This is a genomic window from Pseudomonas sp. NPDC079086, from assembly GCF_044542155.1.
In the GTDB taxonomy this organism is placed as follows: domain Bacteria; phylum Pseudomonadota; class Gammaproteobacteria; order Pseudomonadales; family Pseudomonadaceae; genus Aquipseudomonas.
In genome coordinates, this window is sequence record NZ_JBITTY010000001.1 from 1,812,329 (window position 1) to 1,868,447 (window position 56,119).

The 56,119-nt window shown below is 60.2% G+C and carries 52 protein-coding genes and 1 pseudogene (1 of these 53 only partly in view); 19 read left to right on the plus strand and 34 right to left on the minus strand.

What is annotated here, in order from left to right; translation table 11 throughout:
• Window positions 1-549, plus strand: the 3' portion of a protein-coding gene (locus ACIGEK_RS08490; protein ID WP_397492857.1) for a Leu/Phe/Val dehydrogenase. 471 nt of this gene lie to the left of the window's left edge; only the last 549 of its 1,020 coding nucleotides appear in the window; its start codon lies off the left edge, out of view; it ends in the stop codon at window positions 547-549.
• A 64-nt stretch (window positions 550-613) separates the two neighbouring features.
• Here the strand turns inward: ACIGEK_RS08490 and ACIGEK_RS08495 are convergent, their stop codons facing one another.
• Window positions 614-874 (minus strand): YebG family protein, encoded by a 261-nt coding sequence (locus tag ACIGEK_RS08495; RefSeq protein ID WP_275960906.1) that lies wholly within the window; start codon window positions 872-874, stop codon window positions 614-616.
• Between the two features lie 268 nt (window positions 875-1,142).
• Here ACIGEK_RS08495 and ACIGEK_RS08500 point away from each other — a divergent pair, with 268 nt between their 5' ends.
• The gene (locus ACIGEK_RS08500) at window positions 1,143-1,649 is read left to right on the plus strand and encodes a phosphate-starvation-inducible protein PsiE (protein WP_397492858.1); all 507 of its coding nucleotides are present in this window, start codon (window positions 1,143-1,145) and stop codon (window positions 1,647-1,649) included.
• Between the two features lie 7 nt (window positions 1,650-1,656).
• Here the strand turns inward: ACIGEK_RS08500 and ACIGEK_RS08505 are convergent, their stop codons facing one another.
• The 4 genes from ACIGEK_RS08505 to ACIGEK_RS08520 form a co-directional block, all read right to left on the minus strand.
• Window positions 1,657-4,293 carry a DEAD/DEAH box helicase gene (locus ACIGEK_RS08505; RefSeq protein WP_397492859.1) on the minus strand — a complete coding sequence of 879 codons (2,637 nt, stop codon included), beginning with the start codon at window positions 4,291-4,293 and terminating at the stop codon, window positions 1,657-1,659.
• 188 nt (window positions 4,294-4,481) lie between these two features.
• Window positions 4,482-5,360, minus strand: a complete 879-nt coding sequence (locus tag ACIGEK_RS08510; RefSeq protein ID WP_397492860.1) for a helix-turn-helix domain-containing protein — start codon at window positions 5,358-5,360, stop codon at window positions 4,482-4,484.
• 92 nt (window positions 5,361-5,452) lie between these two features.
• Window positions 5,453-5,686 (minus strand): thioredoxin family protein, encoded by a 234-nt coding sequence (locus tag ACIGEK_RS08515; protein ID WP_397492861.1) that lies wholly within the window; start codon window positions 5,684-5,686, stop codon window positions 5,453-5,455.
• 15 nt (window positions 5,687-5,701) lie between these two features.
• Window positions 5,702-6,706: a permease gene (locus ACIGEK_RS08520; RefSeq protein ID WP_397492862.1), complete on the minus strand. Its 1,005-nt coding sequence runs from the start codon at window positions 6,704-6,706 to the stop codon at window positions 5,702-5,704.
• Between the two features lie 141 nt (window positions 6,707-6,847).
• Between ACIGEK_RS08520 and ACIGEK_RS08525 the strand changes: the two genes are divergently transcribed.
• The 5 genes from ACIGEK_RS08525 (at window position 6,848) to ACIGEK_RS08545 (ending at window position 11,081) form a co-directional block, all read left to right on the plus strand.
• Entirely contained in the window at window positions 6,848-7,204 is a 357-nt protein-coding gene (locus ACIGEK_RS08525) for a metalloregulator ArsR/SmtB family transcription factor (RefSeq protein ID WP_397492863.1), read from the plus strand.
• Between the two features lie 46 nt (window positions 7,205-7,250).
• Window positions 7,251-7,577, plus strand: a complete 327-nt coding sequence (locus tag ACIGEK_RS08530) for a YnfA family protein (RefSeq protein ID WP_397492864.1) — start codon at window positions 7,251-7,253, stop codon at window positions 7,575-7,577.
• A gap of 22 nt (window positions 7,578-7,599) precedes the next feature.
• On the plus strand, window positions 7,600-8,604 hold the full coding sequence (locus tag ACIGEK_RS08535; RefSeq protein ID WP_397492865.1) for an ArsJ-associated glyceraldehyde-3-phosphate dehydrogenase: 1,005 nt from the start codon (window positions 7,600-7,602) through the stop codon (window positions 8,602-8,604).
• Window positions 8,605-8,753: 149 nt separating this feature from the next.
• Entirely contained in the window at window positions 8,754-9,980 is a 1,227-nt protein-coding gene (arsJ, locus tag ACIGEK_RS08540; protein ID WP_397492866.1) for an organoarsenical effux MFS transporter ArsJ, read from the plus strand.
• Between the two features lie 195 nt (window positions 9,981-10,175).
• Window positions 10,176-11,081, plus strand: coding sequence for a DMT family transporter (locus tag ACIGEK_RS08545; RefSeq protein WP_397492867.1), 906 nt, complete (start codon window positions 10,176-10,178; stop codon window positions 11,079-11,081).
• On the opposite strand, the gene ACIGEK_RS08550 is transcribed toward ACIGEK_RS08545, so the two are convergent.
• Together ACIGEK_RS08550 and ACIGEK_RS08555 are read right to left on the minus strand one after the other, a co-directional pair.
• A complete protein-coding gene (locus ACIGEK_RS08550) occupies window positions 11,078-12,238 on the minus strand; it encodes an AAA family ATPase (protein ID WP_397492868.1) in 1,161 nt (386 codons plus the stop codon). The two genes, ACIGEK_RS08545 and ACIGEK_RS08550, sit on opposite strands and share 4 nt — an antisense overlap.
• A 45-nt stretch (window positions 12,239-12,283) precedes the next feature.
• A complete protein-coding gene (locus tag ACIGEK_RS08555; RefSeq protein ID WP_397493112.1) occupies window positions 12,284-14,647 on the minus strand; it encodes a DNA polymerase II in 2,364 nt (787 codons plus the stop codon).
• A gap of 153 nt (window positions 14,648-14,800) precedes the next feature.
• Between ACIGEK_RS08555 and ACIGEK_RS08560 the strand changes: the two genes are divergently transcribed.
• Together ACIGEK_RS08560 and ACIGEK_RS08565 are read left to right on the plus strand one after the other, a co-directional pair.
• Window positions 14,801-16,798, plus strand: coding sequence for a U32 family peptidase (locus ACIGEK_RS08560; RefSeq protein WP_397493113.1), 1,998 nt, complete (start codon window positions 14,801-14,803; stop codon window positions 16,796-16,798).
• A gap of 335 nt (window positions 16,799-17,133) precedes the next feature.
• Complete coding sequence (locus ACIGEK_RS08565; RefSeq protein WP_397492869.1) at window positions 17,134-18,027, plus strand: hypothetical protein; 894 nt, start codon at window positions 17,134-17,136, stop codon at window positions 18,025-18,027.
• 185 nt (window positions 18,028-18,212) lie between these two features.
• On the opposite strand, the gene ACIGEK_RS08570 is transcribed toward ACIGEK_RS08565, so the two are convergent.
• The 16 genes from ACIGEK_RS08570 to yaaA all read right to left on the minus strand — a co-directional run bounded on the left by ACIGEK_RS08570 (window position 18,213) and on the right by yaaA (window position 37,592).
• On the minus strand, window positions 18,213-18,599 hold the full coding sequence (locus ACIGEK_RS08570) for a hypothetical protein (RefSeq protein WP_397492870.1): 387 nt from the start codon (window positions 18,597-18,599) through the stop codon (window positions 18,213-18,215).
• 19 nt (window positions 18,600-18,618) lie between these two features.
• Window positions 18,619-19,449: an SDR family oxidoreductase gene (locus tag ACIGEK_RS08575; protein ID WP_397492871.1), complete on the minus strand. Its 831-nt coding sequence runs from the start codon at window positions 19,447-19,449 to the stop codon at window positions 18,619-18,621.
• A gap of 35 nt (window positions 19,450-19,484) precedes the next feature.
• Window positions 19,485-19,949 carry a multidrug transporter gene (locus ACIGEK_RS08580; protein WP_397492872.1) on the minus strand — a complete coding sequence of 155 codons (465 nt, stop codon included), beginning with the start codon at window positions 19,947-19,949 and terminating at the stop codon, window positions 19,485-19,487.
• A gap of 108 nt (window positions 19,950-20,057) precedes the next feature.
• Window positions 20,058-21,497, minus strand: coding sequence for a mannose-1-phosphate guanylyltransferase/mannose-6-phosphate isomerase (locus ACIGEK_RS08585; RefSeq protein ID WP_397492873.1), 1,440 nt, complete (start codon window positions 21,495-21,497; stop codon window positions 20,058-20,060).
• A gap of 156 nt (window positions 21,498-21,653) precedes the next feature.
• Window positions 21,654-22,298, minus strand: coding sequence for an alginate O-acetyltransferase AlgF (locus tag ACIGEK_RS08590; RefSeq protein ID WP_397492874.1), 645 nt, complete (start codon window positions 22,296-22,298; stop codon window positions 21,654-21,656).
• A 69-nt stretch (window positions 22,299-22,367) separates the two neighbouring features.
• Window positions 22,368-23,510, minus strand: a complete 1,143-nt coding sequence (locus tag ACIGEK_RS08595) for an alginate O-acetyltransferase (RefSeq protein WP_397492875.1) — start codon at window positions 23,508-23,510, stop codon at window positions 22,368-22,370.
• Between the two features lie 10 nt (window positions 23,511-23,520).
• Window positions 23,521-24,990: an MBOAT family O-acyltransferase gene (locus ACIGEK_RS08600; RefSeq protein ID WP_397492876.1), complete on the minus strand. Its 1,470-nt coding sequence runs from the start codon at window positions 24,988-24,990 to the stop codon at window positions 23,521-23,523.
• A gap of 145 nt (window positions 24,991-25,135) precedes the next feature.
• Window positions 25,136-26,251 (minus strand): mannuronate-specific alginate lyase, encoded by a 1,116-nt coding sequence (locus tag ACIGEK_RS08605; RefSeq protein ID WP_397492877.1) that lies wholly within the window; start codon window positions 26,249-26,251, stop codon window positions 25,136-25,138.
• Window positions 26,248-27,687: an alginate O-acetyltransferase gene (locus tag ACIGEK_RS08610; protein ID WP_397492878.1), complete on the minus strand. Its 1,440-nt coding sequence runs from the start codon at window positions 27,685-27,687 to the stop codon at window positions 26,248-26,250. The genes ACIGEK_RS08605 and ACIGEK_RS08610 overlap by 4 nt, the downstream gene beginning before the upstream one ends.
• A gap of 10 nt (window positions 27,688-27,697) precedes the next feature.
• Window positions 27,698-29,284, minus strand: coding sequence for a mannuronan 5-epimerase AlgG (gene algG, locus ACIGEK_RS08615; RefSeq protein ID WP_397492879.1), 1,587 nt, complete (start codon window positions 29,282-29,284; stop codon window positions 27,698-27,700).
• 10 nt (window positions 29,285-29,294) lie between these two features.
• Window positions 29,295-30,740 (minus strand): alginate export family protein, encoded by a 1,446-nt coding sequence (locus ACIGEK_RS08620; protein WP_397492880.1) that lies wholly within the window; start codon window positions 30,738-30,740, stop codon window positions 29,295-29,297.
• A 14-nt stretch (window positions 30,741-30,754) separates the two neighbouring features.
• Complete coding sequence (gene algK / locus ACIGEK_RS08625) at window positions 30,755-32,122, minus strand: alginate biosynthesis TPR repeat lipoprotein AlgK (protein ID WP_397492881.1); 1,368 nt, start codon at window positions 32,120-32,122, stop codon at window positions 30,755-30,757.
• Between the two features lie 13 nt (window positions 32,123-32,135).
• A complete protein-coding gene (locus tag ACIGEK_RS08630) occupies window positions 32,136-33,302 on the minus strand; it encodes a PilZ domain-containing protein (protein WP_397492882.1) in 1,167 nt (388 codons plus the stop codon).
• Window positions 33,303-33,336: 34 nt separating this feature from the next.
• Complete coding sequence (alg8, locus tag ACIGEK_RS08635) at window positions 33,337-34,824, minus strand: mannuronan synthase (RefSeq protein WP_397492883.1); 1,488 nt, start codon at window positions 34,822-34,824, stop codon at window positions 33,337-33,339.
• Between the two features lie 83 nt (window positions 34,825-34,907).
• The gene (locus ACIGEK_RS08640) at window positions 34,908-36,218 is read right to left on the minus strand and encodes a nucleotide sugar dehydrogenase (RefSeq protein WP_397492884.1); all 1,311 of its coding nucleotides are present in this window, start codon (window positions 36,216-36,218) and stop codon (window positions 34,908-34,910) included.
• Between the two features lie 594 nt (window positions 36,219-36,812).
• A complete protein-coding gene (yaaA, locus tag ACIGEK_RS08645; RefSeq protein WP_397492885.1) occupies window positions 36,813-37,592 on the minus strand; it encodes a peroxide stress protein YaaA in 780 nt (259 codons plus the stop codon).
• Window positions 37,593-37,734: 142 nt separating this feature from the next.
• Here yaaA and dmeF point away from each other — a divergent pair, with 142 nt between their 5' ends.
• The 6 genes from dmeF to ACIGEK_RS08675 all read left to right on the plus strand — a co-directional run bounded on the left by dmeF (window position 37,735) and on the right by ACIGEK_RS08675 (window position 42,845).
• Window positions 37,735-38,760: a CDF family Co(II)/Ni(II) efflux transporter DmeF gene (gene dmeF / locus ACIGEK_RS08650; RefSeq protein ID WP_397492886.1), complete on the plus strand. Its 1,026-nt coding sequence runs from the start codon at window positions 37,735-37,737 to the stop codon at window positions 38,758-38,760.
• Window positions 38,761-39,061: 301 nt separating this feature from the next.
• Window positions 39,062-40,453: a PhoH family protein gene (locus tag ACIGEK_RS08655; protein ID WP_275960946.1), complete on the plus strand. Its 1,392-nt coding sequence runs from the start codon at window positions 39,062-39,064 to the stop codon at window positions 40,451-40,453.
• 149 nt (window positions 40,454-40,602) lie between these two features.
• Window positions 40,603-41,091: a cyclic pyranopterin monophosphate synthase MoaC gene (gene moaC, locus ACIGEK_RS08660; RefSeq protein WP_397492887.1), complete on the plus strand. Its 489-nt coding sequence runs from the start codon at window positions 40,603-40,605 to the stop codon at window positions 41,089-41,091.
• Entirely contained in the window at window positions 41,088-41,330 is a 243-nt protein-coding gene (locus ACIGEK_RS08665) for a MoaD/ThiS family protein (RefSeq protein WP_397492888.1), read from the plus strand. Before moaC ends, ACIGEK_RS08665 begins: the two co-directional genes overlap by 4 nt.
• Before the next feature lie 2 nt (window positions 41,331-41,332).
• Complete coding sequence (moaE, locus tag ACIGEK_RS08670; RefSeq protein ID WP_397492889.1) at window positions 41,333-41,791, plus strand: molybdopterin synthase catalytic subunit MoaE; 459 nt, start codon at window positions 41,333-41,335, stop codon at window positions 41,789-41,791.
• Window positions 41,792-42,068: 277 nt separating this feature from the next.
• Window positions 42,069-42,845, plus strand: a complete 777-nt coding sequence (locus ACIGEK_RS08675) for an ABC transporter substrate-binding protein (RefSeq protein ID WP_397492890.1) — start codon at window positions 42,069-42,071, stop codon at window positions 42,843-42,845.
• A 40-nt stretch (window positions 42,846-42,885) separates the two neighbouring features.
• Here the strand turns inward: ACIGEK_RS08675 and ACIGEK_RS08680 are convergent, their stop codons facing one another.
• The 6 genes and pseudogenes from ACIGEK_RS08680 to ACIGEK_RS08705 all read right to left on the minus strand — a co-directional run bounded on the left by ACIGEK_RS08680 (window position 42,886) and on the right by ACIGEK_RS08705 (window position 47,796).
• Window positions 42,886-43,929, minus strand: coding sequence for a GGDEF domain-containing protein (locus ACIGEK_RS08680; RefSeq protein ID WP_397492891.1), 1,044 nt, complete (start codon window positions 43,927-43,929; stop codon window positions 42,886-42,888).
• Window positions 43,930-44,186: 257 nt separating this feature from the next.
• Window positions 44,187-44,535 (minus strand): annotated as a pseudogene (locus tag ACIGEK_RS08685) (aspartate aminotransferase family protein); the annotation flags it as partial.
• A gap of 30 nt (window positions 44,536-44,565) precedes the next feature.
• The gene (phnE, locus tag ACIGEK_RS08690; RefSeq protein ID WP_397492892.1) at window positions 44,566-45,333 is read right to left on the minus strand and encodes a phosphonate ABC transporter, permease protein PhnE; all 768 of its coding nucleotides are present in this window, start codon (window positions 45,331-45,333) and stop codon (window positions 44,566-44,568) included.
• A complete protein-coding gene (locus ACIGEK_RS08695) occupies window positions 45,330-46,157 on the minus strand; it encodes a PhnE/PtxC family ABC transporter permease (RefSeq protein WP_397492893.1) in 828 nt (275 codons plus the stop codon). Before ACIGEK_RS08695 ends, phnE begins: the two co-directional genes overlap by 4 nt.
• Window positions 46,151-46,948 carry a phosphonate ABC transporter ATP-binding protein gene (locus ACIGEK_RS08700; protein WP_397492894.1) on the minus strand — a complete coding sequence of 266 codons (798 nt, stop codon included), beginning with the start codon at window positions 46,946-46,948 and terminating at the stop codon, window positions 46,151-46,153. Before ACIGEK_RS08700 ends, ACIGEK_RS08695 begins: the two co-directional genes overlap by 7 nt.
• Window positions 46,945-47,796, minus strand: coding sequence for a putative selenate ABC transporter substrate-binding protein (locus ACIGEK_RS08705; RefSeq protein WP_397492895.1), 852 nt, complete (start codon window positions 47,794-47,796; stop codon window positions 46,945-46,947). The genes ACIGEK_RS08700 and ACIGEK_RS08705 overlap by 4 nt, the downstream gene beginning before the upstream one ends.
• Before the next feature lie 174 nt (window positions 47,797-47,970).
• Between ACIGEK_RS08705 and selD the strand changes: the two genes are divergently transcribed.
• Together selD and mnmH are read left to right on the plus strand one after the other, a co-directional pair.
• Window positions 47,971-49,005: a selenide, water dikinase SelD gene (gene selD, locus ACIGEK_RS08710; protein ID WP_397492896.1), complete on the plus strand. Its 1,035-nt coding sequence runs from the start codon at window positions 47,971-47,973 to the stop codon at window positions 49,003-49,005.
• Complete coding sequence (gene mnmH / locus ACIGEK_RS08715) at window positions 49,005-50,105, plus strand: tRNA 2-selenouridine(34) synthase MnmH (RefSeq protein ID WP_397492897.1); 1,101 nt, start codon at window positions 49,005-49,007, stop codon at window positions 50,103-50,105. Before selD ends, mnmH begins: the two co-directional genes overlap by 1 nt.
• Before the next feature lie 59 nt (window positions 50,106-50,164).
• On the opposite strand, the gene ACIGEK_RS08720 is transcribed toward mnmH, so the two are convergent.
• The 3 genes from ACIGEK_RS08720 to ACIGEK_RS08730 are packed head-to-tail and all read right to left on the minus strand — an operon-like array spanning window position 50,165 to window position 53,738.
• On the minus strand, window positions 50,165-51,088 hold the full coding sequence (locus ACIGEK_RS08720; protein WP_397493115.1) for an FAD:protein FMN transferase: 924 nt from the start codon (window positions 51,086-51,088) through the stop codon (window positions 50,165-50,167).
• Window positions 51,078-53,255, minus strand: coding sequence for a PepSY domain-containing protein (locus tag ACIGEK_RS08725; RefSeq protein ID WP_397492898.1), 2,178 nt, complete (start codon window positions 53,253-53,255; stop codon window positions 51,078-51,080). The genes ACIGEK_RS08720 and ACIGEK_RS08725 overlap by 11 nt, the downstream gene beginning before the upstream one ends.
• Window positions 53,256-53,270: 15 nt before the next feature.
• The gene (locus ACIGEK_RS08730) at window positions 53,271-53,738 is read right to left on the minus strand and encodes a DUF2271 domain-containing protein (protein WP_397492899.1); all 468 of its coding nucleotides are present in this window, start codon (window positions 53,736-53,738) and stop codon (window positions 53,271-53,273) included.
• A 183-nt stretch (window positions 53,739-53,921) separates the two neighbouring features.
• On the opposite strand from ACIGEK_RS08730, the gene ACIGEK_RS08735 reads away from it, so the two are divergent.
• Both ACIGEK_RS08735 and ACIGEK_RS08740 read left to right on the plus strand, forming a co-directional pair.
• Window positions 53,922-54,308, plus strand: coding sequence for a hypothetical protein (locus tag ACIGEK_RS08735; RefSeq protein ID WP_397492900.1), 387 nt, complete (start codon window positions 53,922-53,924; stop codon window positions 54,306-54,308).
• A 130-nt stretch (window positions 54,309-54,438) separates the two neighbouring features.
• Entirely contained in the window at window positions 54,439-54,936 is a 498-nt protein-coding gene (locus tag ACIGEK_RS08740) for a hypothetical protein (RefSeq protein ID WP_397492901.1), read from the plus strand.
• A gap of 216 nt (window positions 54,937-55,152) precedes the next feature.
• Here the strand turns inward: ACIGEK_RS08740 and ACIGEK_RS08745 are convergent, their stop codons facing one another.
• Both ACIGEK_RS08745 and ACIGEK_RS08750 read right to left on the minus strand, forming a co-directional pair.
• Window positions 55,153-55,440 (minus strand): hypothetical protein, encoded by a 288-nt coding sequence (locus ACIGEK_RS08745; protein ID WP_397492902.1) that lies wholly within the window; start codon window positions 55,438-55,440, stop codon window positions 55,153-55,155.
• Window positions 55,437-56,069, minus strand: a complete 633-nt coding sequence (locus tag ACIGEK_RS08750) for a transcriptional regulator (protein ID WP_397492903.1) — start codon at window positions 56,067-56,069, stop codon at window positions 55,437-55,439. Before ACIGEK_RS08750 ends, ACIGEK_RS08745 begins: the two co-directional genes overlap by 4 nt.
• Window positions 56,070-56,119 lie beyond the last annotated feature (50 nt).

Consider the following 56,119-nt stretch of genomic DNA (forward strand, 5'->3'; position numbering starts at 1 on the left):
GCGCGCCTCGGCAGTGACAACCTGGAAGGCTTGCGGGTGGCGATTCAGGGGCTGGGCAATGTCGGTTATGCGCTGGCCGAGCAACTGCATGCTGCGGGGGCCGAGTTGCTGGTCAGCGATCTGGATCATGGCCGCGTACAGCTGGCAGTCGAGCAATTGGGCGCGCGGCCGGTGGCCAGCGAGGCACTACTGGCTACTCCGTGCGACATCCTCGCGCCGTGCGGGCTGGGCGGCGTGCTGAACCACACAACAGTTGGCCAGCTGCGCTGTTCGGCGGTGGCGGGGGCGGCAAACAATCAGCTGGCCAGTGCGGATATCTCCGACAGCCTGCAGGCGCGAGGGATTCTCTATGCGCCGGATTATGTGATCAATGCTGGCGGCCTGATCTATGTGGCGCTGAAGCATCAGGGAGAGCCGTTATCGGCGATTACCGCGCACCTGACGCAGATCAGCCGACGCCTGACCGAAATCTTCGGCCATGCTCAGGCCGATAAGCGTTCGCCAGCGCGGGTCGCAGATGCCATTGCTGAGCGCTTGCTGTATGGCTGAGTTTGGCGAGGTAAAAACACAAAACCCCAGTCACTGACTGGGGTTTTGTTTATCGCTGCTGGGGTTACTCGGCAGCAGGTTCGCTCAGTTCACTCAAGGCGTCCGGCTGGTTCTTGAACGCTTTGGCGAAGATGTCACGGTTCTTCGCCATATAAATCCCCAACTCTTCACCTTGGGCTTCATTCAGCGATGGCACGGCTTTTTGCAGCACCTCGGTGAGCAGCTCGGCCAGTTCGAGCATTTTGTCATGACGGTCGGCTTCGGCTTTATCCATGAATAAACGCTCCAAATCCCGGCTGCTGCGGTACACCACTTCGACGGCCATTCATCACCTCTACGCCTTCACGCTGATAGGTTGCAATAAACTGTTTATTTGTACAGTGGTGGCGAGCATAAAGAACTCGCCTGCATTTGGCCAGCAGCAATTGCCATGCCGGCTAACAACATAGCCGATTCTTCAGCCTGCAACAGCCAGTCGCTAGCATGGCGCGGCGGTTGCAGGTGCTTTTTCGCCCGCAGCAAGCTTCTTCTACTGACACTGTTAGATGATGACGCGCGGTGCTGTCGTCATTTTCGATCTATTAGGAGCTTTTATGGGTAAGCCAAACTGGGCCGAGCTGATGCGCGAGCGCATGCATGGGCTGGCGGAATCGCTGGGCAATCTGTTGATGGAGGCGTTCCACTACCTGGCGCTGTTCGCCATCGGCGCGATCACCGCCTGGGCGGCGGTCATGGCATTTCTCGGCATGTTGGAAAAGGGGCAGATCACCGTCGACGATATCCTGCTGCTGTTTATCTACCTGGAATTGGCAGCGATGGTGGGGATCTATTTCAAGACCAACCACATGCCGATCCGCTTCATGATCTATGTGGCGATTACCGCGCTGACCCGCCTGATGATTTCCGATATTTCGCACAACCACAAACCCGACATGGGCGTGGTGATGGTCTCCGGGGCGATTCTGCTGTTGGCATTGGCGATTTTTGTGGTGCGTTACGCTTCCTCGCGCTTTCCGGCAGTGCAGGCTGACGGTCAACGACGCAAACGCAATTCGGCCGACGATGCGGCTGAGAAAGACGATACGCAGAGTGACGATTAAAGCCGGGTCAGTCGCTTAGCGGGGCAAACAGCGCCTGCAGGTCGTCTTCGCTGAGCTGCAGCTGGGTCTGGCTGCCGCCTTCCAGCACGCCGCGGGCCAAGCTGGCCTTGGCTTGCTGCAGCTGCTGGATCTTCTCTTCGACGCTGCCACGGGCGATCAGCTTGTAGACGAACACCGGCTTGTCTTGGCCGATACGGTAGGCGCGGTCGCTGGCCTGGGCTTCGGCGGCCGGGTTCCACCAGGGGTCGAAGTGGATCACGGTATCGGCCGCGGTCAGGTTCAGGCCCGCGCCACCGGCTTTCAGGCTGATCAGGAAGATCGGTAACTCGCCGGCCTGGAACTGCTGCACCGGGCTGCGCCGATCCTGGGTACTGCCGGTGAGCTTGGCGTAGGGGATATTGCGCGCTTTCAGCTCAGCTTCGATCAGCGCCAGCATCGAGGTGAATTGCGAGAACAGCAGCACCCGCCGGCCTTCGGCAAACAACTCTTCGAGCATTTCCAGCAGGCCGCTGAGCTTGCCGGAGTCCGCGCTGGTCAGGTTGCTATCGCCTTCATCGCCGAGCAAGCGCAGGTCGCAGCAGGCCTGGCGCAGACGCAGCAACGCTTCGAGAATCACGATTTGGCTACGGGCCAGGCCCTGGCGGGCGATTTCCGCACGGACCTTCTGATCCATGGCCAGGCGCAGGGTTTCGTAACGGTCGCGTTGCGCCGCACTGAGTTCTACCCACTGGGTGATCTCGGTTTTCGGCGGTAGCTCGCTGGCCACCTGCTCCTTGGTACGCCGCAAAATAAAAGGTTTGATCCGCCCGGTCAGGTGGGTCAAACGCTGCTGGTTGGCGTTCTTCTCGATCGGCGTGCGGTAGTCGCGGGTAAAACTCTTGCTGTCACCCAGCCAGCCGGGCATGAGGAAGTTGAACAGCGACCACAGCTCGCCCAGGTGATTCTCCAGCGGCGTGCCGGTCAGGCACAGGCGTTGGCCGGCCTGCAGTTGTGAGGCGGCGACGGCGGCCTTGCTGCGCGGGTTCTTGATGTTTTGTGCTTCATCGAGAATCAACAGGCGGTAGCTGTAGGCGCTTAGCGCCTTGAGGTCGCGGGGCAGCAGGGCGTAGGTGGTGAGGATGATCTGGTGCTCGGCGATCTGCTTGAACAGCGCACGGCGCTTCGGCCCGTGCAGGGCCAGCACTTTGAGCTGCGGGGTGAAGCGCGCGGCTTCATCCTGCCAGTTGGGAATCAGGCTGGTGGGCATAACGATCAGCGCCGGCTGCTGCAAACGCCCGGCGTTGAACTCGCAGAGGATATGCCCGAGAGTTTGCAGGGTTTTGCCCAGGCCCATGTCATCGGCCAGCAGGCCGCCGACTTCCAGCTCGGCCAACCCCTGCATCCAGGCCAGGCCTTGTAGCTGATAGGGCCGCAGCTCCGCTTGCAGACCCGTGGGGGCTTGTAGGGTGGCGCTGTCCAGCTGCTGCAGGCGTTCGGCAAAGTCGCGCAGCTGGCTGCCGCCTTGCCAGCTGAGTGCTGGTCCTTGTTGCAGGTGATTCAGCCGTGCGGCATCCAGGCGCGACAGGCGCAGGCGCTGGCTGGGTTCGCCAGGCTCACGCACGAACAGTTCGCCGAGGGTCGCCAGCAGCGGTTTCAGTCGCGCCAGCGGCAAAGCCACGCGCTTGTGGTTATGCGGCAGGCTGACCAGCAGCACCTCATCATCATCGCGCTTGTTCAACGCTTCGCCATTGAGCAGCCAGGGCGCGCGGCGGATGGCCTGCAGCAGGATCGGCAGCAGGCTGATGCGCTGGCCTTCGACCTCGATGCCCAGCTCCAGATCGAACCAGTTCTGTTCGGGGTCTTCCTCGACCTCGGCGTACCAGTCATCGACTGGCGTCAGATTGAACTGAAAATCCGGCTGCATGCGGATTTGCCAGCCTTCCTCGCGTAGCAGCGGCAATTGCTCGCGGACAAACTGCAGCCAGGCGCCGTCATTGGGTTGTTCATAGGCTTCGCCCGCGCTTTCCGGCAGGGCTTCGCTTTGGCGCAGCGCCACTTGCAGGCCGGTCTGCTGCAGACGTTTGCGCAGTTGGGTTTCACTGCTGATGTCACGCACGATGCGCAGGCTGTGCTGGGCGCTCTGCTTGATCAGCAGGTCTTTGCCACTTTTGCCCGAGGCCAGGTGGCCCTGATAATCGAAGGCCAATGCGGCGCGGTGCTGGGTCTGTTCCTGCATGCGGCCTTTGCGTGCATCGAAATGCACGCGCACCAGGCTGCCGAGGCTCAGCACTGCGGCCGGCTGCAGACCCTCCAGACGTTCTTCGCGGGCCTCTGGACTGCTGACAATCAGCGGCGAGAGGTCGACCCCTTGTTCCTGTTGGCTTTGCAGGGTGAGCAGGGCGCTGGCGACGTGCTTGCAGTTGAAACCTACCGGGCAGCTGCATTTGCCGCTGACAGCCCAGCCCTGTCCGTAATGATTGAGGGTGATGCGTTGCTGATAGGTTTGCGCGCCAGAGCCCCTGCAGCTAGCGAGCAGGGTGCTGTCCTTGAGGCTAAGCAGGCGGCTGCGGCCTTGCGCGGCGTAGCCCTGGCCGCGCTGTAAATCTCCCACGCCGAATTCCGCACGCCAGTCTTCCTGGCGTAGATGCAGGATATCGAGGGGCATCAGTGGCCCCCAGTGTGCGAAAAGGCGAATCGTGGCATGGGCAGCTTTCTCGAAGGCAGCCGATGATTCTTGCACAGGCAGCGCGGGATTAGCAGGCTGTTTTCAGCCGCAGGCAGCAACAACCTTGGCAGGTTGATGGTTGGGTATGGGCTGGCGTGATAACACCTGCGTGACGAAAGCTGTCCGCGCTATGGACGCTGTAAAGCGGCGCGGTACTGACCCGGTGTGGCGCTGAAGGCCTGACGGAAGCGGTTGTTGAAGTGGCTGGCGCTGGCAAAGCCGCAGGCCAGAGCAACTTCCGACAGAGGCAAATGGCTGTGTTGCAACAAATGCAGGCCATGGCGCAAGCGCTGCGCCAGCACATAACGATGGGGTGGTACGCCAAAGCTGAGCTGGAACATTCTGGCAAAGTGGTACTCGGAGAGTGCGCACAAGCTGGCCAGGGTGCCAAGGCTAAGTGGCTCACAGAGGTTGGCCTGGATAAATTCGCGTACTCGCCGGCGCTGGCTGGGTGCAAGTCCCCCTTTCAAACGCAGCCCTTCGCGCCGGCCGACCTGGGACAACAGAGCATGGCTGATCAAGCCATGGGCCAGGCTGCTACTGAGCATGCGTTCGCCGGGTTCACGCCAATCCAGCTGGCTGAGCTGGCGAAAGCGTTGGGCCTGCTGCGCATCATCGAGAAAGGTGCCTTCGCGCAACTCCAGCTCGCGCGGTTCGCGGTCCAGCAAGTTGACGGCCGCCAAGGCGAACTGTTCCTGGCTGATATACAGGTGCGCCAGCTGGATTTCACCGTTGATTACCCACGCCGATTGGTGTCCGGCCGGGAGGATGCACAGCTTGTCCGGTGCGCCTTTGTTGTGCGGGCTTTCACGGCGGAAGGTGCCAGTACCGCCAGCCAGGTAGCAGGACAGCGTGTGGTGGCTGGGGGCTTCATAGTCGCGGGCATCGTGGCGGTTGCTCCACACAGCCGCAGCCAGCCCATCGCCCAACTCGGCGCTGCGGTGCAGGCGAGTGTGCGGTGAGCTGTGCATGCTTTGGAAAACCTGTAAGTGCTCAAGTTGCGACATAAATCCTCCGTCGCCCCATGCTACTCCTGGTGTTTTGCTGTGCCAGCCCCTGCGCGTAGAAAAGCGCAAGATTGTGCAAGGCGGTGCACGAGTCAGGCGCTGAGCAGCTTCTCCACATCGCTTGCGCTTAGAATTTTGCCGACTGATACCACTTTGTCGTCAATCACCAGCGCCGGAGTCGACATCACGCCGTGGGCGGCAATTTCGGCGATATCGGTCACCTTGAGTATCTGTGCCTCGCGGCCCAGGTTGGTCAGCGCCGCTTGAGTGTTCTCGCCCAAGGCGATGCATTTTTTACAGCCGGAACCGAGGATTTTAATGATCATGCTGTGCTCCATCAGTCAGATAAACAGATAGGCGAACGCGTTGAACAGGTAGCCAATCAATACAATGCCGACCGCCACGATGCCGAAGAACAACGCCAGCAGCGGCGCTTTGACCACTTTTTTGAGCATGATCAGCGAGGGCAGCGACAGCGCGGTGACGGCCATCATAAAAGCCAGCGCCGTACCCAGGCCGACGCCTTGGCCAACCAGCGCTTCGGCAATCGGCAGGGTGCCAAAAATATCGGCATACATCGGGATGCCGAGCACAGTCGCCAGCGGTACCGACCACCAGTTTTCCTGGCCTAGCAGCGCTTCGATCCAGCCGGCGGGAATCCAGTTATGGATGGCCGCGCCAATGCCGACGCCGATCAAGACGTACAGCCACACGCGGCTGAAAATATCGCTGACCTGCGCCCAGGCGAATTGCGCGCGATCGCGGCGCGTCAGCTGTTCTTGCGGGATGTCGAGCACCGGGTTGTGCATGACAAAGGCTTCGACATAGCGCTCCATCTTCGCCCGGCCGATCAGCGTACCGCCGAGCACCGCCAGCACCAGGCCGATCAGCACGTAGGCGATGGCAATCGACCAATTGAAGATGCTCGCCAGCAGAATCACCGAGGCCAGGTCCACCAGTGGCGAGGAGATCAGAAAGGCAAAGGTCACGCCCAGCGGCAGGCCGGAGCTGGTAAAGCCGATAAACAGCGGGATCGACGAACAGGAACAAAAGGGCGTGATGGTGCCCAGCAGCGCGCCGGTGAGTTTGGCCTTGAAGCCGCTCATGTTGCCGAGAATGCGCCGGGTACGTTCCGGCGGGAAATAACTCTGCACCCAGGAGATGCTGAAAATCAGCACGGCGAGCAGGATGAAAATCTTGATCACGTCGTAGATAAAGAAGTGCAGGCTGGCACCGACGCGGCTGGCCATGTCCATGCCGAAGCCGTCCTCCAGCAGCGCACGCACCAGCCAGGCCAGCCAATCCATGCGCAGTACTTGGTCATTCAGCCATGTGAACCATTGCATCTGCTGTCCTTGAGTGGCGGCACTGACAACGTGCTGGGTGTTAGCAGGATATTCGTTTTACAAGATATATGGATTTAAATATATTCGCCGAATCGTATTTCTGTGGCGCGGCGATGCCTGCGCACAGCAGCAGAGGTGAGCATGCTCGAACCCTTGACCCCCGCGACTGTTTTCAAATGCCTGGCGGATGAAACCCGCGCGCGCATGACCTTGCTGATTACGGCCGAAGGCGAGTTGTGCGTATGCGAGCTGACCACCGCGCTGGAGGACAGCCAGCCGAAGATCTCCCGCCACCTGGCGCAGCTGCGCAACTGCGGGCTGCTGGAAGATCAGCGGCGTGGCCAGTGGGTGTATTACCGCCTGCATCCGCAGCTCCCTGAGTGGGCGCAGCAGTTGCTGCAGGTGACGCTGCAGGCCAACCAAACCTGGCTGGCTGGCAATACCGACAAGCTGCAACGCATGCGCAATCGCCCTGATCGACAGAGCCTGTGTGGTTGAGTCGTCGCTCGTTGCTGCTCGTTATTGCAAGATCATTGAGGTAAGCATGCTCAATACCCTGGGGTTATTTGCCCTGACTGCACTGGCCGAAATACTCGGCTGCTACTTGCCGTACCTGTGGCTTAAACAGGGCAAAAGCATCTGGTTGCTGCTGCCCGCCGCAGCGTCGTTGGCCTTGTTTGTCTGGCTGCTGAGTTTGCATCCAACGGCGACTGGGCGGGTGTATGCCGCTTATGGCGGCGTCTATGTGGCGACGGCGATTGTCTGGCTGTGGCTGGTGGATGGCATTCGTCCGAGCCACTGGGATTTGCTCGGGGCCGCTGTGGCCCTGCTTGGCATGGCAATCATCATGTTTGCTCCGCGTTCGGTTTAATCATTCAGCGAGTACAACCCTCATGACTATCAAAGTAGGTATCAACGGTTTTGGTCGTATCGGTCGCCTGGCGCTGCGTGCCGCCTGGGGCTGGCCGGAATTCGAATTTGTACAGATCAACGATCCGGCCGGTGATGCGCCGACCCATGCGCATTTGCTCAATTTCGACTCGGTGCATGGCCGCTGGCAGCACGAGGCCGGTAGCGACGGCGATGCGGTGGTGATCGACGGCAAGCGCATTCAGGTCACGGCTAACAAATCCATCAGCGAGACCGACTGGAGCGGTTGCGATTTGGTCATCGAAGCCAGCGGCAAGATGAAGACCGTGGCGTTGCTGCAGGCCTATCTCGATCAAGGCGTTAAGCGCGTGGTGGTCTGTGCGCCGGTCAAAGAGCCGGGCGCGCTGAATATCGTCATGGGTGTTAACCAGCAGCTGTTCGACCCGGCGCAGCACCGCATCGTCACCGCGGCGTCCTGTACCACCAACTGCCTGGCCCCGGTGGTCAAGGTGATCCACGAGAACCTCGGCATCCGCCACGGCTCGATCACCACAATCCACGACCTGACTAACACCCAAAGCATCCTCGACCAGCCGCACAAGGATCTGCGCCGTGCGCGCGCTTCGGGCATGAGCTTGATCCCCACCAGCACCGGCTCGGCGACGGCGATTGCTGAGATCTTCCCCGAGCTGCGCGGCAAGCTGAACGGCCATGCCGTGCGCGTACCCCTGGCCAACGCCTCGCTGACTGACTGCGTGTTTGAAGTGGAACGCACCACCACGGTGGAGGAGGTCAATACCTTGCTCAAAGCTGCCGCCGCTGGACCGCTAGCTGGGATTCTCGGCTATGAGGAGCGGCCGCTGGTGTCCATCGACTACCGAACCGACCCGCGCTCCTCGATCATCGATGCGCTGTCGACCATGGTGGTCAACGGCACCCAGGTGAAGCTGTATGCCTGGTACGACAACGAATGGGGTTACGCCAACCGCGCCGTCGAGTTGGCTAGGATGGTCGGTACCGCTGATTGATCCGTAGGGTGGATGACGCCTTTTTCATCCGCCGTGGTTGTCTGGTGGGTGGATAAAGCGCCATCCACCATACGGCCTGGTCTGTAGCCCCGTAGGATGGGTTGAGTTCGGCGATACCCATCAAGCTTCGTAGTAAACAGGAACTCCCGATGCACGCCTTATCTCGCCTCGCCCCCGACGTGCGCCAATACCTGTTGGTTACCGGAAATTACTGGGCATTTACCCTGACTGACGGCGCGCTGCGCATGTTGGTGGTGCTGCATTTTCATAGCCTGGCTTACACGCCGCTGCAGATCGCCGCGCTGTTTCTGTTCTATGAGATTTTTGGCGTGGTCACCAATCTCGTCGGCGGCTACCTGGGTGCGCGGCTGGGGCTTAATCGCACCATGAATATCGGCTTGGGTCTGCAGGTGGCGGCCTTGCTGATGCTCACGGTGCCGGCGGCCTGGCTGACCATTCCCTGGGTGATGGGCGCGCAGGCCTTGTCTGGTATCGCCAAAGACCTGAACAAGATGAGCGCGAAAAGCTCGATCAAATTGCTGGTGCCGGACAGTCAGCAGGGCACCTTGTACAAATGGGTGGCGATTCTTACCGGTTCGAAGAATGCGCTGAAAGGCGTTGGCTTCTTTATGGGCGGTGCACTGCTGGCGCTACTCGGCTTTAGCGGCGCGGTACTGGCCATGGCCGCTGTGCTGGCGTTGGTCTGGCTGGCCAGTTTGCTGCTGTTAAAAAAGGATCTGGGCAAGGCGAAGGCCAAGCCGAAGTTTCGCGACATTCTGTCCAAGAGTCGGGCGATCAATATTCTCTCGGCCGCACGCTTGTTCTTATTTGGCGCTCGCGATGTATGGTTTGTGGTAGCGCTGCCGGTTTACCTGTCCAGCGTGTTTGGTTGGGATTTCTGGATGGTCGGCGGCTTTCTCGCTGCCTGGGTGGTTGGCTACGGCATGGTGCAGTCCTTTGCCCCAGCCATCACTAGCAAAGCCAGCGGCCAGTTGCCGGATGGCCGCGCTGCCTTTGCTTGGGCGGCAGTGCTGGCCGGTGTGCCAGCTGCTATCGCCCTTGGTCTGAGCAGCGGGTTATCGGCGCAGTGGACCTTGCTCGGCGGGCTGCTGATATTCGGCGCACTGTTTGCGGTGAATTCTTCGCTGCACAGCTATCTGATCGTCAGCTACGCCAAAGAGGACGGTGTGTCGCTGGACGTGGGTTTCTATTACATGTCCAACGCCCTCGGCCGACTGATTGGCACGCTACTCTCGGGCTGGGTGTATCAGGCGTATGGCCTGGAGGCATGTTTGTGGGTGTCCTCGGCCTTTGTCCTGCTGGCGGCACTGATTTCTATTGGTTTGCCCCGGCATCGACAGGCTCAGCCCTTGTAGGAACGGTGGGGACGCCTAGTCCCATGCCCGTGAATCGACGTCAACCCAAAAGTATCGCGGCCAAGGCCGCTCCTACAGGTCTTTGCCTGACCCGATAGCATTCAGGGATGGCAGAACATACAAAAGCGCAAGTTTTTGCAAGAGTTGCAGGGCTGATCAGGCGCAGACTCTTTAGCATCTATTGGGAGTCTGTTGATGAACCTATCGCTCTATCTATTGACCGTACTGATCTGGGGCACCACCTGGATCGCCCTCAAACTGCAACTGGGCGAAGTGGCGATTGCCGCCTCGATTGCCTATCGCTTTGCCTTGGCCTCGCTGGTGCTGTTTGCCATTCTGCTACTCAGCGGTCGTCTGCAAAAAGTTGATAAGCGCGGCCAGTTGATCTGCCTGGTGCAGGGGCTGTGCCTGTTCTGTCTGAATTTCATGTGCTTCTACACCGCCAGCCAGTGGATACCCAGCGGGCTGGTGGCGGTGATTTTCTCCACTGCAACGCTGTGGAATGCGATTAACGCGCGGCTGTTCTTTAAGCAAAAGATCGCCGCGAATGTGTTGGTCGGCGGCGCGTTGGGCTTGGGCGGTTTGGCCTTGCTGTTTTGGCCGGAGCTGGCCGGGCAGGAGGCCAGCCATGAAACTCTGTTGGGCATCGGTCTGGCGCTGATGGGTACGCTGTTCTTCTCCGCCGGCAATATGCTCTCCAGCCTGCAGCAGAAGGCCGGGCTCAAACCGCTGACCACCAACGCCTGGGGCATGTTGTATGGCGCTTTGATGCTGGTGGCGATCTGTCTGGTCAGTGGTACACCGTTCGGCTTCGAGTGGAATACCCGCTATATCGGCACTCTGCTGTACCTAGCGATTCCCGGTTCGGTGATCGGCTTTACCGCCTACCTGACCCTGGTCGGGCGTATGGGCCCGGAGCGCGCCGCTTACTGCACCGTACTGTTCCCGGTAGTGGCGTTGAATATTTCGGTGTTTGTCGAAGGCTATCAATGGACGGCCCCGGCGCTATTCGGCTTGGTGCTGGTGATGTTGGGTAACGTGCTGGTGTTTCGTAAGCCCAAGGTGCTGTCGGCAGCGGCCGCACTGGCCGCTAAGGCTTAACTCGGCCACTTCCAGGCCGGTTCATCGAGCATGCCCTGACCCTTGATCACCGTTTGCCCTAGCTGTTTTTCCAGGACGATGGCGTTGCACTCAGGGTGCTGTTCCAGTGTGGCGATCAGCCGGCTGGCGTGGGACACCACCCAGACTTGGGTGTGCTGCGAGGCGGCGATGATCAGCCGGCCAAGGGCGGGCAGCAGGTCGGGGTGCAGGCTGGTTTCCGGCTCGTTCAGCACCATCAGCGAGGGTGGCCTTGGGGTGAGCAGGGCGGCGACCAGCAGCAGATAACGTAGGGTGCCGTCCGACAGTTCGCTGGCTGATAAGGGTCGCAGCAATCCTTCTTGTTGCAACTCCACGGCAAAGCGTCCTCCGGTCTGTATATCGATGCGCAACCGTGCGCCGGGGAAGGCATCACTGATTGCCGTGTCCAGGGCAGCCGGGTCGCCGATTTCGCGAATGGTCTGCAGCGCGGCCGCCAGGTCGCGACCGTCGTGGTGCAGTACCGGTGTGCGGGTGCCCAGTTGCGGGAGGCGTGCTGGGGCTTCGGCGTCGCTGCGAAAGTGATCGTAGAAGCGCCAACGGCGGATATGTTCGCGCAGCTGAAACACTTCCGGGCAGGCCGGGTCATTACCGATCTGATCGAACAGGCTATCGAAGAGCGGCAGGTGCTGGGCCATGACCTGCCAGCTGCGGTCTTCGCGCCTGCGTACCATCGGCCCAGCGCGATCCACCAGTAGCGAGGCGGGGCGATAGCTGGCCCCGACCCAGATGCATTCGCGCTTGATCTGCGGGTCAAGGGCAAAGGCGGACAGGCTCGGTTCCGGCAAACCGAGGGAAATGGCATAGCTGAAATCATCGCCGGCAAAACCCAGGCGCAGGCGCTTGGCCTCTTTGCGCGGGCCGCCTTGCACCGGGACTTCGCCGCTGAGCATGCGTCGGCTGATGGTTTCCGGCCCGGCCCAGAACGTAGAGTCCAGCCCGCCTTCACGGGCCAGAGCATTGACCACGCCGCCCTGGGCGGTTTCCGCTAGCAGGCGTAGTGCGCGATAGAGATTCGACTTGCCGCTGCCATTGGCCCCGGTAACTAGGTTGAGCGGGCCCAGCGGCAGCACCAGACTGTTGATCGAGCGGTAGTTGGCGACGGCGAGGGTGTGCAGCATGGGTGTCGTCCTGACGGTTGAATGTGGTTTAGGTCGGCGGGTTGTCTAGAACAGTCCTAACTGCCCACCAATCAAGGTGACAAAGTCATCATCGACAAACGGCAGGATGGCGTCGGCCACCGGCTGTAATTGGCGGGTCAGGTAGTGGTCGTAATCGATGGCGGCATTACGTGCTTCCAGCGGTTGTGGGCCGGCGGTGGTGATCACGTAGCTGATCCAGCCGCCACGTTGGTATTGCAGCGGCCGGCCGTGCGCCGCGTTGTATTCGTCGGCCAGGCGCGCGGCGCGCACATGCGGCGGTACGTTGCGCTCGTAGTCGGTGAGTGTGCGACGTAAGCGCTTGCGGTAGACCAGCAGCTCATCCAGCTCGCCATTCAGGGTGCGCTCGACATAGTCGCGGATATACATCTGATAGGGCTGGTTGAGGAAAATCCGTTCATACAGCTCGCGCTGAAACTGCTGAGCCAGCGGCGACCAGTCGCTGCGTACGGTTTCCAGGCCTTTGTAGACCATTTCGTGGCTGCCGTCGGCGCGGCTGATCATCCCGGCATAGCGTTTTTTGCTGCCTTCTTCGGCGCCACGAATAGTCGGCATCAGAAAGCGGCTGTAGTGGGTTTCGTATTGCAACTCCAGGGCGCTGCTCAGGCCGTACTCGCTCTGCAGATGTTCAGCCCACCAGGCATTGACCTTGGCCACCAGAGCGCGGCCGATCTGCGCTGCATCGGCTTCGTCATGCAGGCGTTGCAGCCAGACAAAGGTGGAGTCGGTGTCGCCGTAGATCACCGCGTAGCCTTCGGCCTCGATCAGCGCGCGGGTGCGGGCCATGATCTCGTGGCCGCGCAGGGTGATGGAGGAGGCCAGGCGCGTGTCGAAGAAGCGGCAACCGCTGGAGCCGAGCACGCCGTAGAAGGCGTTCATGATGATCTTTAGCGCTTGCGAAAGCGGCGCGTTGTGCTCGCGTTTGGCGGCTTCGCGGCCCTGCCACACGCGCTCGACAATTGCTGGCAGGCAATGCTCGCTGCGCGAGAAGCGCGCACCACGAAAGCCCGGCACCGAATGGGCGTCATCCGGCTGGCGCAGGCCTTCGATCAGCCCCACCGGGTCGATCAGAAAGCTGCGAATAATCGACGGATACAGGCTCTTGTAGTCGAGCACCAGCACCGACTCGTATAGCCCTGGCTGGGATTCCATGACAAAACCGCCGGGGCTGGCTTGCGGCGGGTTGTCACCGAGGTTCGGCGCAACAAAACCGCGACGGTGCATCAGCGGCATATACAGGTGCTCGAAGGCCGCCACCGAACCGCCGTTACGGTCGGCGGGCAGGCCGGTAACCGTGGCGCGCTCCAAGAGGAAGTCGAGGATGCCGGTTTTGCCGAATATCCGCGTCACCAGCTCACAGTCGCGCAGGTTGTAGCGCGCCAGGGCGGGTTTGTCCTCGCGGAACATGCGGTCGATTTCGTCCATGCGCTGGTAGGGCGTGGAGATGTCCTTGCCCTCGCCGAGCAGGGTTTGCGCGACGTTTTCCAGGCTGAATGAAGGAAAGCTCCAGGTCGCCGAGCGCAGTGTTTCGATGCCATCAATAATCAGCCGGCCCGCCGCATCGGCGAAGAAGTGGCCGTTGCCGCTGCCATGCTCGCGCCACTGCATCTCGCTGCCATCACGCCCCAGTCGCAGCGGGATGGCCAGGCTGCGCGCGTGTTCGTGCAGCACGCGCAGGTCGAACTGCACCACATTCCAGCCGATGATCGCGTCCGGGTCATGCTGCGTCATCCAGTGGTTGAGGCGTTCGAGCAACTGCTCACGGCTGACGCAGTACTCCAGCTGAAAATCTACCTCTGGCGGCTGGTAGGGCGCGCGGCCGAGCATATACACGTTGCGCTGGCCGCAACCTTCGATGGCTATGGAGTACAGCTCGCCGAAGGCATTGGTTTCGATATCCAGCGAGGCCAGCTTGAGGGTGGGGCGGTAGTCCGCGCAGGGCTTGATCTGCGCTTCCAGCAGCAGGCCGTTCGCATCAGGCGTGCCGGCGAACAGCACCGGCGCGGTAATAAAGCGCTCCATCAGGTAGCGCTCCGGCGGGCGCACATCGGCCTCGTACACCGTCACGCCAGCGCGGCGCAGGCGTTTGTCGAGGTCAATCAACTGGCGATGCTGCTGGCAATACAGGCCCAGCACCTGGCGCTGGTGAAAGTCCTTGAGTGCCAGCGGGCGCAGCTCAGCGCCGCTTTCATTGGCCAGTAGCGCCTCGGCCTGGGCGCGTTGCTCGGCCGGGATAAACGCCACCGAGGGTTGCAGCGGCAAGCGGATATGTCGCGGGCCGTGGTCGGTGGCCAGCCAGAACTCCACCTGCGTCCCGGCCGGCGTATCACGCCAGTGGCGGGTGAGGATGAAGCCCTGTTGTAAATCCACTGCACTCATCTCGCGTTGATTAGAAGTGGCAATTCTACGCGGGCTTTTATCTGTATGCCCATACAGTAATTGAGTGGCTGCTCAGCGGGCACAGACAAAGCTGACTTTAAGAGTAAAATGCCCGGCTTGATTGACTGCCCCGATGCCCACGCCATGTCCCTGCCCAAGCACCACCTCGAACTGCTCAGCCCTGCGCGCGATACCGCTATTGCCAAGGAAGCCATCCTGCATGGGGCCGACGCGGTGTACATCGGTGGCCCCGGTTTTGGTGCGCGGCACAACGCCAGCAACAGCGTGGCGGATATTGCCGAGCTGGTGCAGTTTGCCCACCTGTTCCATGCGCGGGTGTTTGTCACCCTCAACACCATCCTGCATGAGGATGAGCTGGAGCCGGCGCGGCAGATGATCTGGCAGCTGTACGAGGCCGGGATTGATGCGCTGATCGTGCAGGACATGGGCGTGATGGAGATGGATCTGCCGCCCATCGAGATTCACGCCAGCACCCAGTGCGACATCCGCACCCTGGAGAAAGCCCGTTTCCTCGACAAAGCTGGCTTCTCCCAGCTGGTGTTGGCCCGTGAGCTCAACCTGGAAGAAATCAGCACTATCTGCAAGAACGTCGATTCGGCGGTCGAGTTCTTTATCCACGGCGCCCTGTGCGTGGCGTTCTCCGGGCAGTGCAATATCTCCCACGCGCAGAACGGGCGCAGCGCCAACCGTGGCGACTGCTCGCAGGCCTGCCGTCTGCCGTACACTTTGAAAGATGATCAGGGCCGCGTGGTGGCGTTTGATAAGCACCTGCTGTCGATGAAGGACAACAACCAGACCGACAACCTGATCTACCTGGTGGATGCCGGCGTGCGCTCGTTCAAGATCGAAGGGCGTTACAAAGACATGAGCTACGTGAAGAACATCACCGCGCACTACCGCCGCGAGCTCGACGCGATTCTCGAACAGCGACCGCACCTGGCCCGCGCTGCCAGTGGTCGCACCGAGCACTTCTTCACCCCGGATACCGACAAGACCTTCCACCGTGGCAGCACTGACTACTTCGTGACGGATCGCAAAGTGGATATCGGCGCGTTCGATTCGCCTACCTTCACCGGGCTTTCTGTGGGTTATGTCGAGAAAGTCGGCAAGCGTGACCTGATTGCGGTCACCGACACGCCGCTGTCCAACGGCGATGGTTTGAACGTGCTGATCAAGCGCGAAGTGGTGGGTTTTCGCAGCAATATCTGCGAACTGAAAGGCGAGTTTGAAGAAGACGGCGAGAAGCGCTACCGCTACCGCGTTGAGCCCAACGAAATGCCCGAGGCCATGCAGCGCGTGCGTCCGCAACACCCGCTTAATCGCAACCTCGACCATAACTGGCAACAGGCCCTGCAGAAGACTTCAGCCGAGCGTCGCGTCGCGGTTAGCTGGCAAGTGGCGTTGCAGGGCGATCAGTTGCAGCTGAGCGTGATCAGTGAAGAAGGGGTGGTCGCCAGCGTCAGCTTGAATGGGCCGTTCGCCGCTGCCAAGGATGCCGAGCAGTCCCGTGAGCAGCTGGCCGACACCCTGAGCAAGCTGGGTACCACGATGTACTACAGCACCGCTGTGCAGATCGACTGTGAGGCCGTGCCGTTTATCCCTGGCTCGCAGCTCAAAGCCCTGCGCCGCGAGGCCATTGAAGCGCTGACTCAAGCCCGCGTCGCGGTTCATCCACGTGGCGGGCGCAAGCCGGTTAGCGTGCCTCCGCCGGTGTACCCCGAGTCGCACCTGACCTTTCTGGCCAACGTCTACAACGACAAGGCCCGCACTTTTTACAAACGTTACGGTGTGCAGCTGATTGATGCGGCCTACGAGGCCCATGAAGAAGCGGGTGAAGTGCCGGTGATGATCACCAAACACTGCCTGCGCTTCTCCTTCAACCTGTGCCCGAAACAGGCCAAAGGCGTCACCGGCGTGCGCACCAAAGTCTCGGATATGCAGCTAATCCATCAGGACGAAGTGCTAACCCTGAAGTTCGACTGCAAACCCTGCGAGATGCACATCATCGGCAAGATGAAGGGTCATATCCTTCATCAACCGCAGCCGGGCAGTGCTGCAAGCAACGCCGGCGCGGTGGGCTATATCACCCCGGAAGACTTGCTCAAGACCATCAAGCGCTAAGGCGGACTTGAAACCTGTTATGCGTAGGATGGGTTGAGCAGAGCGATACCCATCACTCTTTCCGTATGGCGACTGCTGCGTTGTACGTAGAAATGCCGATGGGTATCGCGCTGCTCAGCACATCCTACGGGTTGTGGATATCCGGGCTACTCGCTAGACAGTGTTCGGGTTGTGCCATCACTATGATGTCAGTCAAATTAACGCAGCATAGTGGAGGGATTCTCATGGGGTGGAAAGGCACGTTGCGTTCAATGCAAGCGGCATCCCGACAGGCTGAGCGCAACGCTCAACGTAGGCAGCGCGAACTAGAGACGCGGCGTAGGGAATACGCGAAGATGGAGGCTTTAGAGCAGGCCGCGTACGAGGTCGAAGTCTACGAAAACCTTATCGATGTTCTTCTTTCAGTCCATCGAGAAAGTGCTGAGACAATCGATTGGGTTGCATGCAGTGAGCGTCAAGAGCCCCCTCAGCCTGACCGTCAGTCGACTAATGAAATCGCTGCTAGTGCCGGGCTTAATAGCTATCAGCCGGGGCTACTTGCCCGCCTGTTCAAGCTTCAGCAGCGTCAAATTGACAAACTAACACTTCAGGTCGAAACGGCGCGTGAGCTAGATGCTCAGCTGTATGAGCAGTCAATCAACACTTGGCAAATAGAGCATGCAGAATGGCGTTCGGATAAGGCGTTGGCTGAACGTTTGTTAATGCATGATCTTGAGGCAAAGATCGAGGCGCTGAAGCTGCTTCACCCTTTCGAAGATATTTCGATGCTTGGTACTTCGGTAACTTTCCATGCTCATTCAAATGGTGTGGTAGAGGTTGTTCTGAGTGTTCATGGTGAGCGTGTGATTCCGTCTGAGATAAAAAGCTTGCTCCAGAGCGGTAAGCTTTCAAGCAAGAAGATGCCAATTAGCCGTTACAACGAATTGCTGCAAGACTACATATGTAGTTGTGCGCTAAGGGTAGGGCGAGAAACACTGGCTATTCTACCGGACGATATTGTGATCGTGACTGCTAATGACAGACTTCTTAACTCGGCCACTGGTCATATCGAAGATATGCCGCTTTTAAGTGTGGCTATATCACGTAGAACGCTTGATTCGTTGAATTTGGATACGATTGATCCGTCCGACTCAATGAAAAACTTCATCCACAATATGTCATTCAAAAAAGCGAGCGGTTTCTCGCCTGTAGAAGCCTTATCTCCCTCCCGATTTTCGGTAGAAGCCTAAAGAGTTTGATGAGTCTAGAACTGGCCAATTTTTACAATTGGCCAGTTTTTTAGCGCGTAGGCGTGGACACGCACGCAGTGCGTTCAACTGAACAAAAGGGTAGCCCTTATGCAATCCGGGACCCTTTATCGATACCCGCGCTGTTCGCCGGATTTTATCCAGCTTATGGAGTCCGTTGGCGGTGTTTACGGGTTATTGCGGTAGAGCTTGGCAAGTGCCAGCCACGCCAGCAGCGGATAACAAAAGTAATGCAGGCCAAAGATAAACAGTCCCATCGGGCCGGGTTCGTCTTTGAGCCACATCATGCCCAGTAGGCCCAGGTAGAGCAGGGCGAGGATGCCGCCGTAGAGGGCGAGTAGCTTGCGGCGTTCGCTGGGGAGTGGCGCGCGACGATGTTGGAAGTGAAACCACAGGGCCATGCCACCGGCGACTAAAGCGGCCACCAGCAGGGTGCTGAGTACGCCGCCGAGTTTGACGAAACTGCGCACCAGCAGGTTGAGCACCATGACCGCCACCACGCCGCCAATGGCCAGGCGGGTTGTCGAGACGTTATCAGTGTTGGGCGGGTTCATCGTGCGCGCTCCCGGTGATTTAGAGGCTGCGGTTTAGGCCGAAGCGTTTTTTCAGAATGCTTTCCATCAAGCGCTTAGGCACTAGTGCGGCCAGCAGCGGCATGCTGCGGCTGCCGTTGCCCAAGCGGATCATGTTCGGCCGGGATTTGCTCTGTACGGCGGCCAGCAGGTTGCGGGCGAAGTGGCTGGTGGGGGTGGGGTTGTCTTGTGAGGCGTTGGCGCGGGCGCGGATGCCGTCGCGGATCGGCCACCAGGGCGAGGCTTCGTCGATCAGTTGTTCGGCTTGTTCGCTGGCATTGGCACCGAAGCTGGAAGCAATCGCGCCGGGCTGTACTTCCATTACCTCGATGGCGAAGGGCGCCAGCTCCAGACGCAGGGCGTCGGTCAGTGCATGCACGGCGGCTTTGGAGGCGCAGTAAGCACCAGCAAAGGGAGTGACCAAAACGCCTGAAACGCTGCCGATATTCACCACCAGGCCTTTGTTCTGCCGCAACAGTGGGAACAGTGCGCGGGTTACGCCGATCAGCGAGAACACATTGGTCTCGAACTGTTTGCGCATGGCCTCAACACCGCCATCGAGCAGCGGCCCCATAGCCCCGTAACCGGCGTTGTTGATCAGCACGTCGAGGCCGCCGATTTCAGCTTTCAGGCGCTCCGCCAGTTGCCCCAGTCCTAGGCCATCGTTGACGTCCAGCTGCACGGCGTTAAAGCCGGCTTCGCTCAGGGCTGTGAGGTCCTCAGCTTTGCGGGCAGTGGCCCAGACCTGATAACCGGCTTGTTGGAACACGTCGGCCAGGGCTCGGCCAATACCGCTGGAGCATCCGGTGATCAGTACGCTGGGCTGGGTCATGCAGCTTTCCTTGTCGTTCTAATGGGGGGCAAATATCAACGGCTAAAGCTGCCTTGCAGGCGCTCGGCGCGAAACTTCAGGGTGCTGGCACGGTAGCCGCTGCGCAGGGTGGGCAGTGGCAGGCAGCTTTGCCATTCGGCGCCCGGTAGCAGTTCACCAGGGCCGCTGTAACGCGGGGTTTCATACAGACGCTCGGCCAGATTGACCCTGTCACCAGGTCGGTAGGCGGCTATTTGCCATTGCAGTTCAAGTAGAGCCGCTTCACTGCCGTTTTTCAGGTTGAGGGCAAGGGGGCGATCCGCCGGGCAACTGTCGGGGGCATAGTCGAGGCGTAATTCGAGGTACGCCAGGTGGCGATTCTCACGGCTTTCCTCCCAGAGCACCCAACTGGTAACCAGGCCCAGTCCTATCAGCGCGGCGAGGGAAACCGGCAGCGCCTTGCTCGGGTAGCGGATCAACAGGATTAACCAACTCAATACCAGGATTGCGCCAAATAGCATGGGGGAAAATGGCCTTGGTCGATAAACAGACGTTCATCCTACACAAGGCCGGGCGGCGGGGTACATGCTTTGACCCGCCAGCCCGTGTTCAGGGCTGGCGGTTGTGCGTCAACCTGCGGCGAGGCTGAGGGTTGGGGTTTCGCTGCGGCCGTAGACATCATCCAGACGCTGGATGTCGTCTTCACCGAGGTAGCTGCCCGATTGCACTTCGATGATCTCCAGAGGGATTTTGCCGGGGTTGCTCAGACGGTGTACCGAGGTCATGGGGATGTAGGTGGACTGGTTTTCGGTGAGCAGGAATACCTTGTCATCACAGGTCACCTCGGCGGTGCCGGAGACCACTATCCAGTGCTCGGCGCGGTGATGGTGCATCTGTAGTGAAAGCGTGGCACCTGGGTTGACGGTGATGTGTTTGACCTGGAAGCGTCCGCCCATGTCCACCGAGTCATAGGAGCCCCAAGGCCGATAGACCTGGCAGTGATTTTCGGTTTCGCTGCGGCCCTCGTCATTCAGCTGATTGACCATGGTTTTGACGTCTTGCACGCGGTCCTTGTGCACGATCATGGTAGCGTCTTTGGTTTCGACCACCACGATGTCTTGCACCCCGATCACCGAGACCAGCTTGCCGTTGCCGTGCACCAGGCAGTTGTGGCTGTCGTGTATGCGCACATCGCCGGACACGACGTTGCCGTGTTGATCTTTGGGGTGCACATCCCAGATCGACGACCAGCTACCCACATCGCTCCAACCCGCATTCAGCGGTACCACGCAGGCGCGGGTGGTTTTTTCCATCACCGTGTAGTCGATGGAGTTGTCTGGGCAGCAGGCGAAGGTGGCGGCATCGATGGTCACCTGGCTGCCGTCGATCTGGCTGCGTTCCAGCGCCAGTAGGCAGGTGTCGTAGATGTCGGCATCGTGTTGCTTCAATTCTTCGAGGTAACGGCTGGCGCGGAACAGGAACATGCCGCTGTTCCAGTAGTAATCGCCGCTGGCGACAAACTCGCGGGCGCGGGCTTCGTCGGGTTTCTCGACAAACTTCTGCACGCGCAGGGCGCCGTTTGGCAAGGCATCATCCACCTCTGATTTGATATAGCCATAGCCGGTTTCCGGGCGACTGGCGGGGATGCCGAACAGCACCATTTCGCCTTTCTCAGCCGCGCAGGTGGCCAGGGCCAGGGCTTGCTGGAAAGCGCGCTGATCGGCCAAAACATGGTCAGCAGGCAGGATCAGCAGCAGCTCATCGCGGCCCTCGGCGAGTAACTGCATCGCGGCGATGGCTACGGCGGGTGCGGTGTTGCGGCCAAAGGGTTCGAGCAGAATGGTCTGAGTTTCCAGCTGTTGGGTCTTCAGTTGTTCCTGCACGATAAAACGGTGTTCGAGATTGCACACCAATACGGGCGCCTGCATTCCGTCGAAGCGCAAACGCTTGATGGTTTGCTGGAACAGCGTGTCGCTGCCGGTGAGGGCGAGAAACTGCTTGGGATACTGTTTACGTGAGAGCGGCCAAAGGCGTGAACCGCTACCGCCGGAAAGAATTACTGGAATCATGTTGTGTACTCCTAAAGCACGTTTGGTTTGCTTGAGTAGGCGGCCTTCTGGCCGGGTCTACCCGGTTAGCCAGGCTGTGGATCACTCCAATACGTCTGTTGCTACAGACGCTGCTTCGCAGTGCGGATCATTGCCCGCACCTGTACTTGTCTGGATTCAGTCGGTTTTGGCTGGGCGCTTTACCCATACCGGTGAGAGCGCCTTGCCGCTGCCGGTGATGTACAGGCTCACCACCTCGCCACGGGCCAGACTGACGGGCTTGAGGTCGCTGACTTTGCGGTTGCCGTCGAACAGCGCGAGGCTGACCTTGACCGGATTGACTTCGCGCTGGCCGCTGGCATCTGGCGCTACGGCATCGACTACCGCCTTGCCGTCGGCGGTTTTCAGGCTGAGGGTGTTGTCCGTGAGGTTCTGTACCCGCAGCAGCGCTTTACGCTTGTTGGTGAAGGGTGCTTCGGCCACCAGTTTGGGCGCTTCGCCGTCCTGGCTGACCAGGGTGTAGAACTTCTCGGCTTCGAGTTTTACCGGCAGGTTGTTGCTGCCGACTTGGGCGCTGTAGCTACCCGCTGGCAGAAAACTGAAATCGCTGGAGGCCAGTGGCGCGATGTCGCTTAGATCGGTGTTGCCGACGCTGAAATTGAGTTCGCTGTTACTGGCGTTGTAACCGCGAACAAAGCTTGAGCCCTTGGGCGCGTTGGGTGCGTACAGGCCGCCTTCGCCGGCCGTGGCAGTGAGGCTGCTCAGGCTCAGGGCGAACGCGCAGGCATAGGGCATCCAGCGGTTTGGGGTGGGACTGTGCATGGTTAAAACTCCATTCAGGTCGATAAGGCGGTCGTGCGACCGGGTAAAAAACGATGGAAAAGGCAGGTTTCAGCGCCTGTTACTGATGGCCAGGCGTCGGTTGCCAATGGGGTGTTTGAGGGTGCTTAGCCACTGCGCATCGAAGGCACTGAGGTCGCTGGTCATGGGCAGGTAGCGCTCGGGGAACTCCCAGATCACCAATTGCGGCGGGGTGTCTTTGAAGTCCTCGCTTTGCAGGTACTTGAGCATCGGGATCAGCGGGCCTTGGCCGTCTTCGGCGTGGTTGCTGAGGTCGCGTTGCAAGTGCTGACGTAGGGCACCGGCAAAATTCCACGCCGGGTTGGCGCTGTAGCTGGTGCCAACCAGCGCCACCGGCATGGCGCTGTCGGCGAACAGCGCGTCGTCGCCTGTGGCCTGCTCGACGGCCTGGGTTTCGCGGCGGCGCAGTTGGTCAGGCGCGGGCAGCAGGTAGTCGAACCAAGGGTCCAGTGGCAGGAAACGGGTGAGGTCGCCTTTGTAGGGTTTCGCGGCGCTGGCTTGGGTGATAAACCGCTGCGGTTCGCCATCCAAGGTGATCCCGCGTTTGAGGGTGCGGCTCAGTTGCTGAGCGACCAGGTCTGCGCCCTGTGGCGTCCAGTGGGTGTCGGTGCGCAGGAACATGGCGCCGTTCGATTTACCGTCACGCAGGGTGCTCAGCAGGTTGGGTGCGGCGATGTCAGCGGCGCTCACCTCAGCCAGAAACTGCTGATAAAGGTTCTGCCGCAGTGGGCTGGTTGGGTTGTCGCCGACAAACTCCGGGTACAGGCGCGCCTTGCTCGGCACGATGGCCATCAGCAGCAGCACATCGTGCTTGGCCAGTTCATCGCGAACGCCCTTGATCAGCGCCAGATTTTCGCTGATCTGTTGAGGGCCATCGACTTCCGGTTTGAACTCTTCATCCGAGTACAGCCAGCCTTGTTCGCCGATCTGTACGCCGCTGCGGCCCTCATTGAAAAGCAGGTAGTCGAGGGCGGCCCAGAGGTTGGTGCCGATGTCTTTGACCGGCAGTTTCTCGTCGTAGTGCTGCTCAAAGGTCTTGGCCAAGTCACCGTCGAGCACGCTGTATTCAGCAGGGGGGCGGTAGCTCAGTACGCCGCGCATGGAACCGACAAATAGCAGGGCCAGGATGCCGATAAACAGGGCGACGTAGAGCTTGCGTAACGGACGCGTCATGGTCGGCTCCTCAGAACTGGAAGTAGAGAAAGGGTGAGTAGCTCTGCGCCGAAAGTTTCAGCACGGAGGCGCAAAACAGCAGCAGCAAGGCGCCGCGTAGCAGGTAGTGGGGCAGGGCAACTGTTGCGCCGTTGGCCTGTGGCACTAGCGTTGGGCTGGCCGATGTTGCAGGGCGCGAGCGATAGAACTGGCGCAGGCCGCAGAACGCCATCACCGCATAGGCCAACACCAGGGTGGCGATTTGCAGGTCAGTGATGCTGGCGCGGTTGAGCTCGCTCAGCGCCCAGCCTTGGCTGCTGAACATCGCCGGGTTGAACATGGCGCTGTACATACGCCAGGCCACGTCGAGGTTTTCGGCGCGGAAGATCACCCAGCCGAGCATCACCAGCAGGAAGGTAAAGGCCCATTTCAGTGGGTTGATCACCTTGGGCGCAGCGTTCACCCCGAACAGGCGTTCTATCGCCAGCCACATGCCGTGCCACGCGCCCCAGATCAGGAAGGTCCAGTTAGCGCCATGCCACAGGCCGCCGAGCAGCATGGTCAGGAACAGGTTGCGGTAGGTGTTGAAGGTGCCGCCCCTGTTGCCACCCAGCGGTACATAGAGATAGTCGCGCAGCCAGGTGGACAGGCTGATGTGCCAGCGTCGCCAGAACTCGGTGATCGACTGGCTCATATAGGGCTGGTTGAAGTTCTCCATAAAGCGGAAGCCCATCATCAGGCCCAGGCCGATGGCCATGTCGCTGTAGCCGGAGAAGTCGAAGTACAGCTGCGCGGTGTAGGCGATCATGCCCAGCCAGGCGTCACCGGTGCTGGGGTTGCTGAGGGCAAAGCAGTGATCGACCAAGGGTGCCAGGCTGTCGGCGATAAACACCTTTTTCACGAAGCCCTGCATAAAGCGCGTAGCGCCTTCGCTGAACTTGTCGAGGCTGTGGGTGCGGTCGGTGAACTGGTCGGCCAGGTCCTTGTAGCGCAGCACGGGGCCTGCGATCAGCTGGGGGAATAGGGCGATAAACGCAGCGAAGTTGACCAGGTTTTCTGTGGGTTTGGTGTCGCCGCGGTACACGTCGATCAGGTAGCTGAGTGACTGGAATATATAGAAGGAAATGCCGATGGGCAGGATCACGTGGGTCAGCAGGAACGGCTCAAAACCAGCGCCTTCCAACACCTTGTTGATGTTCGCGACGCCAAAGTTGGCGTACTTGAAATAACCCAGGGTCGCCAGGTTACCGACGATGCCCCAGAGCACCCAGCGCTGCGCGGCCTTGGTTCTGACCCCAGCCTGATAAATGCGCAGGCCGAAGATGTAATTCCACAGGGTGACGGCGACGAATAGCAGGAGGAAATCCACCCGCCACCAGGCATAGAAGGCGTAGCTGCCAATCAGGATCAGCAGGTTGCGATAGCGATTGCTGCTCAGGTAGTACAGGCCAAGGAAGACCGGTAGAAACAGGAACAGGAACACGTTGGATGAAAAGACCATCCGTTTCTCTCCGTTGAGTGGCACGGGTCAAGGGCCAAGCCCCCCCTTTCCCCCCCACACCTGTGGACGGGTTTTGCAACATGCCCAGTGAATGGGCGAGGAAGTCGCCGTGCAGGCCGGCCTCCGTTTATTCAGTGCATCGGGTTCAGCTGTCGCCGGCTTTTTTAGGGCTGAACAACTGGCTTACATCGCCGCCGAGGCGGAAGGTTTTGAACGGTCCCATCTCGGCCTTGTAGGTCTGGGCGTCGATTGAGCAGGCGTAGAGCACGCAATAGGGTTCCAGCCAGGCGAACTTGGCGTGTTTTTTCAGCTCGCCCATGTCCTGTTTTTCGCCGGTACGTTTGCTGAAAGCGTCCTGATCCTCGATGCCGCCCATTACCCGTTTGGCCAGCCGTTGCAGGGCTCCCTGGTTTTCCGCACGCAGGTCGACACCGTTGGCCTGGGCGAAGACAGCGATCATCATCAGCGGCGGCAAGGCGTAGTTGTGGTAGGCCAGGGCGCGTTGGCGGCGCTTGAGTTCGTTGGGCAGGTAGCCGTCGGCGTCGACTTGGTTGGCACCGACGCGAAACTGCGCCACGGACCAGTCGAACAGGTCACGGCGATCGGTGGCGATAGCGGTGGCCATTACCGACCACGCGGCCCAGTAGCTGTGGTTGTTGATCTTACGCAGCGGCAGGTCGCTCCAGTCCTGCACCGTTTGCTCGGCCAGGGCGACAAACCAGTCCTCGATCAAGCGGGTTTGTCGCGGGTAAGCGGCCAGGGGGTGTGAGCTGGAGAACTTCAGACGCAGGTATGCGGATGACAGGCTGCCCAGGGTCCATTTGCGCACCGATTTACCGGTGTGGTTGCCCTCTGTGCTGAGCAGCGCGTCGGCTTGGGCCCAGGCGCTCATCCAGTTGAGTGCGCATTCCAGTTGTTGGCGGTCACCGCGGCCCATGTAGAACATCACCTGGCGATTGACCCCGCGCTCCAGCTCAGTGATGTCCTGGGTGCTGGTGCGGTAGGCTTTTTCCGAGGTTTTATTCAGGGTTGAACGGGCCTTGTCAGAGCCTTCATATTTGCTGCGAAACTCCAGCTTGGCGGTGTAAGGCCTGGGCGGTGCGGTGCAACTGCGTGATGGCTTGTCGCTCATCTGCACCGGCGCATAGTAGCCAGCCGGTGGCATCAGGTTATTGGCGCTGGCGAATGAGCCGTACAGGGCACTACCAAGCAGGCAGGGGGCCAGCAGCCAAGGGGTAAGTAGCCAGTGGCGAATGTTCATTGTGAATCCTTGGCCTGGGGTGCCTGGGCAACCACCGCTTTGGCCGCGCTGGGGCGTTGGCACAAGGTGGCGTCGACGCTGAGGTTGGCTGGCATGTTTTCCGGGCTGTGGATTTCCAGGGCGAGCAGGTTGAGGTCGGCCCAGTCGGGGTCGTTGCGCAGCTCGAAGACGTAGCGGCCGGCGGTGTCGACGCGGTCGCTCTGCTCGAGCTTGAACTTTTCGCGGCGGCCATTGAGGTACCAGAGCGTGGCCTGGGCCTCATGCACGCTGGGGTCGCTGAAGGTCAGGTCGACTTGGTAATCACCGCCGCGCAAGTCCACCAATTGGCGGCCCATGCCGTTGACCAGTACTTCGTTGCTGCCAGGCTTGAGGCTGACTGTGTTGTGCAGGGCTGCGTCCTTGCCGACGCAGCCGTTGTCCACCAAGGGCCGGGCCTGGCGATAGAAGCTGGCCTGGGCCAGGTCGTAGTGGGTGGCGAACTCCCAGATCAGCACTTTCGGCGGATTTTCGTGAAATTCCGGGCTGCTCATGTATTGCAGCAAGGCGCTGTCAAAACCGCCGCCACTGACCGCCATGTTGAGCACTTCGGCACCGCTGTACTGCTGCAGAAAGCCGGCAAAGTTGTAGGCCGGGCCGCTGTTGCTGGTGCCCACCAGGGCAATCTGTGGATCGGCTTCATCGCCGAACAGGCTGTCACTGTCGGCCTCACCCTGGGTGGTGGTTTCAAAACGCGGCACATACTGGGTGGCGTAGCTGGTGCCACAGAACTGTGCGGCGGTTTTGTGCAAGGTGCCGGCCTTGGGCAGCAGGCCGACCACGTTGCTTTCGAAGTCTTTCTTGGGGATGTCGGCGAAGCCGGGGATCTGCTTCAGGGTGTCGGCTACCAATTCGGCGGTGCGTTCAGCTCCGGCCGGCGTCCAGTGGTGGTCGGCCTTGAAGTAGTAGTCGGTTGCCACGCCCTGCTCATCAAACAGCGGCGACAGGTCGGGGGTCCAGATTCCGGCCTGGCGGAAGCCCTCGATGGCTTTCAGGTAGTTCTGCTTGGCCAGTTTGAAATTGAATTGGGCTTTCTCCGCGGCGGTCAGCTTCTCGCGGTTTACCAGGCCACGGGTGGGTTGGTAGACGATCACCAACTCCACGCCTTTGGCTTTCAGGGCATCGCGCAGCTTTTTGAACTGCCGATAGCCTGCGGGCGTGGTGCCAAAGTCGGTGCGCAGGTCATAGCGGCTGCGGAATAACCAGTCGCCTTCACCCTGCACCAGTGCGGTGAAAAAGCTCAGGTACTTGGTGTTGTACAGGCTTGGGTCTTGCGCTGCGGGGCACAGCGGGCCTACACGCTGCACTTGGTATTGCGGGCTGGCCAGGGCGCTGCCCGCTGCACCGAGCAAGGTGCAGGCGAGGGCCAGTTGACGAAGTTGCAGATGCTGTTTGTTCACAATGCTTTCCTCAATCCTGGAGTTCGACCTGGCGCTCGACGGGGTCAATCAGCACGGCCAAGTTGCGGCGCACCATCAGGTCGAGAATTTCTTCCTGCTTCTCGCCGAGGATGCCGCTGAAGCTGATACCTGTGCTTTTGGTCGGGGCAATCAGCTCCACGCGGTACAGCTCAACCGACAGGGGCGAGTCGATGGACAGTGGCCCGGAGCCGTTGGCCGCGAGGGTGCCACCGACCACGATCATGGAAATCTTGGTATCGAAGGGGTCGAGTTCGATATTGCGGTCGGTGTCGGAGAGGTCCTTGATGTGGCCGTAAACACCGGTGAGGGCGTTGGCCGCCGAGACGTTCTCGTACAGACGAATGTCCACGCTGTTACGCACCCGAATACCGTGACGGGCGTTGTTCAGAACCTTGTTGCCCCACAGCAGGTTGTGCGAGCTCTCGTACAGGGTGATGCCGTCGGCGTGGTTCTGCGTGACTTCGTTGTAGGCGATCAGGTTGTTGATGCTGTTACGGTCGATAACGATGCCGGAGAGTTTGTTGTCGTAGCTCTTGTTGTTGAAGATCCAGCTGTTATCCACCTCGCGAGAGATGATGATGCCGTGCTTCTTCTTGGTGCCGTGCACGCTGTTCTCGGCGATGATCAGGCCGTGTGAACGGTCGTGCGGGTCAATGCCGTAGACGATGTTGTCGCGGTAGATATTGCCCTTGATCACCACGTCGGCGGCTTCGTAGCAGTAGAAGCCGTACCAGAGATCGACGAACTCGGAGTTGAGCAGCCAGCCGGTCGGCTCTTTGCGCTGCAGGCGTTTGTGCATGTTCGGCGTGTACTGGGTGATGCTCACCCCGTAGGACTTGCTAGTGTTGTAGCCGAGGCTGGTGACCACGCTGTTCGAGATATACAGCTCACTGCCGCCCCAGGACACCAGGAACGGGCGGAATTCATCGGGCTTGCGGAACGTGGCCGGGCCGTTGTCTGCTTCGCGCCAAGCGGTCAGGCGGGTATCGGTGATAAACAGCTTGCCGTCGTTGACCAGAAACGCGCCGCGCTCTTGCGACAGGCGCAGTTCATCGACGTTTTTATCGACATGCAGGGTCGCGTTTTGGGCGACCACGATAGGCAAGCGAGCCAGGTAAACGCCGGGCTTAACCTGGCTGAACTGATTGTCGGGCAGCTGCTTGGCGAGGTCTTGCAGGGTGATGTAACCATCTTCTACGAAGATTGCATTGGGCATACCCTGTTGACGGTTGACCCACTCGCGCAGCCGTTCGTCGCCGCCGATAAAGTCCTTCAAGGCGTCCTGTTGCAGCATGCGACGCACCACTACCTGACCTTTTTTGCTGCGCTCGATCTTGGCTTCGACCGCCTCGGCGCTGTAGCCGGAAAGATCGGGCAGGGTGGGGGCTGCCAGGTGCAGAGGCTCGATCGGCGCGCTGGTGACCGTGTAGGTCTTAGCTTGCTTGAGCGTCTGCGTTGGCTCGCTATTGGCCGCCTGTACCCAGGGCGCTGCCAGTTGCAATGCACCGAGTAATAAGCCGCTGCACAGCAAGCCGATGCCGAAGCGTTGTTTAAGTTTGTCTGGCTGCTCTGTCATAGGGCTACCCTCAGAATCTCCAGATAAAGTCGACGAAGGCACGGTGCATCAGCGCGTCGGTGTCGCTGCCATAGGCTTTGCCGGGCTTGAATACACCGCCACGAAAGCGCAACAGGGCCGAACGCTCGTCTAGGTGCTCGGCCATCGAAGCCGGCAACAGGCCTTGCTTGAAGTACTTGGTCACGACCAGATCGAGTTCCTGGCCGATGTCTTTCTCGCCCGCTTGCAGCGGCGCGATGATGCCGCTGTCACCGATGTCCTGCTGGTCGTCGACCCGCCAGAACTGGTGATAAACCAGGCTGGCGTCGTAGTTGTCGTGCAGTTGCCAGGAGGTGAACGCCGTGGCCACCTGCAAGTTGGACAGCTCGCCACGGAAAGCCTCGCCGAAGCGGTGCATGCGGGCATTGGTGCCGGTGAAATTGGAGCGGTTGCTCTCCAGTCCGGTCTGGCGGAACTGCTTGGAGCTGTCGTCATCACCACCGCCGCTACCACGGGCATAGGCACCGCCGAGGCGCCAGTTGTCGTCGATGTTCCAGCGCAGGCCGAGGTCCACGGCCCAGGCGTTGACATCAACGTTGCGCGCGCCACTGGCCAGGCGCTGGTCGCCGATCACCTGTTGCTCAAGCTCATCGATATCACCGTTTAGCCAGGTGGCTTGCGCCCAGTAATTGAGCGGCATAGTCGAGCGGCGGTTGAAGAAGTCGCCGTCGGCGCTCACCCCCAGCCAGGTGAGGTCGCCGGTGTAGCGCTTGCTCATCTCGTCGATGGCTTCGCCAGGGTTGGCCAGCTCGCCGGTATCGCGGCTGTGGTGGGCCTTGAATCCAAGCCAATGGCCTGGCTGCCACTGCGTCGAGATGTCGCCGAACAGGTGCTGGCGGTCTTCATCTTCTGGGGCCAGTTCGTCGAGGTCGCTGCGGTAGTCGGAGTAACGTTCGGCGACGCCGACATGGGCCTTGAGCAAGGTGGTATCGAAACTCCAGCGCAGCGCTTCGATGTTGGTGTCCCACCAGGTGCCGTCGTCGCTGCGCATGCGTTGGCGGCCCAGGCGCAGGTGCTCGCCGGGGTAGGCCGTAAGACCTTTGTAGTCGACCCAGAACTCGCGCAGGGCCAGGTAGCTTTTGTCTGGCTCGCGGCTGGTGTTGCCGCTGCTGCTGGTGTCGCCTTCGCTGGCTTGCAGGGTGTCGGTTTCAATGATGTCGGTCGCGGTAACGGCCTGACCCAAGGCATAGGCGCTCCAGTTGCCGCGCTCGCCATAGACCCAGGGGCGCACATCCAGACCTATACCCTGAACGTCGCCGCCGTCACGGGTGCCGAGGTCGCGGTCATCTTCCGATTGCGCAGTGATCTTGAGGTCGATACCGAAGTTGTCATCACTCATCTGCGCCGCCCAAGCGGAGGAGGCCGATAACAGGGAGACACTCAGGCCAAGGCCGGTGGTAATCCGGTTGAAGTGCATTGAATATCCTTTTCTCATGGCAACTGCGCCTGCATGGGCTGTTGCGCCTGCCAGGCGTTACCCCGTAGCTGGCGCTCTTCGCGCAGCATGCGTTCAGCCCTGAGGCGCTCTGTCGGCGGCAGGCGTTGGTTGATCTCGCTGGCCAGTTCGGTGGCTGCCGGGGTGTCTTTGGGCAGGGCGAGTTGGCCGAATACATAGGCGTTGGCCATGTCTGGCTGAATGCCTTTGCCTTGGGAGAACATCTGCGCCAGGGCGAAGTCGGCATTGAGTTGGCCGCCACGGGCGGCGCTGAGCAGGTGATCGAGTGCCTGTTGCGGGTAGATATCGCCGAGGTAGCCGCGCAGGTAAATCTGGCCGAGGAAGTAGTTGGCACTGGGCTCGCTGGGGGCGGCTTTGCGCAGGTGTTCTTCGGCTTTCTGCGGGTCTTGTGGCAGCAACTTACCTTCGTAGTACAGGCGCCCGAGCAGCAGTTCGGCACGTGGCAGTGCAGCGGCGCGGCCTTGCTCAAGGTAGGCCTGCATCTGCTCGATATCGCCCAGCGCCGGGTAGTCATACAGCAGGCGGGCAAGGCTGACCCAGGCGGCGGGGTAGTTCGGCGCAATGCTTTCGAGCATCTTCTGGGCGGTGTCTGCGTCGGGCTTGCCAAGTTCGGCATCGGCTAGCACCGAGGCCACGTCATCGACCCGTTGCGCCGGCACTGCGCCGCTGCGATAGGCGCTCAGCAGGCGCCGCACCAGGGCTTGCTGTTTATCCGTCTCACCCTGCTTCTGGTACACGGTGGCCAACTCGGCGTAGCAGGTGTCGGCCTCGCTAATCAGACCCTGGCAGATGGCTTCGATCTCATCCAGGTGCTGATCGTAAGTGCCTTGGGTGCGGTAGAAGAGGATTTGTGCCAGGTCGGCCTGGGAGTAGCCCTGCTGGCGCCAGGTCGCGATACGTTGTTGTACGTTCATATCGGGAAAGTCCTGTGGATATTGCAGATAGAGCATCACCAGTGGCAGCAAGCTGCTGGGCTCGCCAGCGCTGAAGGAGTCGCTGAGCAGTTGCGCGGCTTCGCGGCGTTCGGCGGCGCTGTTGCTGGGTTTACGTGCCAGCAGCTTGCCGAGCCGAGCCTGCGCCCGTGGCGACTCGTCGAGCGCCAGGCGGTAGGTCTTTTCAGCCTTGTCCACGTCGGCCGGGGTGCCGTTGGCCAACTGCAGGTCAGCCAGGCCGATCTGCGCATCGACGTAGCCCAGCTCGGCCAGTTGGCTGAAGTGCTGCTCGGCCAGTTGCCTGTCGCCGCGTTTCAGCGCTTCGTTGGCCAGTTGCTGGTCAGGCAGCCCGGCACAGCCGGACAGCAGCACAGCACTGAGCAACAACAGATGAGGAGATGTATTCGCCATGTCAGCGTCCTCCTTAGAAGCCAGCCGCCACGGCCTTGTCGATCACCCAGTCGAGCGAGGGACCACGGTCAATCACCACTTCCACCGGTTGGCCGGCGAGGGTGCTGGGTAGGGTGGCTTCTGGTTCGATTTCTGCGCGAATGTCTGAGGACAAACCGCCTTGATCCAGGCTGGTGCTGACGATCTTGCCGCGGCGTGGTGTGTCTTCACCGGCGACCCAGAAGTTCACGCGGGTGCCGGTGCGGGTCTGGGCAATGCTGCGGTAGGGGAAGCTGGCGGTGACGGTGGCTTTGCTGTCTTGCGGGACCAGCTCAAAGATCACATCGCCTTTATTGGCGAACTGGCCATCGGCGACCAACTGCTTGGCGATCTTGCAGTTGCACGGGCTGGTCAGGGTGCCTTTCATCTGCTTGCCGAACAGCTCTTCGACGTTGGCTGGAGTTAGTTGTTCGTCAGCCAGGTGGCCTTTGAGCATCTCCAGCATGGTGGCGGAGAAGGTGGCGATGGGCGCGCCCTTGTCCACTTCACCACCCGGGCCTGCCAGGCTTTGCACGGTGCCTTCACGCGGCATGGTGACCTGCATGCTCGGCACGTTGACCATGGCAGATTCGGCGTGGGTGACGAAGTACAAGCCATACACCGACTTGAAGATAAAACCGAATGCCGCCAGGCCGACCAAGAAGATCCCCAGGCTGAAGGTCACGGCCTTGAGACGGCCGAGGGCGCTCATGCTTGAGCCACTGCTGGCGTTCTTGCGGGCTTTGGTGAAGTTCTCGCGCTGCAAGGTGCTCAGCAGGTCGCCGGCGCTCACCAGTTCCCCGCCCAGGTAGGCGCTGATCAGGTGGTGCAGGGTGGCTTGCTCGCGGGGCTTTAGGTTGTGCAGCTGGCAGCCGATGCGCTTGCTGTCGACATCCACCGAGCGCACCTGAAATTCGATGTCGATGCCCAGGTTGAAACTGTCCAGCTTGAATTGCATGCGACCCTTGTGAAAGTCGCCGATCTGGATTTGCTGCTTGTTGTCGATAAAGCTGAAGCCGCCCGCGGAGATGTCGCTGAGCGCCATCTCGATACGTTCACGGTTTTTGTTCAGGTACTGCAGCACGACTGGGATTTTCACCCGTGCATGCTGGCGCTGGGCTTCAGATTCGTGGATCACATTGACGTTAACGGCTGTATTCATGAGTGCAAATTCCTGTTCAAGCGGAGTCCGGTCGTCACACCAGGACCATGATGGCGGCGACGAATATGCTGGCGGCAGAGAAGGTCATGGCCCGTGAGGACCAGGTGTTGAACCAGCGCTGAAAGCTCACCAAACCGCGATCCAACTTGGTGTTCTGGCGGGTCCAGGATTGCTGGTCGAGGCGGAAGAACACGTAGATCTTCACCAGCGCACCGACGATCTGGTTGTAATAAAGAATCAGCGGATAAGCCGGGCCAATGTGGTGGCCAGTGACGCTGAGCAGCAGGGTTAGAGCCAGGCGGGTGAGGCCGATCCACAGCAGGTAGGCCAAGAAGAAACCGAGGCCGTATTTGATACTGGCAATGATTGCGACACTGAGGCCGAGCAGGCTGGTCCACATCGACACGCGTTGATCGAACAGCACCAGGCTGGTGAAACCGCCCAGGCGTTTGACCCCAAGGCGCAGGGCGCGGGCGTTCTGCCGCAGGTTGTTGCCGTACCAGCGGAACATCAGCTTGCGGCTGGCCTTGATAAAGCTCTTTTCCGGCGGATGCTCGACCGTGTTGATCGATGCGTCTGGCACATAGAAGGTGTCGTAGCCCAGGCGCATCAGGCTGTACCAACTGGACTTGTCGTCGCCAGTGAGAAACTGGAAGCGCCCCAGGCGCCAGTGCTCAAGGTGATCGCTTTCCACATCGGCGATAAACGCCGGGTCCGTCACCACCGCGGCGCGGAACACTGACATGCGCCCGGTCATGGTCAGCACGCGCTTGCTCAGGGCCATCGAGCACATGTTGAGATGGCGCTGGGCAAAACGCAGCTTGTGCCATTCACTCATCACATAGCCGCCGCGCACCTCGCAGAATTCATTGGTGGTGAGGCCGCCGACATTGGGGAACAACTTGAACCAGGGTACGGTTTTGCGCACTACGCCTTCGCCGAGCACGGTGTCGCCATCGATCACCGCAACCACGGCATCTGCTGCCGGCATCTGCCGTGAGATGGCGCGGAAGCCATAGGCCAGGCCGTCGCGTTTGCCGGTGCCGGGAATCCGCACAAAACTCAGCGTGACGTGCGCCGGGGGCTGCATCTGCGCCCAGAGGTTTTTTACCAGCAGCTCATCCGATAGCTCGACAATGGAGCAGACCACGTTGGTCGGATAGCCGCACTCAATCGCCTCGCGGATCACCGAGCGGTAAACCTGGGCGGTGGTCAGGGCGTCGATGCGAAAGCTGGTGACCAGCAGGAATACTTGGGAAGGGTCAGCATCTTTGCCGAGTTTGGCGACCTTGCGCCGGTAGTGCGGGTACACCACATAGAGAAACAGCATGCCGCGTACGAAGTGCACGGCACCCATGGAATAACGCCAGATGCCCACCGCGCCGATCAACAGCAGGTAGTCGCGTGACTCGGGGTCGAACACGCTCCTGGGCAGTGCCAGCGCAAGCAGCATCAGCAGTGATACGTAGAACAGCCAGCCAGCAGCCTGGTTGAGGCCGCTTTTCAGCGTGTGCAGGTGCATAAACATATCCATCGTTTGTGCCGGGTAGACCCTGGGGCAGCGCTTGGCCGCCCAGGGTGTGCGTGGGCTTATAGCCGTTGCGCTTACCAGCAAATACCTTCGCTGCCGGCACGCGATGCAGTCGGCATAAAGCCCACCAGGTCGACCACGTGTTTGCCGTGCAAGGCTTGCTGCGCCAGTGGGGCAAAGTGCATATCGCTATTGCCCAAAACGATGATGTCGGCGTTATCCACAACGGCATCGAAGTCACTGCTGAGCAGCGAGGACACGTGGGGGATCTTCGACTCGATGTAGTCCTTGTTCGCCCCGTAAACGCGGGCGTACTCGACATTGCGGTCGAAGATGCTCAGGTCGTAACCCTTGCCGATGAGCATTTCCGCCAGCTCTACCAGCGGGCTTTCACGCAGGTCATCGGTGCCGGCCTTGAAGCTCAAGCCGAGCAGGGCGACCTTGCGTTTGTCGTAGCCGGCGATGATGTCGAAGGCGTTCTGCACCTGGATGGCGTTACTGCGCATCAATGAGCCAATCAGCGGGGCATCGACATCCATGGCACCCGCGCGGTAGGACAGGGCGCGCACGTCCTTGGGCAGGCACGAGCCGCCAAAGGCGAAGCCGGGTTTCATGTAGTACTTGGAGAGGTTGAGTTTGTGGTCCTGGCAGATCACGTCCATCACATCGCGGCCATCGACGCCGGCCGCCTTGGCGATATTGCCGATCTCGTTGGCGAAGGTGACCTTGGTGGCATGCCAGACATTGCAGGTGTACTTGATCATCTCGGCAACATCGATGCTCTTGCGAATGATCGGCGCATCCAGCTCGCTGTAGATGGCTTCCAGCAAGTCGCCGGAGGCCTGATCCAGCTCACCGATGACTGTCATGGGCGGGAAGTCGTAATCCTTGATCGCGGTGCTTTCACGCAAGAATTCCGGGTTTACTGCCAGGCCGAAATCGCCCCCGGCTTGCTTGCCCGAGCAATCCTGCAGAATCGGTAGGACTACGTTTTTGGCAGTGCCGGGTAGCACCGTGCTGCGTACCACAACGGTGTGGCGCTCGGTTTTGCCGCGCATGGCCAGGCCAATTTCACGGCACACGCCTTCGATGTAATTGAGTTCCAGGTCGCCGTTTTTCTTGCTCGGCGTGCCCACGCAGATAAACGATACGTCGCTATTGAGCACGGCATCGGCTACATCAGTAGTGCCGCGCAAATTCCCCGAGGCTAATCCCTGTTGCAACAGCGCTTCCAGGCCTGGCTCAACGATTGGCGATTTGCCATTGTTGATCAGGTCGATCTTATTGGCGGATATATCTACGCCGATTACATGATGGCCGCGTGCGGATAAACAACCTGCACAAACTGCCCCGACATAACCTAAACCGAAGATGCTAATTCGCATCGTATTTACCTCGTCCATTTTAGATGATTAATGAGTGGCGATTAGCCACGGTTATTCGTTAGTTCGGCGCGCATAAGTGCATGAACTAATACAGGCATAAAAGTTGGTTGGTGGCGTATCGCTACCGGAGTCGGGTTTGGTATGTAGCACGCCCGTTCTATATGTGTTGTTGTCGCTGCAGGCTCTGTCTCGGTCCTTGTCAGTGAGTCATTGGGTTGTTGATAGTTCCACCTTATATTTACCCGTAACTTTCCTTTAGGTGAGTTTCTGCGCCGAACATTGGTTCGGGATTAATGGCAGATATACTCACGCGGAAAGTTGCGTGAAGAAAAACATCGTGTCGCTATGAGTCCGATGTTTTTCTGATGGTTCCTACCGCTCGTCATCTTTTGCAATGAAATGAGAACTGCTTGGTAGTTGTGCTTTGATGGCACTTTGCAATTGTCTGGCGGGAAAATCGCGCGGTGTATATGGGCGTTAAAAAGTTCAACAATGAAGTTGGGCTTTAATAAAACTGACTGTTGGAATAAGTATTGAACAACGCGGGAAATAGCGGGGGCGGGCCGTTGGCGCGGCCCGCAGGGGGAGGCGGGGTCAGTCTTGTGGGTGGTCGCGGAGGAAAACCAGGGTGTCAGCTTTCGAGTTTTCAACCGAGTAGCGGTAGCCCTCATAGGTGAAGTCCTTGAGGCCGGCCGGATCGGTCAGGCGCTCCTTGATCACATAGCGGGCCATCAGGCCGCGAGCCTTTTTCGCGTAGAAACTGATGATCTTGTACTGGCCGTTCTTCTGATCCTTGAACTCGGTGTCGATGATCCGCGCATTCAATGCCTTGCGTTTCACTGCGCTGAAATATTCGTTGGATGCCAGGTTAAGCAGCACCTCGTCGCCCTGAGCGGCCAGCGCCTCATTCAACCAGCCACTGATGCGCTCGCCCCAGAAGTCATAGAGGTTATTACCGCGCGGATTGGTCAGCTTGGTACCCATTTCCAGGCGGTAGGGCTGCATCAGATCGAGCGGGCGCAGCACGCCATACAGGCCGGAGAGCATGCGTAGGTGGGTTTGGGCGAAGTCGAAGTCCTTTTCGCTGAAATCCTCAGCGTTCAGCCCGGTGTATACGTCGCCCTTGAACGCCAACAGCGCCTGCTTGGCGTTGGACGGGTTGAATGGTCGCTCCCAGCTGCCGAAACGGGCGGCATTGAGACCGGCGAGTTTGTCCGAGAGGTGCATCAGCTCGGCGATCTGCGCCGGGCTGAAGTCGCGCATCTGCTGAATCAGCTCCTGGGCATGATCAAGGTGTTCCGGTTGGGTAAAACGCGGGGTCGCAGGCGGAGTCTCGTAATCGAGGGTCTTGGCCGGGGAAATCACCATCAACATAAGCGTGCTCCTGAAAGTCTGCGGCGATTCTAGAAGCTGGCAGTCGCTGAGACTACCTATTAGGGCGATTAGCGTTGCGACTTGACCGAGGGGCCGCCACGGGGTTGTAGTCTGCCTAGGTCGAATCCTCCAAGGAGCTAGCATGACCGCCTGCAACCATTCGCGCTGGGAGCCGTCCCACGATTACCGCCCGCTGGAAACCACCGCAGAACGCCAGGCCTGGCGCGTGGCGGCGCTGACCGGGGTGACCATGCTGGTGGAGATTGCCGCCGGCTATGCATTCAACTCCATGGCCTTGCTTGCCGATGGCTGGCACATGGCCTCGCATATGCTCGCCATCGGCCTGACTGCGTTGGCGTATTTGTTGGCGCGGCGTTATGCCAATGACCCGCGTTTTGCCTTTGGTACCTGGAAGATTGAGGTACTGGCCGGTTTCGCCAGTGCCTTGTTGCTGGTGGTCGTGGTGGCGATGCTGGCGTTCGAGTCGCTGTGGCGCCTATTGCAGCCGCAGACGATTGCTTTCGATATGGCGCTGTGGGTCGCAGTGGTTGGCCTGCTGGTCAATCTGGTATCCGCCTGGCTGCTGCGTGACAGTCATGATCACGCCCATGGCCACGGGCATGATCAGCACGCTGCCGCACATGCTTATGGCGATCACGATCACGATCACGATCACGATCACGATCACGATCACGATCATGCTGTTGCTGCGCCTGCGGGCAAGGACCTAAATCGCCACGCGGCTTTTATCCATGTGCTCGCAGATGCCCTGACCTCGGTGGCGGCCATCCTTGCCCTACTGGGCGGCATGCTGTTGGGTTGGGATTGGCTCGACCCGCTGATGGGCGTGATTGGCGCAGTGATCATTGGTGTATGGGCCAAGGGCCTGCTGATCGAGACTGGCAAGGTGCTGCTTGATCGCGAGATGGACAGCCCGGTGGTCGAGCGCGTACGCACTGCCTTGGCCCAGGAGGAAGATACCGAACTGGCGGACCTGCATCTGTGGCGTGTCGGTCGGGCGCAGTTCGCTTGCATCGTCAGCGTGGTAACCCATGGCGACGGTTCTGCAGATCGCTACAAGGCGCGGCTGGCGGGGATTGCGGAGCTGGTGCATGTGACCGTGGAGGTCAATCGCTGTGCCGAAGAACACAGGGTGGCGCGGGGCTGAAAGGAAAAAATATGTCGGCTCGAACGCCGGTGGGACTTCCGACTTTAACGGCGCTTGCGTGGTGCGCCAAGCGCTATTTGTCGTCCCGACAAATAAACCTGTGAATGCTGAAAAAAACGTTTTTCTGTCATCTGAATTGGAGTAATTAAAAGGCAAGACCGCCGAACCCTGCAGACAGGTGGCGGCCATTGGCCCTCACCTTTTTGCAGCCTTCTCAGCCTCGGCACTGAGGAGTCGACGGCCCCTCCGCGGCGCAGACTCGCCCCTGCGTTGCTTGGCTACTACAAGAAGGTGACCGAGTATGGATGACCACGGACGCTCCAAGCCCACCGCCCCAACCCTGTATGCCCTCGACACCAATGTGCTGATCCACGACCCCAACGCGCTGCTGAATTTTCAGGAGCACCACGTTGCAATTCCCATGACCGTACTGGAGGAACTGGACAAGCTTAAAACCGGCAAACAGGGCGTGGCCGCCGAGTGCCGCCAAGCCATTCGTCTGATCGACAAGATCCTCGGCAGCGCCAACCCGGAAGAAGTGGAACACGGTGTCGCCATCCAGCGTGACAAGAGCGGCCCCTGCGGCTTTCTGTCAATTCTTATGAGCAAAAGCGCCACCCCGGTGACCTGGCTGCCGGAAGACCTCAACGACAACAAGATCATCAACCAGCTGGTCGAGCTTAAATCCCGGCGCCCCGGTCTCAACGTGGTGCTGGTGACCAAAGACATCAACATGCGCCTGAAGGCGCGCGCCTGTGGCATCGATTCGGAGGATTACCATACCGACCAGCTCGTCGACGATGTGTCCTTGCTGTCGCAGGGTTACCACAACATGGACGGCTCCTTCTGGGACCGCGTGAACAAGGTGGAAACCCGTCAGGATCACGGCCGTACCTGGCACCGCGTGCAACTCACCGACAACCTGCCGGCGGTGCACGTCAACGAGTTCATCATCGACGAACAGGGCTTTGTTGGCTGGATCAAGGGCATCAAGCACGGCGAGCTGCTGATTCTCGACATGCACCAGGAACCGCTGATGCACCAGGAGGCCTGGGGCCTGCGCCCGCGGGATATCTATCAATCACTGGCGCTTTTTGCCTTGCTTGACCCGGACATCCACCTGGTCAACCTGTCCGGCGCGGCCGGTTCCGGTAAAACCATCCTGGCCCTGGCGGCGGCTATCGAACAGACCATGGTCAGCAAGCGTTACCGCAGAATTATCGCCACCCGCAGTGTGCAGGGGCTGGATCAGGAGATCGGCTTTCTGCCTGGCACCGAAGCCGAGAAGATGGAGCCCTGGCTTGGCGCCATCACCGACAACCTCGAAGCCCTGCATATGGACGACGAGAACACCCACGGCAGCGTCGACTACATCCTGCAAAAGGTCCCGCTGCAGTTCAAATCCCTCAACTACATCCGTGGCCGTAGCTTCCAGCAGAGCCTGATCCTGATCGACGAATGTCAGAACCTCACTCCGCACCAGATGAAAACCATCATCACCCGTGCCGGCAGCGGCTCGAAAGTGGTGTGCCTGGGCAACCTGGCGCAGATCGATACGCCTTATCTGTCGGCGCCCAGTTCGGGCCTGACCTACCTGACGGAGCGCTTCAAAGACTTCGAGCATGGCGTGCACATCACCCTGCAAGGGGTGCCGCGCTCGATCCTTGCCGAGTACGCCGAAACTCATATGTAACCCTCACTCACTCACGCTCGCCCAGCAGGCTGTTATGCCTGCTGGGCCGGGTGTCGCCGTAACCTCTCGTCTGAATCCCCTGGCATTCACAGGTGCCGAAACCTGACCCGTGGGTTTACAATCGTCGGACATCTGCCTGGAGCCTGTCTGTGTTAACCCATCTAGATTCCCAAGGTCGAGCCAACATGGTCGACGTTAGCGACAAAGCCCTGACCGTCCGTGAAGCCGTGGCAGAAGCTCTGGTGCGCATGCGCCCGCAAACCCTGCAGATGATTACCAAGGGCGATCACCCCAAGGGCGATGTGTTCGCCGTGGCACGGATTGCCGGCATTCAGGCGGCGAAGAAAACCAGTGACCTGATCCCGCTGTGCCACCCGTTGATGCTGACCAGCGTCAAGGTTGAGCTCAAACCCGAGGGCACGGATGCCGTGCGAATCACCGCGCGCTGCAAACTGACCGGGCAGACTGGGGTGGAGATGGAAGCCCTGACCGCCGCCAGCGTCGCCGCGCTGACCATTTATGACATGTGCAAGGCGGTGGACCGTGGCATGGTCATTGAGGCTGTGCGCCTGTTGGAGAAAGTTGGTGGCAAGAGCGGCGCCTTCAAGGCAGAGAGCGTGGCGGGAGAGCAGGCATGATCCGCGTGCAGTATTTCGCCCGTTACCGCGAGGCCCTGGGGCTGGATGGCGAACAGCTTAGCGGCGAGTTCACCAGCCTGGATCAACTGCGCCAGCACCTGCTGAGTCGCGGCGGGGTGTGGGAGGTGCTGGCCGAACAGAACCTGATGTGCGCGCGCAATCAGGAACTCTGCAGCTTGGAGGAGCCACTGACAGCCGGCGATGAAGTAGCGTTTTTCCCTACGGTCACCGGAGGCTGAATATGGCCATCCGCGTCCAGTCGCAACCCTTCGATCCGGGCGTTGAGCTTAACGCCCTGCATGCCGCCAACCTCGGCATTGGCGCGGTGGTCAGCTTTGTCGGCTATGTGCGCGACTTCAACGACGGGCGCGAAGTCGGCGGGATGTTTCTCGAACACTTTCCCGGCATGACCGAGAAGGCCCTGGGCAAGATTGCCGAGGAAACCATGCAGCGCTGGCCGCTGCTGGGCATCGAGGTGATCCACCGCATCGGCCGTCTGGAGCCCGGCGAGCCGATTGTGTTTGTTGGTACCACCAGTGCCCACCGTCAGGCGGCATTCGATGCCTGCAACTTCGTCATGGACTACCTGAAGACCCGCGCGCCGTTCTGGAAGAAGGAAGACACCGCCGAAGGCCCGCGCTGGGTCGAAGGGCGTTGCTCCGATCAGACCGCTGCCGAGCGCTGGAAACAGCAGCCTTAAGCGTATTTTGTCGATGTCGCCTGCGCTGATCCTTCAGTCGCAGCGATGACTGTTGCCCGGTTGACGATCTATACATATAAGTCCAGTATGGAATTTAAAGTATAAATCGAGACTGGCAAATGACCCGTCCACGCGTGCTATCCAGCCATCGCTTCTCGCTCAGGTGTACACCTGACGCGTCTTTCTTCTGTCTTGCAGCAACCGTCGTTGCCCGTTCGACCTGCGCAGCAATGCCAGGTGGCACGGGCCTGTCACTCCCTCAGCAGGAATCCGCACAATGAAGAAAATCGTCCTTGCGGGCGGCATCGCCCTGAGCCTGATTGCATCCAGTCTGTTCGCCGCAGACAAACCCTTGCGCCTGGGTATCGAGGCTGCGTATCCGCCATTCGCCTACAAAGAAGCCGGCGGCCAGATCGCCGGTTTTGACGTGGATATCGGCAACGCCCTGTGCGCCGAAATGAAGACCGAGTGCCAATGGGTCGAGCAGGAGTTCGACGGCCTGATTCCTTCGCTCAAGGTGAAGAAGGTCGACGCCATCCTGTCGTCCATGACCATCACCGATGATCGGCGCAAATCGGTGGATTTCACCGGCAAGTACTACTACAGCCCGGCGCGCCTGGTGATGAAGGCCGGCAGCGAAGTCACCGCCGATTTCAGCAACCTAAAAGGCAAGCGCATTGGCGTTCAGCGTTCGACCACCACCGATCGTTTCGCCAGCGAAGTGCTGGCCGCGCAAGGGGTGGAAGTGGTGCGCTACAGCTCGCAGAACGAAATCTACCTGGACCTGATTTCCGCGCGCCTGGATGGCACCCTGGCCGACGCCATCCCGGTGGATGAAGGCTTTCTGAAAACCAACAACGGCAAGGGTTTCGCCTTCGTAGGTCCGGCCTTTACCGACCCGCAATACTTTGGTGAAGGCGCCGGTATCGCCGTGCGCAAGGGCGACAGCGAACTGCTCGGCAAGCTGAATGCGGCCATCCAGGCGATTCGCGCCAGCGGCGAATACCAGAAGATTCAGGCCAAGTACTTCACCTTCGATATCTACGGCGACTGAGTCGTTCAGTAATGAGAAAACCGCGCGCTGGCGCGGTTTTCTAGCTAGGCGCAGCCACCTTCACGCGGTTGCGTCCGTCTTGTTTGGCGCTATATAGCGCGCGGTCGCTGGCTACATAAAGGCTGTCGTAAGTGCCTGACTGGCCGGCCTCCAAGTAGCTCAAGCCGATACTGACGGTGAGTGCTACAGCGTTGCCATCAACTACCTTCAGGTGCGTCTCCACCAGTTGGCGCAAGTGCTCGGCGATCTGCAGTCCGTGCTCGCGGTCGCAGTCAACCAGCAACAACATGAACTCTTCACCACCCAGGCGTGCCAGGCTGTCGAGGCTGCGTACCTGGCTGGAAAGTAGCGTCGCCACGCGTTTGATAACTACATCGCCCAGCGGATGACCGAAGCGATCGTTAACGGTCTTGAAATGATCGAGATCAAGCAGCAGTAAACACAATGGCTGCTGAGTGCGCTGAAAACGCAGCAATTCGTGCTCGACGATGCCGTTAAACGCCCGCCGATTGAGCAAGCCGCTCAGTGGGTCGTGTTCGGCAAGGTAGCTGAGCTTGTGGTTCTGCTCTTCAAGTAGCTGTGCCTGGGCTTGCAGTCGCTGTTTCTGGGTGTTGATCTGCACGAAGTTGCGCCACTGCAGCCATGCCAGCAGCAAACCAATGGTGCAACTGGATAGGCCATTGACCTGATTGCTCAACAACTGTGCCGGGCTGCTCTGAGTTTGCTGGATGCCAAACAGAAACAGCCCTAAGGTCAGGCTAAACAGCCACAAGGCGGAGAGGGGGCGATGCAAAAATGCCAGCGCCGCCAAGGTACAGCCCACCAATAGTGGGGTGATATTGCTGGTGACTAATTGATCGATAGCGCTAATCAGGGCAGCGAAACCCAGCGTACCCAGTACCGCTACGCTGACGCTGATCTGACGTAGCCGGATTAACTCCGGCCGGGGGACTAAATACCAGGCAATTAACGCCAACGTTCCAAAGAACACCAGCATGCCAGTGTGCGCGGCGAGAATGCCCTGACGCCATAAGGCTTCATTAGCCGATTCGGGTTGTCGTTGCCAGAACAACCAGATGTGCATCAGGTTGAGCGGTGGAATCCAGGGGGCAGCAAGTCGCAGGCGTCGTATATTTTGCTCAAGCAACTCTGGAGCAAAGGCTCGGTTTTTTTTAGCAATGCTTTGCCAGTCAATCCGCCACGCTCGCAATACCCATAACTCCTTTAACGGTATGAGTGCAGGGCCGAGTGAACTCGACCCTTGTGACAGACGTTACACAAGTTCAGCCTGCTGGGCGACTGAGTTATCCCGGCAGGCTGTGGGCAGAGGTAGCGGGGACCTTACAGTAAGCCCAGTTCCATGGCCGTGCGATCCACCGCGCGCTTGGTTTTTTCCACCAGCTCATCCAGTTGCGTGCGCCCGGCTACCAGGGCCGGAGCCATGATCATGCGGCCCTGGGTGGCGCGGATGATCAGGCCTTTCTCGAAGCCGATGGTGCGGCAGCGCCAGGCCAGTGTCTTGGATATCGCCGACCAGCGAGTGATTGCCGAATACTTCGCGCAAACACTGCTGCAGATAAGGCGCCGCCTGGCTAAAACGCGCACCGCTGACTAAGCCGGCGCAGTTGTTTGTCGAGTTCTGCAAGGCGCAGCTGGGAACGGGCAATGGGGCCGAGGTGGGGTGAGTGCTTTAGAGCGTGTCTCGTTGAGGCAGTTGCAGCTAGGCACTAATCCAGCGTTGGCGGGCCCAGCCGCTTAGCGCATCGACAGCGAATACCAGCACTAACATGGCCAGAATTACCGTGCTGGCCTGGGCTTCCTGAAACAGACTGAGGCTGACATAGAGCATCTGTCCCAGGCCGCCGGCCCCGACAAAGCCGAGTACGCTGGCCATGCGGATATTGTTTTCCCAGCGATACAGGCAGTAGGCCAACAGCTGTGGCCACAGGTTGGGCAGGGTGCCGTAGCAGAACGCCGCGACCTGGCTGCCGCCTTGCAGGCGAATTGCCTCTGCTGGCGCGGTTGGGGTGTTCTCTAGTGCTTCGGCAAATAGTCGGCCGAGTACGCCGGCGGTATGTAGGGCCAGGGCCAGGGTGCCGGCATTTGGGCCAAGGCCGGCAGCCAGCACCATCAGCGCAGCCCAGACCAATTCCGGAATTGCGCGCAGGGCATTGAGTAGTAAGCGTGCCGCGCTTTGCAGCGGCCAGCCGAAGCGCCCTGCCGCCGGCAGCGCCAGAAACAGACCAAATACCGCCGCGAGCAGGGTGCCGAGGGCCGACATGGCCAGGGTTTCCAGGGCGCCACGGCTGACGGCCGCCAGATGCGTAGAACTCAAGTCCGGGCTAAGAAAACGTTGCACGTAGCCGGCCATCTGCGCCGGGCTGTCGCCGCTGAGCAGTTCGCCCAGGTCAATACCCAGGTATGCGAATGAAACCAATACCGCCACGCCAATCCCCAGTAGCAGTAACAGGTTGACCAGCCTGTTCATGCCAACCTCCCGCGCAGCAAGCGGCTGAGCTGGTCGGCCAACAGCACCAGCAAGAGGAAAGTCAGCAGCATGCTGGCGGCTTCACCACCGGCAAACATGCGCATCGACAGGTCAATCTGTTGGCCCAGGCCGCCGGCGCCGACGAAACCCATGACCACCGAGGCGCGGATCGCGCATTCCCAGCGGTACACCGTGTAGGAGGTCAGCTCCGCAGCGGCATTTGGCAGAATGCCGTAGGCGAATGCTGCCAGCCGGCCGCTACCTGCTTGCAGCAGGGCATGGGCTGGGCGCTGGTCGACTGACTCGAAGATCTCCGCGTAGACCTTACCGAGCATGCCGCTGTAGGTGATCGCGATGGCCAGTACCCCGGCGGTAGGGCCGAGGCCGACCGCGCGGACGAACAACAGCGCCCAGACGATTTCCGGAACGCTACGCAGGAAGATCAACAAACCACGCACCGGCCAGCGCAGCAATTGCGCCAGCGGCTTTGGCCGGCCGCCACGGGAGGCCGCCGACAGTGACAGGGCGCGGCTGGCCAGCAGGCTTGCCGGGATCGCGAGGAGCAGCGCCAGGGCCATGCCCGCAGTGGCGATGGCCAGGGTCTGTAGAGTGGCATCGAGCAGCAGCTGAAGAAATTCAGGCTCATGGGCTGGCGGCCAGAAGGCGGCGACGAAGCGGCCCATTTCGCTCTGGCTATCGCTGAGCAGCAATACGCCCAGATCCAGCTCGCTAAGCTGAATACCTGGCCAGAGCAAGGCCAGTGCCAGCAAGGTCAGCAGCAACCGCGACAGGGCGGCTGGATCGCGACTGGTGCGGCTCAGCATCGCGGAATCTGCAGGCCTAGGCTGACGGCCGCTGTGGGGGGGGGGAGCAGTTGTTCATTGGCGTAGAGTGCATCGAGCTGTGCTTTATCGACCTCAGCGGCAGGGCGATCAAAGAGAACCTGACCGTCGCGCAGGCCGATGATCCGCGGGAAGTGCGCCAGGGCCAGCTCCACCGCATGCAGGCTAGCCACCAGCGTCACGCCCTGTGTAGTGGCATGCCGGCACAGCACGCTCAGGGTGTGCTCGGCCAGCACCGGGTCCATGGCCGACACCGGCTCATCGGCCAGCAGCAGTTCGGGGGCCTGGTACAGCACGCGGGCGATGCCCACGCGTTGCAGTTGGCCGCCTGAGAGCTGCTGGCATTGGGCGAACAGCTTGTCGGCCAGGTCCAGCTTGGCCAGCTCGCGACGGGCACCGGGGATGTCGAGCGGGTGCAGCAGGTTTAACAGGCTTTTGCCCAAGCACCATTGGCCGAGCTTGCCAGCCAGCACCGCAGTGACGACTCGCTGGCGCGCCGGTAGTGGCGGCGCCTGATGCACCAGACCGATGCGTGCGCGCAGGCGCTGACGCTGGCGGCCGGAAAGTTGCCAGGGGTGTGTACCGAGTACCAGCAGTTCGCCACTGTTTGGTTGCAGAGCGGTGGCCAGCAGATTGAGCAGGCTCGACTTGCCGGCTCCGGACGGACCGATAATGGCGACTTGTTCGCCGGCAGCAATGTGCAAGTCCACACCGCGCAGGGCGTGGACTCCGTTACCGTGGCTGAGGCCGGCGCCGCTAAGGCGCAGGGTCATTTCAGCAGGTCGGCGGCGCGGGCGGCGTCCTCGATGCCTTTGTAGTTCTCGGGCGAGGTTTCGATAAAACGGCTGGCAGCCTGGAGGTCGAGAATCGCCTTGTGCTCAGGGTTCGCGGGGTCGAGTGCGAGGAAGGCGGCTTTGATCTTCTCGGCCAGTACCGGGTCGAGGGTGCCGCGCACGGTCCAGTTGTAGTCGTAGTACGTCGGGGTGATGGCGAAGACCTTGACCTTGCTGGTGTCGACTTTTCCGGCGGCGACCAGCTTGTCCCACACGCTGGCGTTAAGCACGCCGCCATCGACCTTGCCGGCCTGAACCCAGGCTGCAGTGGCGTCATGCGCGCCGGAGTAGCCCACGCGGCTGAAGAAGTCTTCCGGTTTGATCCCATCCTGCAGCATGAAATAGCGCGGCATCAGGCTGCCGGAGGTGGACGACACCGAACCGAAGGCAAAGGTCTTGCCCTTGAGGTCGGCCAGGGAGGTCACGTCCGGGTTGGCGGTGATGAACTTGCTGGTGAACTGGGCGTCTTGTTCACGCTGCACCAGTGGCATTGCATTGCCAGTTTTCAGGCGTGCTTGCACGAAGGTGAAGCCGCCGAGCCAGGCCAGGTCCAAGCGGTCAGTAGCCAGCGCTTCGACCACGGCTGGGTAGTCAGCGACCGGGGTGAATTCGACCTTCATGCCCAGTTGCTGCTCCAGATAAGCACCCAGAGGTTTGAATTTGCGCAGCAGTTCGGTTGGTGCTTCGTCCGGAATGGCGCTGACACGGAGCACCTCGGCGGCGTTGGTGAGGCTGGCGGACAAGGACAGAGCAACGCCGGCGGCGAGCGTCAGGGTGCGTTTGAGCATGAGGATTCTCCGGTTCAATAGCGGAAAAGGATCTAAATAACAGGTCCGAAGATGTGCAGGCCTGCGCGTCGTGGTCAGGGTAGTCGATGTGGCGCGATTATATGGAGCGCTTTGACAAAGGCCAGCTTTGCTAGAATCTCCGGCCTGTTTTCTGATTTGCCGAGAGCCTTACCGATGAGCGAGCCGATCCGTTTGACCCAGTACAGCCATGGTGCCGGTTGCGGCTGCAAGATTTCGCCCAAGGTACTGGATGTGATCCTCGCCGGCAGTGGCGCGCAGAACCTTGACCCCAAGCTGTGGGTTGGCAACGCCTCGCGTGATGATGCGGCGGTGTATGCCCTGGATGACGAGCGAGGGGTAGTTTCGACCACCGACTTCTTTATGCCGATTGTCGATGACCCCTATGACTTCGGCCGTATTGCAGCCACCAACGCCATTAGCGACATCTACGCCATGGGTGGCGACCCGCTGATGGCCATCGCCATCCTCGGCTGGCCGGTCAACCTGCTGCCACCGGAGGTGGCCCGTGAAGTGATCCGTGGCGGCCGCGCGGTCTGTGATGAAGCGGGTATTCCGCTGGCCGGTGGTCATTCCATCGACGCCCCAGAGCCGATCTTCGGCCTTGCTGTTACCGGCGTGGTGAGCAAGCGCCATATGAAACGCAATGACACCGCCACCGCCGGCTGCCAGCTGTACCTGAGCAAGCCGCTGGGTATCGGCATCCTCACCACTGCCGAGAAGAAGGCCAAGCTGCGCTCCGAGGATGTTGGCCTGGCGCGCGACTGGATGTGCACCCTGAACAAGCCCGGCTCGCGTTTCGGCAAGCTGGCCGGGGTCACGGCGATGACCGATGTTACCGGTTTCGGTCTGCTCGGCCATCTGGTGGAGATGGCCGATGGCGCTAATCTCACCGCCCAGCTCGACTACGCCGCCGTGCCACGCTTGCCGGGGGTCGATTACTACCTGGCTGAGGGTTGCGTGCCGGGCGGCACCCAGCGCAATTTCGAAAGCTATGGCGAGAAGATCGCGCCTATTACTCAGGAGCAGCAAAATCTGTTGTGCGATCCGCAGACCAGTGGCGGCCTGCTGATTGCCGTCAGCCCAGAGGGCGAAGCGGAGTTTCTTGCCGTGGCCGCCGAACTGGGCCTGAACCTGGCGCCCATCGGCCGTCTGATTGAACGACAGGGTTACGCGGTAGAGGTGCTGTGATGCGCGACAACAGCAGCAACTACCGCGAGATATTTCTTAATGATGTGCCGATGATGGATGCCCGCGCCCCGGTCGAGTTCAACAAGGGCGCCTTCCCCGGTGTACTCAACCTGCCGCTGATGGATGACAGCGAGCGTCAGCGGGTCGGCACCTGCTACAAGCAGCATGGCCAGGACGCTGCCATCGCTATGGGTCACCAACTGGTCAGCGGTCAGGTCAAAGATGAACGGGTCGCAGCCTGGGCGGCATTCGCCAAGGCCAATCCACACGGCTATCTGTACTGTTTTCGCGGCGGGCTGCGTTCGCAGATTACCCAGCAATGGCTGGCGGAAGCCGGTATCGACTACCCACGGGTAATCGGCGGCTACAAGGCGATGCGCACCTTCTTGCTGGAAACCACCCAGCAGACCGTGTCTGAGTGCGATTTCGTCATCCTCGGCGGCCTGACTGGCACGGGCAAAACCGACGTGCTGGTGCAGCTGAACAACAGCCTGGACCTGGAAGGCCACGCCAATCACCGTGGCTCCAGCTTCGGCAAGCGTGCTACTGGCCAGCCGATGCAGATTGATTTTGAGAACCGCCTGGCCATCGATCTGCTCAAGCAGCGCGCCCGTGGAGTCCAGCAGTTTGTTCTGGAAGACGAAGGGCGCATGGTCGGCAGCTGCACCGTGCCGCTAGCGCTGTACCAGGGCATGCAGGAGTATCCGTTGGTGTGGCTGGAGGATGCGTTTGAGGACCGTGTCGAGCGCATCCTGCGTGACTATGTCATCAACCTGTGTGCCGAGTTCATCAGCCTCCACGGCGAGGAAGATGGTTTTCGGCTGTATGCCGAGCGCTTGTTGCAGAGCTTGAGCAATATCCAGAAGCGGCTGGGGGGCGAGCGTTACCAGCGGCTGCTGGCCATTATGCAGGCTGCACTCGACGAGCAGCAACGCACCGCGGTGGTTGACTTGCACCGTGGCTGGATCGACGGGATGCTGCGTGAGTATTACGACCCGATGTATGTCTTTCAACGCGAGAGCAAGGCATCTCGTATCGAGTTTGCCGGTGACCAGGCCGCGGTCATCGCCTATCTGGCTGAGCGCAAGGCGAGTCGCTAGGCGGCAGGGTTGAGCCTGAGACGCCGATTGGTCTCAGATTATTCAATGACGCCGGCGGCTTAGAGACCAACCGTTACTTCGCGCAACTCATCGCCGTCGCGCAGAACAAAAATGGCGCTCAACCCTTTGGCTTTGGCCAACTGCGCGCCGCGTTCCACGCCGAGCACCATCAGTGCGGTTGCCCAGGCGTCGGCGTACATGCAACTGGTGCACAGCACCGACACTGAGGCGAGGTCAGAAAGCAGCGGGGCACCGGTGTGTGGGTTCATGGTGTGGGAAAACACCTGGCCGTTATGCTCACGCCAGTGACGGTAGTCGCCGGAGGTGGCAATGGCGGTGTTACTCAGGGCCAGCGAGCCAAGCACTTCGCGCTGGCCTTTGCTGGGTTTTTCCAGGGCGACTGACCACTCGCTGCCGTCGGCCTTGACGCCGCTGACGCGCATCTCGCCATCAATGCTCACCAGGTAGGACGTGATGCCGTGGCGCGCCAGGCAGCGGGCCATCTGGTCCACGGCAAAGCCTTTGGCGATGCCGTTAAGGTCCAGGGTGATGGGCGCATGTTTGCGTACTCGGCCGTTATCCGCGTCGACTTCCAGTACCTCGCGCGCGCTGGGTTGCTTGTCCGGCCAGGTGTTGAGCGGCGCGTGTGGGCCAAAGCCGCACGCGCTGACCAGCGCGCCGACGCCAATCTCGAACGCCCCCTCCGACTCGGCACTGATGCGCAGTGCGCTGCTCAGCACCCACAGCAGCTCATCGGGCACGCTCAGCCATTGGCCGCAGTTGGCCGCGTTGAGTTGCATCAGGTCGGAGTCGGGCTTCCAGGTCGACATTTGCTGGTCAACCTGATCGACCGCCTGTTGCAACTCGCTGCTGATCACGCTCAGGTCGAGTTCGGTCGGTGCATACAGCACCGCGCTCCAGCGCGTGCCCATGGTGGCGCCACTCAAGTTGTGGCGCTGCGCTGCGTTGGTCTCAGTAGACATCTTCACGGTAGCGTCCTTGTTGGCGGAGTTGGTCGATGTTCAAGCCCAGTTGCTGCAGCAAGGGTTCCAGTACATTGCGCACACCGGCGGCCATGTAGCGGGAGCCGCACACCAACACCTGCGCGCCCTGTTGCAACAGCGCCAGCAGTTTGTCGGCGTCCTGCAGGAGGCGGTCCTGCACATACATCGGCTTAGCCGCCTGGGAGAACGCCAGGCCCAGTTGGCTCAGGCGTCCGTCAGCCAGGTATTCATTCAGTTGCGTTTCATAGAGGAAGTCCGACTGCGCGCTGCGGCCACCCCAGTACAGGTGCAGTGGGCGCTGATGGGCATTCTTGCGGACAAAGCCAATCAACGGCGCCAGCCCAGTGCCGGTACCCACCAGAATCAGCGGGTGCTGGCCTGCAGTCGGGCGAAATTCGGGATGCGCTTGGATAACCCCTTCAATACATTCACCCACCTGCAGGCTATGCAGCAGGCTTGAGCAAACGCCCTCGGGCTGTTTACGCACGCAGATTTCCAGCACGCCATCTTCTTCGCCGCTGGCAATCGAGTAGAAGCGTGGCGGCAGATCAATACCCGGACGGATGGCCAGCAGGTCGCCGGGTGCAAAGCGACTGTTGCTGGTGGGCGATACGGCAAAGCGCAAAACGGCTGCCGGTGATTCGCTGCCCTCGCCGTAAAGCTCGCGGCTCAGCAACTGCAACTGTTGCGGGGTTTCGCGGCTGGCGTGCGCAGTGAAGTGCAGGGCAACGCCAAGTTCCTGGCCAAGCCGCTGCGCCCACTGGTTGAGCTCGCCCAAGGCGTTGCGGTCGATGCGTTGCAAGGGCAGCAAAATCGCTAAATCCTGTTGTTGCAGGCATTGCTCAACGTGCTCGGCATAGCCGCAGAAGTGCTGAAACTGCGAATCACCAAAGCCCAGCACCGCGACTTGCAGCGCAGGGTTCAGCTCACTGCGCTGCAAGCGCCCGAGAAACGCCTTGGCCGAATCGGGAGCCTGGCCATCGCCATAGGTCGAGGTGAGTACTAACAGCTGGCTGGCTTGGCGGTAGTGCGGCTGCAGTTGATTCATGCTGGCGCAGTGCACCCGCCGGCCCTGGCTCTGCAATTGTTCATGCAACTGCCGGGCATAGCTCCAAGTAGCCCCGGCCTGACTGCCAACCAGCAGAATGATCTGCGCTTGATCGGCCGGCGTGTTATCGGGCCGTGCGCCAGCCAGACGCTTGCGCCGCGCCCATGAAAGCAGGCCGAAACCGCTGAGAAACAACACGGCCAGGCTGGAGCCGCTGAGGATCAGCGTCCAGAGTGGCGAGTGCGCGCCGGTGTGCAATTCGTAGATGTTTTCGTACAGGCGAGTGGCAAAACCATGCTGCTGATAGTTGATCCATTGCCCCGTGCTGGCATTGACGAAGCCTTCACCCGCCGCCGTACGCACGGTGTAGAAATTGGCATCCGGGTCGCTGGGGAACTCCAGTTCGCGCAAGTCTTGCAGGTCCAGGTTGCGCAGGGCAGCAAGGCTGTTCAGCTCGGCCGCCGGGGCCGAGTAACTGGCTTCTGGGTAGGCCGGCGAGGCGTCTTGACCATCGTTGATCCAGCCCTGGCTGATCGCTGCGAGATACAGCCCACTCAGGGCGAGAATCGCCAGGGCCGGCAGCGTCCAACGGGCCACGACCATATGCCAGTGAATCAGCCCGCTGCTGGCTGGAATAGGCCGTACTAAGCGGCTCCAACCCCCGAGTCGACGCGCCAACAGCCAAGCGCCAGTCACCACCAGTATCAGCATGGCCAGCGCCGCTAGACCACTGAACCAGCGGCCCGGCTCGCCGAGCAGCAACTCGCGGTGCAGGTTGCGCGTCCAGGCAAGCAGGGCGGAAGGCTGGTAGGGCGAGATAACTGAGCCGGTGAGTGGATCAACCACCACGGTGCTGTTCTCGTTCGCCGTGCTGAGCGTGACGCGCAGCTCACCACTGGGTGCCCGCTCGATGCGCTCGATACCTTGCACCTGGCCGGCGATACGCGCGGCAACGTCGGCGACATTGTGCTCCGCTGCTGGTGCAGACTGCAGGTGTTCAACCAGGGTGCTGCTGGACAACACCAGGCCGGTAGCTGCCGAGACCATCAGCAAGACGCCAAGGAGCAAGCTGAGTACCACGTGGGTGCGTTGCAGCATGAGCAGGCTCCTGAGTTAAAACTGGTAGCTGAAGGTGTTGACGTAGCCTGTTGCGCTACCGCTGACCGGTGTGGGCTGTTGTGTGAGCGGCACTTTGATCTCGGCACGGTTGTCCTGCTTGTTCTCGACGGCGCTGTCGATGCGGATTTCATAGCCGGCATCAATCAACGCATCCTCCAGTTCAACCGCCACCTTCAAGGTTTGCCCGCTGCCAACGCTGGCACCGGTAAGACCGTCGTATTCGGCAGGCTTGTTGCCGTCACGCACCCAGTCACGCAGGTGCTTGTAGTACTTGGCCTTCTTGCCGAAGACCCATAGCGTGCGTTGGTAATTGCCTTGTGCATCGGTAACGTAAAACGCCAGGTAGGCATCGTTGCCGCGATACTCTTTCAAGGTGGTTTGCAGGGTGATTTCGCGGGCCTGGCCCAGCGCGGGCAGCGTCGCCAAACCGGCTAAAGCGAGGGTTAGGGTGGTCTTGTTCATCTGAACCTCCGTAGGCAATGGCGCAACCTTAGCCCCCAATTCTGAAGCCAAGCTGAAGGACAGAAACCTTGCACTTAATGAGGACTTAAGACTGTTCTGAAACAGCGTTTCGACTGGCGTCGGCTTGTTCCTTTCTTAGCCAGGCATTAGCAATTCTGCGCTGGCGGCGGCAGTGCTACTCCGGTGATTGCAGCGCCTGCTTCTGCGCCGCAGGGCAATACCTTCTGCCATGCCTATATCTATGTGGTGAAGAAACCCGGCGGATTGCAATCAGCGATCTTCCAGAGCGCCAGCCCGCAGATAACCTCGGCCGGTATGATGGCTACGCTGTCTGAGTTTGTGGCCAAGGTCAGGCAGCAGCAGCCCGAGGCCTGGCGGCCGTTCAGTTTCCCAGACGTACAGTGCAGCCCGCCATCTGGTTATTGCTTCGCCAATGCGCAGAAGGCGTTGTTCAAGCCCGACCAGATGGCGGGCCAGTTCTGCTTCGCCACTCGAGCTGAGGCGCAGAGGCATTACGAGGAGTTCAACTCGGTGAAGCCGGTTTATGAAACGCTGGAGTGGACACCTTAGGCGCTTTCCTTTAGCCACTGCGCCAGGCGCATTAGCATCTGGCCGGCGAATCTAGCCAAGAGTGAATACACTATGCGCCCGATAATCCCGGGCCATTACTATGGCTGCCTCGAACAAGGAACGCGCCTTTATGGCTTCCCCAGATAAACAGCAAAAACGTGCCCAGCGGGCCAAAGCCAAGGCCAAGCAAAACCGTTCGGGCAAGGCCAAAGCCACTGTCGTGCATCCGCTGCTGGCCAATCCGCTGATCAACGAGCCGTTCGATGATGTCGAAATCGACCTCAGTACCTTCGACTTCAGCGATATCGAAGAGAACGGTTTCGACCCGGCGCACTTCGATGATCTGTTCCAGACGATGAAAGTCGGCGAAGGCATCAGCCTGCTAGCGATGTGTCTGGTGTTCCTGCAATACCCGGTGTTGGAGCTGGTGGTCGCGGAGGAGGCGGAAGACGCGGCCACTGACTTTATGATGGGGCTGCTGATCGTCTATCGCGGGATCTTTCACAATGAAGATGAAGACACGGCCGTGGAGTGGATTGGCAGCGAGGGCTTCCAGCATGCCTACAACGAAGCCTCGATGATCCTGCAGAAGAAAAACGCGCGCGGCACCCCAGGCGTCCGCACTTAGTTGCAAAGGCGTGATCTGCTCAAGCCGGCGGCAGGCGTCCGCGTATGAGCGTGCCGAGTAAATCAATAAACCACCACAGCAGCAGACCGGGTAGCAGAGCGATTGCAAGTAGGTGCTGGTGCGCGAGAAACAGTTCGAAGAAAATCTCTGACGGCGCCCAGGTATTACCAAAGGCCTGGGCAAAGACCTCGCAGCTGAAGTAGGCCGCAAGCACAGTTAGCAGAACAAAGCTGGCAGCTCGCCGTAGGGGTTTTTCAGCACTCTAACTGAGGCTGCATAGAGCAACATACTGGGTATCGAGAGCAGTAGGGTGTCCAGCAGCGGGGAATTGGCATCAATTAAAAATGGCCATTCCAGCGTGAGACGCTGGTTATTCAGCTCACCTGTGACAGCGCAGATAAACAGCCCTGCCACCAGTGGAATGCCCAGCGTCTGAATAGTTACGAGGATAAAACTGATAAAGCGTTGGATGCCTGGCACTCCTTGCCGGATAAGTGCGCTCAAGCCTCGCCTTTGATCTCTTTCAAATGCTTGTACACCGTCGCGCGGCCCATATTCAGCACGTTGGCGATGTAGTTGGCGGCGCTTTTGCCTTTGAAGGCGCCCTCTGCGTGCAGAGCTTCGACCAGCTCGCGTTTGTGCTCGCGGGTCAGCAGGTTGAGACCGAGCTGGCGCTGGCGTAGCCAGCTGTGCAGGAAGGTGTTGATGCGCTCCTGCCAGTCGTCGCGGAACAGCGCGTCGGGCTGCGGCACCAGTTTGCTGGAAGAGAGAAACAGATCCAGCGCCTGCTTGGCGGTTTCAAACATCGAGATATTCAGGTTGATGCACAGCACGGCGATGGGCGTGCCGCTGGCGTCATGCAATACGCTGCTGACCGAGCGGATCTTCTGGCCGTCCCAGTTGAGCTTTTCGTAGGGGCCGATGTTGCGCTCATCCACTTCGCCGCTGAGCATGTCTTCCAGCGCAGCGTCATCACCGATCACGCGTTTGGAAATGTTGTTGGCGATGTAGTCGACCTTCTGAGTGCGCAGGTCGTGCAGCACCACTTCGGCGTGGGGGAAGAACAGCGTGGCGATGGCGTCGGCGATGGTGCGGTAGTTGTCCAGCTCGGGGGCAGGGCGGGGCGGCGTCATGCGGCTAACTCTTCGGGCTTGGGAGGCGTTGGAAGTGTGCCGCAAAGCGC

Coding starts and splice junctions, on each gene's coding strand:
- ACIGEK_RS08750 (WP_397492903.1), bottom strand. CDS start 56,069: ATGACGCCGCCCCGCCCTGCCCCCGAGCTGGACAACTACCGCACCATC.
- ACIGEK_RS08575 (WP_397492871.1), bottom strand. CDS start 19,449: ATGACCCAGCCCAGCGTACTGATCACCGGATGCTCCAGCGGTATTGGC.
- algK (WP_397492881.1), bottom strand. CDS start 32,122: ATGGCGAATACATCTCCTCATCTGTTGTTGCTCAGTGCTGTGCTGCTG.
- ACIGEK_RS08605 (WP_397492877.1), bottom strand. CDS start 26,251: ATGAACATTCGCCACTGGCTACTTACCCCTTGGCTGCTGGCCCCCTGC.
- ACIGEK_RS08515 (WP_397492861.1), bottom strand. CDS start 5,686: ATGATCATTAAAATCCTCGGTTCCGGCTGTAAAAAATGCATCGCCTTG.
- ACIGEK_RS08580 (WP_397492872.1), bottom strand. CDS start 19,949: ATGCTATTTGGCGCAATCCTGGTATTGAGTTGGTTAATCCTGTTGATC.
- ACIGEK_RS08740 (WP_397492901.1), top strand. CDS start 54,439: ATGGCTTCCCCAGATAAACAGCAAAAACGTGCCCAGCGGGCCAAAGCC.
- alg8 (WP_397492883.1), bottom strand. CDS start 34,824: ATGCACCTGCACACGCTGAAAAGCGGCCTCAACCAGGCTGCTGGCTGG.
- yaaA (WP_397492885.1), bottom strand. CDS start 37,592: ATGTTGATGGTGATTTCCCCGGCCAAGACCCTCGATTACGAGACTCCG.
- ACIGEK_RS08510 (WP_397492860.1), bottom strand. CDS start 5,360: ATGTCGCAACTTGAGCACTTACAGGTTTTCCAAAGCATGCACAGCTCA.
- dmeF (WP_397492886.1), top strand. CDS start 37,735: ATGACCGCCTGCAACCATTCGCGCTGGGAGCCGTCCCACGATTACCGC.
- arsJ (WP_397492866.1), top strand. CDS start 8,754: ATGCACGCCTTATCTCGCCTCGCCCCCGACGTGCGCCAATACCTGTTG.
- algG (WP_397492879.1), bottom strand. CDS start 29,284: ATGACAGAGCAGCCAGACAAACTTAAACAACGCTTCGGCATCGGCTTG.
- ACIGEK_RS08535 (WP_397492865.1), top strand. CDS start 7,600: ATGACTATCAAAGTAGGTATCAACGGTTTTGGTCGTATCGGTCGCCTG.
- ACIGEK_RS08505 (WP_397492859.1), bottom strand. CDS start 4,293: ATGCCCCTCGATATCCTGCATCTACGCCAGGAAGACTGGCGTGCGGAA.
- ACIGEK_RS08530 (WP_397492864.1), top strand. CDS start 7,251: ATGCTCAATACCCTGGGGTTATTTGCCCTGACTGCACTGGCCGAAATA.
- ACIGEK_RS08585 (WP_397492873.1), bottom strand. CDS start 21,497: ATGATTCCAGTAATTCTTTCCGGCGGTAGCGGTTCACGCCTTTGGCCG.
- selD (WP_397492896.1), top strand. CDS start 47,971: ATGAGCGAGCCGATCCGTTTGACCCAGTACAGCCATGGTGCCGGTTGC.
- ACIGEK_RS08560 (WP_397493113.1), top strand. CDS start 14,801: ATGTCCCTGCCCAAGCACCACCTCGAACTGCTCAGCCCTGCGCGCGAT.
- ACIGEK_RS08595 (WP_397492875.1), bottom strand. CDS start 23,510: ATGACGCGTCCGTTACGCAAGCTCTACGTCGCCCTGTTTATCGGCATC.
- ACIGEK_RS08565 (WP_397492869.1), top strand. CDS start 17,134: ATGGAGGCTTTAGAGCAGGCCGCGTACGAGGTCGAAGTCTACGAAAAC.
- ACIGEK_RS08545 (WP_397492867.1), top strand. CDS start 10,176: ATGAACCTATCGCTCTATCTATTGACCGTACTGATCTGGGGCACCACC.
- ACIGEK_RS08600 (WP_397492876.1), bottom strand. CDS start 24,990: ATGGTCTTTTCATCCAACGTGTTCCTGTTCCTGTTTCTACCGGTCTTC.
- ACIGEK_RS08640 (WP_397492884.1), bottom strand. CDS start 36,218: ATGCGAATTAGCATCTTCGGTTTAGGTTATGTCGGGGCAGTTTGTGCA.
- ACIGEK_RS08700 (WP_397492894.1), bottom strand. CDS start 46,948: ATGACCCTGCGCCTTAGCGGCGCCGGCCTCAGCCACGGTAACGGAGTC.
- ACIGEK_RS08665 (WP_397492888.1), top strand. CDS start 41,088: ATGATCCGCGTGCAGTATTTCGCCCGTTACCGCGAGGCCCTGGGGCTG.
- ACIGEK_RS08520 (WP_397492862.1), bottom strand. CDS start 6,706: ATGCAATGGTTCACATGGCTGAATGACCAAGTACTGCGCATGGATTGG.
- ACIGEK_RS08495 (WP_275960906.1), bottom strand. CDS start 874: ATGGCCGTCGAAGTGGTGTACCGCAGCAGCCGGGATTTGGAGCGTTTA.
- ACIGEK_RS08680 (WP_397492891.1), bottom strand. CDS start 43,929: ATGCACATCTGGTTGTTCTGGCAACGACAACCCGAATCGGCTAATGAA.
- phnE (WP_397492892.1), bottom strand. CDS start 45,333: ATGAACAGGCTGGTCAACCTGTTACTGCTACTGGGGATTGGCGTGGCG.
- ACIGEK_RS08675 (WP_397492890.1), top strand. CDS start 42,069: ATGAAGAAAATCGTCCTTGCGGGCGGCATCGCCCTGAGCCTGATTGCA.
- ACIGEK_RS08620 (WP_397492880.1), bottom strand. CDS start 30,740: ATGCACTTCAACCGGATTACCACCGGCCTTGGCCTGAGTGTCTCCCTG.
- ACIGEK_RS08550 (WP_397492868.1), bottom strand. CDS start 12,238: ATGCTGCACACCCTCGCCGTCGCCAACTACCGCTCGATCAACAGTCTG.
- moaE (WP_397492889.1), top strand. CDS start 41,333: ATGGCCATCCGCGTCCAGTCGCAACCCTTCGATCCGGGCGTTGAGCTT.
- ACIGEK_RS08500 (WP_397492858.1), top strand. CDS start 1,143: ATGGGTAAGCCAAACTGGGCCGAGCTGATGCGCGAGCGCATGCATGGG.
- ACIGEK_RS08655 (WP_275960946.1), top strand. CDS start 39,062: ATGGATGACCACGGACGCTCCAAGCCCACCGCCCCAACCCTGTATGCC.
- ACIGEK_RS08725 (WP_397492898.1), bottom strand. CDS start 53,255: ATGCTGCAACGCACCCACGTGGTACTCAGCTTGCTCCTTGGCGTCTTG.
- ACIGEK_RS08525 (WP_397492863.1), top strand. CDS start 6,848: ATGCTCGAACCCTTGACCCCCGCGACTGTTTTCAAATGCCTGGCGGAT.
- ACIGEK_RS08570 (WP_397492870.1), bottom strand. CDS start 18,599: ATGAACCCGCCCAACACTGATAACGTCTCGACAACCCGCCTGGCCATT.
- ACIGEK_RS08630 (WP_397492882.1), bottom strand. CDS start 33,302: ATGAATACAGCCGTTAACGTCAATGTGATCCACGAATCTGAAGCCCAG.
- ACIGEK_RS08705 (WP_397492895.1), bottom strand. CDS start 47,796: ATGCTCAAACGCACCCTGACGCTCGCCGCCGGCGTTGCTCTGTCCTTG.
- ACIGEK_RS08590 (WP_397492874.1), bottom strand. CDS start 22,298: ATGCACAGTCCCACCCCAAACCGCTGGATGCCCTATGCCTGCGCGTTC.
- ACIGEK_RS08720 (WP_397493115.1), bottom strand. CDS start 51,088: ATGTCTACTGAGACCAACGCAGCGCAGCGCCACAACTTGAGTGGCGCC.
- ACIGEK_RS08695 (WP_397492893.1), bottom strand. CDS start 46,157: ATGCTGAGCCGCACCAGTCGCGATCCAGCCGCCCTGTCGCGGTTGCTG.
- mnmH (WP_397492897.1), top strand. CDS start 49,005: ATGCGCGACAACAGCAGCAACTACCGCGAGATATTTCTTAATGATGTG.
- ACIGEK_RS08730 (WP_397492899.1), bottom strand. CDS start 53,738: ATGAACAAGACCACCCTAACCCTCGCTTTAGCCGGTTTGGCGACGCTG.